Consider the following 57,671-nt stretch of genomic DNA (forward strand, 5'->3'; position numbering starts at 1 on the left):
TATCTTCATTATTTGCCCCCTGCCCCATTCTTGCTGCTTAATCCAGCAAAAGTTTTTGCGCCACCATTTGTCATCATCAAGTGTCAAGTATCAAGCAGCAAGTTAATTAGATGGTTTGCAAAACTGTGTTGTCTTTAGCCATGTTTGGGTTTAGCTTTTGGTTCATAGAGTTTTATATGAGGGGTGTTTATGGGGATTATCAAAAAATTATTAGCTTTGGTTAGTGTTGTGCTTATTGCCCTTTGCGCCCTCGCCGCTTTTGTACATTTTCATTATCCCGATAATCACCTGTTACGCCTTAAAGCCGATATGGGCGAAAAAGATACGCAATATCAATTGGCGAGAGCTTATGAATATGGTGATGGAATTACCCAAGATTATGTCTTAGCTGCCCATTGGTATGAATTGGCAAGCAACCATCATCACCGCGATGCGCCTTATCAATTAGCAATATTATATATGAATGGTGATGGGGTGCCGCAGAACTATTTAACTGCAAAAAACTGGCTTAAATTAGCAGCGGAAGAAGGCAATGGAGATGCGGCACTCAAGCTTGCCGATATGGTTTTTTATGGGGAACTTGTACCGCAAGATTTAAGAGAGGCGCGTATATGGTATCAACGTGCTGCCAACCAAGGCGCGCCAATGGCTCATTATAGCCTTGGTAATATCTATCGCTATGGAATTGGTACCAAAATCAATGATAAAGCCGCGTTTAAACATTATTCCTTTGCCGCAGATTTTGGAGTAGCTGAGGCGTTATTTAGTCTTGGCGTTATGGTTAGCAATGGTATTGCGGTTGATGTCAATTTTGATAGGGCTGAAAAATACTTTCTTCTAGCCGCTGAGCAGGGCTATCGCCAGGCGGAATATAATCTTGGTGTGTTTTATTATTCTGATATTTATGACAAGCACAATGATGAACAAGCCATTTTTTGGTTTAAACGCGCTTGCGAGCAGCAACACCCGCAGGCATGTTTTAATCTAGCCACCATCTATTCAACCGGAAAAATAACCAATAAAGATGACGCGCAAGCAGTAAAATGGCTTAAGCTTTCGGCTGATGCCTATGTACCGCAAATCTATATGCCGCAAGCAAGTTACAATCTTGGTATGCTTTATTATCATGGTGACAAGGTTAAGCAAGATTTTGTTGAAGCCGCAAAATGGTTTCGCCAAGCAGCAGATCGTGGTGATGATTTTGCAAAAATGCAATTGGCTCATATGTATTTAAACGGGCAGGGCGTTAGAAAAGACGCAGCTGAAGCGATCAACTTATTAAACCCGTTGGCGGAAGCGGGCGATGACGAAGCGCAATATCAATTGGGACTTATTTATTATAATGATGGCGCGCATCAAAATATTGATGCGGCGTTAAAGTGGCTGCAAAGTGCCACTGATGGCGGCAATAAACAAGCTGCTATAATGATAGAAAAAATAAAAGGTCAGCAGCTTAGCCGTTAAGCCTTATCGGGCTTAGGGGATAAAGCAAGATAATATTTTCAAAGCCTTTATAAAATGCGTTTTTAATCAATAGTGCATATGCAAAAAGCCTAAGAAAGAATGAACCTAATGGGAAAATATTTTACTGCATTTTTCACCCTAGTTTTAGCGGCTTTTGCTTCTATTGCTGGATTTGCTTATCTTTATTATCCCAATCAACCGTTTCTACGCCTTAAGGCTGATTTGGGTTTTGCAGATGCGCAAAATGAATTAGGTGAATTTTATTTTATTAAAAAAATAGCTGATGAGGATTTTGTTGAGGCAGCAAAATGGTTTGAGCGTAGTGCTAAAAACGGCAATAATACCGCCCGCAACAATCTTGGACTTTTATATTTAAATGGTCTTGGGGTAGAGCAAAATCCCAAGCAAACTTATGCTTTTATAAAGCAAGCTGCTGTTGACGGCGATCTTTCTGCACAAACATCGTTAGCTATGCTCTATTATAACGGTGTTGGTACTGGCAAAAATAAGACTGAAGCGCTCAAATGGTTGCACCGTGCTGCGCAGGAGGGCTATAGGGTGGCGCAAGGAAATTTAGGATTTCTTTATGAAACTGGCACTTTTGTAGAAAAGGATGTTCAACAAGCACTGCTGTGGCTTAATAAAGCTTCTGCACAACATGATCGCGTAGCAACGCGATATTTAGGTATGATGTATTCGCTCGGACAATCGGTTGATCAAGATAATGATAAAGCCTTTGCTTATATTACTAGCGCGGTCAAACAGGGGGATGTGTTTGCACAATATTTAATGTCTATTTTCTACGATTTTGGAATTGGAACAAAGAAAGACAAAAAACTAAACCAATATTGGGCAACATTGGCGGCAAGTAATGGTTATGTGTTGGCGCAATTCCGGCTCGGTAGCGAATATGCAGATCGACTTTATGTTGATGACCAACAACGCACTACAATTAAATGGCTCCGTTACGCTGCACAGCAAAATTTTACAAGCGCCCAATCCTTACTCGGCTATGTTTATCAATTTGGTGGTCTTGCGGAACCCGATGAAAAACAAGCGATAAAGTGGTATAGATTTGCAAGCCAACAAGGCGATGGCCCAAGTCAAAAAGCTTTAGCGGTGCAGTATTTAGTTGGTCTTAATGTTGAAAAAAATCCAAATGAATTTTTAAGACTTTCAACCCTTGCTGGCGAACAAGGAGATTTGCCTGCGCAATTACTACTTGGCTCTTATTATCTGCAAAGTGAAAGCTTAAATAAAGCGGAGGCCATCAAATGGTATCAGCGCGCGAGTGATGCTGGTAGTGAAAAAGCCAAAAGAAAGCTGCATGAGTTAGAGCGTTTTTAAAAAAAGTGTGAAGCGGTTTTCGGACAAAAAACGCAGGTAAACAATTGATTAGAGCGCCGATCTGACTGGATCAGATCGAAAAGCGCTCTAGAGCATGAAAATTAAACAAGGCATCATGTTTTGTCAGCCGTATAAATTGAGTAATTACTATTATAAAACAATTAGTTATAATTTTTGACTGGATTTTTTGCCGCCATTTCATTAGGGCAAAGTCGTGGTTTCACTCTGCTGCTTTATTGCTTTTAGCATTCTTTTTCTAATTAAGCCGCTTACAGGGCGGATAAGGTACCAATAGGGGGTAAAGCGTCTTTTGCTTTCCCCATCAAGGCAAAAAACACGTGTTTTTGTTTGTAATGTAAAACGGTTTTGACAGGACGGTTTCTTATCACCGTCAATAGCATCTATTTTAAACTGCATAGCCAGTTTTGCATTATTGGGCTTGTCAAACGCACAAAACGCTTCACCATCGGCAATCATTTCCAAGCCATAATTGGCTTTCCAAAACTTGCCCACCAAGCCAAAGGCAATTTGGTTATCTTCCAAGGTTTCAAGCAGGGTAAATTTATCAAGATTAAACGGAGTAGGGGCGACGTCTTTTAATAATTTACAAGCTTGCAAAAGCCGCAACGGAATTTCGCGTAAAGCAATAAAACTGGCAATGAGCCAATCCTTTTGCGCATCATAATGCTGGAGAGCGGAAAATATCTTTTGACGCGGTGCATGAATTTCAATTGCATGCACTTCTTCAAATTGGAAATTGGGTAGATATTTATCGATCAAGTCGCTCATACTATAGTATGATAGTGGTTTTTTAAAAAAGGCAAGTTCAAATTACCAATTATTTTAAAAACGAGCTATTTTATAAATTTGTCTGGCAATCATCTTTAATTACAACAGTGCCAAATTATTTTAAAAATTTTTAAATGTGTTGAATTGGATGATAAATTATTTAAAAATATCGTGGCAGTTGGTTTGGTTGACTTAACAGGCTTAAATTTTTGCAGTTAAACTTTAATGGGGTAAAATATGTTTAAATTTTTGCGAAAGAAATCAGGGCGCCTAACCTTTAAAATTATTTTGTCGGTTTTATTGGTTTTGGGAGGAGCAATGTCAGTATTGGCTCAACAACAAATCGTAACTAAAATACAAAATTATGAGTTTAAAGACAATAAATTCATCATACAAACAGATGATGGAGAATTTTACGCGACCTTATTTCAACTAGATGAAGACGGCATTACCCGATTTTTAATGCAACTCTCGTTGTTGAAAGAACACCATAAAAAAGTTTATATCGAGAAAGAGGATACAAAAATTTTAGCTATTCAGGGTTTGTCTTGTCAACCGCTAGAATTTTTAAAAGAAGATGATGACTTAATATATATGATTTACGGTATAGCGCCGGCTATTATGCGAATAAATAAGCACAATGATGTTTTATATAATAAATATTTGCAACATGCCGCAGTCATTAAAAGAAATTCGCATGATAAGAATAAGCAATTTGTGGAATATGCTTCGACGAATGAGGGCATTGTTGACTATATGGGTGGGCTTTGTCCAAGTTTAGATAACGAACAATAAATAGCGGGCAATAGATTGTCTAACGCTTATTGGCATTGCTAGGCCTTTTTCATTTTTCGCAAACCCATTGCTGTCATTTAGAAAACTTGCAATTTCAGTGCATTCGCAAAATATAGCAACTTCTTATGATGTTTTTATCAAAACAGCAAATAAGAGCAAATGTTAAAATCATTGGGGCTAAGCTTAAATAACTGAAATTACCTAAGGTAGCCCAATGATTTTTTACTTTTATAATATTGCCATTTATGCTCCGCGTTTAAACCTCGCAGGCTATCACATAGTCGGCGCCATAACGTAAGCCATTTTCTTCGCGGCAAAGAGCAAGGCCATCGCGACGCAAAGATTCAATGGTGGTCGCAAAAGATTTCGCAAGTGCTTTGTCTTTAAATAAGGGGAGGCGGCGCACGCACATATCTAATTGCGAATGAACCCATTTTTCACGGTAGCGGTTGGGAAAACGCCGCGCTTCGGTTATTTTAAAGCCAGCAGCATTTAAACTATTTAACGTCCATTCGGCTGGAAATTCGCGGTAAGGGCTTTGGTCGGCCAGCAAAAGGCAAACATCGCGCATACGGCCAATTTCACGCACCATGCGGCCAGCTTCAGTGGCGACAGGTGCATTAATATATGGATCTAAGCCAATGACATAAAGTGTTTTTTTGACATGGGGATAAAGGCGGGCAAATAATTTGCCTTGAAAATAAGGGGCAAAGCCTTCAATCGCACCCAAAAGATAATCGGCAAGCACGGTATCAAAGCTTTGGTTTTCTAAAAAAGTTTTGTCGCCCCAATTGCCAACCAAAATTTCATCCTGTGGCCGTAAGCGCTCACCAATACTTTGTTCAATTTGTTTAGCATAATCTTTTGCGCCTGTAACGCCGACCCATTTTGTTGTTGGCAAATTTGCACACCAGTGAGCAGAATTTATCCCGGTACCGGCATCCAAAAAGCTGCCCCATTCATTGGGAGCTTGGAGGCTTTCGATAAATTGGAACAAAGCTGAGGTGCTGGGTTTGCTACTGATGGTGGAGGTTGATGTATTTGTACTATCTAATAAATTATTTGGTTTTTCAATTTTTTTCAATGAAACAATCCAATCATCGGGTATAGAAGGTAAAAATTACTCATGATTAAAATGGCAATGTGAATAGTGATTTAACAATGGTCTTATAATGGTGTTGGCTCTTAAAACAAAGGCCTACTTAATTGACCATATGTTGAGTGTTAACAAGTTTTGTTCTGTTATAATATAACTATTTGTGCTGTCAATTGCTTTTCGCAGTCAATAATGACCCTAGTGCCGCGGTGGCACAATATGTTACACGTGAATCATCATTAACTTTTAAATGCTAATTTAATAAGCTTTCGCTGTATTAGCATAATAACATGTTGCTTTATCAATATTGCTAATTAAAAGGGCAGGGACGGTAATTATAAGTTGGAGTGCATCTTGATTTGGCTGGTTTCACCTATAAATAGCCTTTTATGAGATGTCTGATAGATTTGTTATTTACTCAATGATAAATCCAAGGAAAAAGAAAAAGATATGAGCAATCAGTTTGACAAGGCGATAAGTCTTGAAACCTATCTGAAAAACGGCGGTGTCCTTTCCAAGCCTAGCAATCTTCCTGCTCGCTATCGCGCTGATTTGGTGCGGCTAATGACTTCCTTTATTGATAGTGAGCTTGCTGCCTCTGCTGGCTATGCTTTGGTAATAAATAAAGCACCTGGCTTGGATCAACGCATTAATATGGCCCGTATTATTTTGGAAAAAGTAGAAAGCGGCGAGAGAGTTTTAAGTCTTTTGATGGACCTTGGTGTTGAAACCAATGCTTACAATAATAGCCAGCATTTAAATAATAATATAAACTGGTCTACGCGCTTGCCGCGCCACGGCGATATTAATGGACTTGTGGCAACCGACATGCGTGCGCCGATGTTTCATTACCCTTTTTCAAGCTGGAGCGACGCTGCTATGATGAGCGTTCTGATAGGTAAGGCAGGGCAAATTACCTTGCACGACCTATGTCAAGTATCCTATGCACCATTAGCGGAAGCTTTTAGTATTATTAAGTTAATTGAACAACGCCATACCAATATTTTCCGCGATGAATTATTGCGCCTTGCAAAAGGTGCTTATAAGAATGGCACGAGCCAAGGGCTTAAAACATCATTCTTTTATTGGTTGCCGAAGATACGTGCCATTTTTGGTTCCAGCAATTCAGATCGGTTTGAAAGGTTAAAGGCTTTTGGTTTGCGCCGTCGTAGCAATGGGGAAATGTTAGCAGAATTCAACTTACGCGCAGAAGAATTACGCCAATCTTTGAAGATTATAGCTAAGCTCTAGTTTAAAAATTCAAAACTAAAATCATAATCTATATTAGACAATACGCGAAGAATGCGCGTTTTACCTTGCTTCATATTTTATTTAATTAGTAGCACTATTTTGTAGTAGATAACTACCCGCAATAAAGCAATTGTGATAATATTGCCTAAATGCTATCCTTACCTTAATCAATATTTTGTATCTAATGATGGATAGATGGAAGGTAATATTCTATGACAATGAAATTATTATTTTCTTTTTTAATTGTTTTTTTTTCGTTTAATTTTGCAATTGCAGAAAATTCAACGAGTAAACCACTTATTGATAGTGAATCTGCTGGATATCAAGATATTATAACTGAAGCATATACGGAAATTCATGCCCTTAAAGACAAGCAAATCTTCATAAGAAAATTAGATAATGATAATTTCAAGGTAACATTATATAGTGAATATAATCCTTTATATAAAGATCATGGTTATTATCTTGATATGGACGTTGAATATAATAACCTTCATAAAAAACTAAAATATATATTAGATAAACGAGCCGTTCCTAGTGTTTCAATTGAGGATGTTCAAATAACAGATCTCTTTTGCAATAAAAAATATTTAGTTGTAACGGTGAGTGAATATAGTTTTGCTTACCAACCATCAGCAGAAAATAGTTATGTCGATATTTATATGGATTTAAATCCTGATAATAAGGAGTTTTCTTTATTTGATTATAATTTGTATGAATTTGATACGAAAGGGCCGATTGATCTGCAAATTATAGAACGCACTACCAAACAAAAATGCCATCAAAATAGCATTGAATTTGTCTATGACAATCAATAATTTAGCTGTATGTATTTTCTAATTGTTTAAAAATTATGCTTTAGAGCGCATTTCGATCTGATTGGATCAGATATGCGCTCTAATTCATTGTTTACACCGCGTTTTTTGCCCGAAAACCGCTTCACACTTTTCGGAAAACGCGTTAATATGCCAATTTTCAGCTTGTTTGCGCCTTTCCCAAAAAAATCGATATGCGCCGTCTTTCGCCAATAGACTTTGATGGCTACCTTGTTCAATAATTTTACCCTTATCAAGCACTAAAATTTCATCAGCCGATTGAATAGTCGATAATTTATGGGCAATAAGGATTAAGGTTTTGTTGGCTACTAAAAATGCCAATGCTTGTTGAATAGCGCGTTCATTACTGGCGTCAATTGCTGCTGTTGCTTCATCCAAAAGCACAATCGGCGCATCTTTTAAAATGGCGCGGGCAATTGAAATGCGTTGGCGCTCGCCTCCTGATAGGCTGTTGCCAGCTTCACTAATTAATGTTTGGTAGCCTTTGGGTAAAGCCATAATAAAATCATGGGCATTGGCAGCTTTGCTTGCTGCCTCAATTTCGGCTTTGCTTGCCGCTTCGCGGCCAAAAGCAATATTGTCATAGATAGTGCCGGCAAATAGATAAACATCTTGAAAAACAACGGTTATCATTTGATTTAGCGTTGCTTCATCCATGTCGCGCACATCAATGCCACCAATGGTCACGCTGCCTTGGTTAACGTCCCAAAAACGCGCAATAAGATTAAGGATTGTGCTTTTGCCAGAACCTGATGCGCCAATAATTGCCGTTGTGCTTGCAGCTTTTACCTTAAAGCTCACATCTTGCAAAACCTCATTTCCCGCAATGTAGCTAAAGCCGACATTTTGAAAGGCAACATCATAATCGGTTGGCACTTTGCTAGTGGTTGGTTCTAAAAGCGGTTTTGCGGCGGCAATGCGGTCAAGACGGATTAAGGCGGCATCAGCAATGCGCGTTTGTTCCATAACACTGATTAATGCTAGCAATGGCGCATAGGCGCTAAAAATTAAAATGAGAAAAGTCACCAAGCTTGCAAGGTCAATGGCGCCACTAAAAAAGCGCCAGCCAGCCATAAGCATAATAAGCGGTATGCCAAGACTAAGGACGCCAGCAAATAAGATAAGCGGTACAGTTAGTTGTAAAACCAGCTTTATCGATATATCACGAAAGGCTTTTAGAGCATTATAAAAGCGTTGTTGCCCCGTTTCCACCAGATTATAGGCCTTAATAACGCTAATTCCTTGCACATATTCAATCATATGGGCTGCTGCATCTGCTTGGCCATCTTGTCGCTTAATGCCAAGAGCGCTAAGCCGTTTATTTGACCATAAAAATATCGGCACTGATAATAAAATCGATATAAAGGCGGCAAGAGCCACAGCAAAATCACGCCAGGCTAAAAATGCCAACACCATCAGCGGAATACCAAAGGCTTGGGCAATGCGCGGCAAAGCATCGGATAAAAAGCCTTCAATGGCTTGCATATCACTGGTAAGCGCGCTTACCGTGTCGCCCTTATGGCGCGAGAGGTGAAAACCCATTGGCAATTTACGCAAATGATCAAGAAGGGTCATACGCAATTGGCTCGCTAATGCGTAACTGGCCGACCAACTATTGGCAGCGCTTAAATAGCCAAATAGCATTTGGCCGATAAGCGATACAATCATCAAAGCAATAATTTGCCCAATCCAAACGCCCGTTAAAGGACGGCCATCAATGAGGCTTGTTACCACCCAAATCATAACCCCAAAAGCAAATCCAAGCGCTAAGGATTGCGCAAAGCGGAAAAAAATACCCCTTAGCACCTTGCCTTTAAGCGGGCCTGCCAATTGCCAAAGTCTTTTTAGGCTCTGCAAGTCTGAGCGCGGTTGATTATTTGTGCTTTGATTAACCATTTTGCCCACCTTTTTCCTTTTGATCTTGGTTATAATTATAGTCTTGCCATAATTGTGCATAAATGCCGCCTTCATCAACAAGGCTTTGATGATTGCCTTTGGCGACAATTTGCCCGTGGTCAACAACCAATATTGTATCGGCAGCAATAATTGTGCTGAGGCGATGGGCGATCATAATAAGGGTGCGGTTGGCAATTAAAGCGCCAAGCGCTTGCTGTAAAGCGGCTTCATTATCTGGGTCGGCAAAAGCGGTTGCTTCATCAAGAATAATAATTGGGGCATTTTTTAAAATAGCGCGGGCAATGGCAATGCGTTGCCTTTCGCCGCCCGATAGACGCCGCCCCAATTGGCCTAAATGGGTATTATAGCCTTGTGGCAAGCCCAAAATAAATTCATGGGCTTGGGCGCTTTGAGCTGCGTTTTCAATATCGGCTTGGCTGGCAGTCTTATTGCCACAACGAATATTGGCTTCAATCGTATCAGAAAAAAGAAAACTATCTTGAAAGACAAAAGCGACATTATCCATTAATTGTTGCAAGCCAATATCACGCACATCAACTCCGGCAATGGTTATTTTGCCGCTATCAACGTCATAAAAGCGGGCAATAAGGCTTGCCATCGTGCTTTTACCTGAACCTGATGGGCCAACGAGCGCGGTAACACTGCCGGTTTTTGCTGTAAAATTTATATGATGTAAAACCTCACGACCTTGATAGCCAAAGCAAACATCATCAAAACATATATCGCTATTTTGTAAGTCAATAATTGCGCCGCTGTCCTTTTGCTCGGCTGTATTGAGCAAGTCGCCAATTAACATCGACCCCATGCTGATATGGGCAAGGGTGTGAAATTGGTTAAATAATTTAAGCAATGATTGGCCGTAATTACCGCCTAAAATTAAGAAAAACAGCAGTATTGGTAAATCAATAGTGTTATAATACAGCAAAATCACGCCGACGGGTAAAATAACCGTTATATTGGCAAGAACCAGCGAATAAAATGTGCTGCCAAGCGGCAAATATAACTTAGCCGAGGCAAGCTCAATATCGGTATAATCCTGCACTGCCTTTGCTGTTTGAGAAAAACTCTCGCCGCTGCGGTTGAAAATTTTAACCACCGGCATCGCGGCTAAATATTCAACCATTGACGCATTCATGCGAGCGCTTGCCGCTTGATAGGCACCAGCCAAGCGGCCGCCGCGCATCATCGCCATGGTAAGCAGCACAAAAGATAAAGGCGTGATGATAATAGTGGCAATCGCCATGCGCCAATCAACAATAAAAAGCCAAATGGAAACGGCAATGAAAGTTACCAAGGCGCTGATGCCTTCTGGCAAACCATGGGCGGCAATTTTTTCCAAAGTTTCAGGATCATCAATCATTATTTTTTTAGCGTCGCCACTGCGGTGATTAGCAAAAATGCCAAGTGGTACACGGGCAATATGGCGGGCAAGACTGCTTCGCAATTGGTAGATGATGTCATAAGCGGCAATATGGGAAAAACTAATCGATAAGCCAAGTGATAGAAAACTAATGATAACGCTGATAAGAGCAAAAAACGCATAAAGCACAAAACTGCTTAAGGAAGCAGTGCCATCAATTGCCGCGCTTACAAGTTGATAGACCAGCCAAACCGGCACTAATTCGCAGGCAACTGCTAAACACGCAAGCAGCACGGATAAAACTATCTTAATCCGTGAATTTTGGCTATAATGAATGATAAGTTTTAAACTTGCGAGATAATCTGGCTTTTTATCAATTGCTAGTTTTGATGCTGTTATCGCTTTTGCCATTTTAAATACACCTCCTCTTAAGAATTGTTGGTTTTTAAGGGTGCAAGGGCGGCTGGTGAAAGCCTTGCTTTAACCAAGCGTGCGGCAAGTAAAATAAATAAACACCCAGCTGCAACCAGCAGAAACATCATGCCATAGCCAAGCATGGCAGCAAGGCCGATAACCATGCCAGCTAACATCATTTCGCCAACGACATTGACACTTTGCAACAAGGTGACATCGGTACCAGCTTGTTTACCAGAGCCGCCAAAAGCCATGTTAAGAGTGGATGCACAAACGGCAATAATACCGCTGCCAATATTGAGTAATAAGGTTGCGCAAATAACACTTCCCCAATTAACGCTTACTGTGCCAAGTGCAAGTAAACCCCAAAAAGCTAGCCCCAGCATAACAACAAACACGCCGGTGCTAAGCCCAAACCATAAGCGATAGCTGGCAAGTTTACTGCCTATTGGGCTACCAATAAAAATGAGTATAAGCCCACCCAAGGTGGTAACAATTCCAGTGTCGCGGCTTGTCCAACCAAGATCAACAAGAAATAATTTGGTAACACTGACCCCGCCGGCATGAGCACCGCCATAAAGAAAGGCAAGCAACAATAAAGACCAGATGCCACGGCGGGCAAAGCAGTCTTTTAGGCGGGCTTTGTAAACCACATGATCTGCAGGCGATAAGAAAGGTTCTATAGGATATTCCTGCCAAATAAGCGCAAGGACAAAGGCAAACAATGGAAATAATGTTAATAAAAGCAATAGGGTTTGTTGGCCAAGGCTATCAATAAATAACAAAGTACCGCCGCTTCCAACCATGAAACCTGCCATCATGCCGCCAATTTGCAAAGCATTGGCACGGCTTAAGGCACCAGCACGAAGCCGCTCTGCTGCAAGCCCATCGGTGGCGGTATCTTGTGTTGCACTGGCAGTCATGCCAACCGCCATGAGTATCATCATCAAAATAGCATTATTACTTGTTGTTGGAATAAAGGCCAAGATGATCATCGATAGGATCAAAATTGCTTGCATAGCTAATAGCCAGCTACGCCGCCGTCCAAGCCGCGCACTCCAATGATTATCAACCAAAGGTGCCCAAAATATTTTTAACACCCAAGGTAATCCTGCCAAGGGAACAAAGGCTAATAATTCAAGCGAAACCCCATTTTGCCGCATGATGACCGGCAATGCTTCCATCGCTAAGCCCATTGGCAGGCCTTGCGAAAAATATAAAGCACCAATAAGCGTCATGAGCAAAAGGTTATTTTCCCCCGTTTTGCTCTTAGCTGATTTATCTTGGTTGATAGTATTATTTGCGCCTTGTTTCATCATATTATTTACCACTTAGCCGCTAAAGTGAAGCCAAAGCTACGCCCTAAAGCGGCAACCCCCATATCGGTGCCAGCATAGTTGAAATAGTTTTTAAGATAGGTTTCATCGCTTAGGTTTTTGCCCCAAAGGGTTGCACGCCACCAATCTTTTTCAATGCCAATATGGGCGTCAATAATATTGGTTGGCTTTTGCCTAAATTCATTATTGGCAGTAAAGGAATAGGAGCTGCGATAGCTATAATCGACCCCAGCGTTGACAAGCCAATTATTTTGCAATTCGTGCTGCCAATTTAAACTGGTGTTAAAACTGTGTTTGGGAGCAAAAGGCAAGGGATTGCCGCTATAGGTTTGCCTTAAAATTTCATCAATGAAATCATCATATTTTGCATCTGTATAACCATAACCGCCGCTCAGCGATATTTCTTCATTTATTGCAAATGTACCCTCTATTTCAAAGCCTTTCGAGGTTGCCGCGGCAGCATTGCGATAAACACGGGTAAATGGCGTTGTATAAATAACCGCTTGTTGGTTTTTCCAATCAATATAAAAGGTTGCGGCCGATAGGGTTAAACGTCCATCCAGCATGGTGGTTTTGGCACCAATTTCATAGCTCATTGTGGTTTCAGGATCATAACTATTAGCGCGACCATCGGCTTCAATATAGGGGCTGATGCCACCAGCTTTATAGCCACGGCTTATTTTTGCATAAGCAATATTGCCCGGTGAAAAATGCCAAGTCGCGCTTATCTCTGGTGAAAAATTGGTAAAGGAAACCTCGTCGGCGGCAAAACCTGGATTACCAAACATAAAAGTACCGCTTGGCGTTGAAATTTTAGATGTTGTATCTTTGCGGTCATAGGTTAAACGACCACCAGCTGATAATTCAAGCTTAGGCAAAATAAAATAGCCCACTTCACCAAAGGCCGAATAGGTATCATTTGTTTGTTCAAAAACATCGCGGCTTAACAGATTACGCGGTAAATAGGCAAAATCAAAAAACTGCGTGCCTTCAAATTTTTCATGCATATAAAATAAGCCACCCATCCAACGCAATCGCTCATTATCGTGTGACGTGAAACGGATTTCTTGGCTAAATTGGCGTTGCTTTTCCACCTGCGCTTGGATAATTGATGGCGATGGGGTAAAATCACCATCAAGATATTGCGAAAAATTATGACCGCGCATGGCGGTGATTGAAGTCAATTCAAAGGCATCAAAATCATGATCAATTCGGGCAGAAAATCCACCGGATTTAACATTATTTTCAGGGGTAAAATCATGGTCGGCTTTATGTCTGAACGCTAAGTCAAGCGGCGCATACCAAAGGCCACCATCACTTTTATCTTGCGAAAAATCACCAATAATTTTTATGCGTGTTGCATCGCTAATCTCTCCTGCAACCACAATGCGACCAGTAAAGTAATCCACATCACTAACATGGTGATGATTATAATTATTGACGATATAGCCATCATTTAAGCTCCATGAGGCATCAACCCGCATAGCAAGACCAGTGCCTTTTATCGGTGTTTCAAATGCGGTTCTAACGCGTTTTTCATGATTGCTGGCATAGGTTAAATCAAGTTCTGCGCCTGGCTTATCTCCCGGCAAACGGCTTAAAAGATTAACCGCGCCGCCAATAGTGTTTTTGCCATATAAAACCGATTGCGAGCCACGCACAATTTCCACCCGTTCCAAGCCATCTAACAAAGTGGGATAGCCTAAAGGGCGAGCGATAAAGACATCATCGATAAATAGGCCAATAGCGGGCGAGCGATCCACACCGCCTGATATGCCAAGAGAACCAACACCGCGTATGGTAAGTGGCCCACCTTGGCCGTTAAAATTGACATTTGGTGCATGGAATGCTGCATCTTCAAGATTGGAGACACGGCCCGTCACCAATTGATCTTGCTGTATAACGCTTACCGACACTGGACTATCTTGAATTTTTTCTTCGCGTCGTCTTGCGGTAATAATAATTGGGTCTAAGACCGTATTATTATTATCTTCTGCAATGGGCGTATCGGTTATTGGTTGCGCCGCCACGCTATCTATCAATAAAACGGCAGAAAGCGCTGCAATTAAACTATTTGACCATAAAAATCTAAACCGGCTCTTAATCATGATAAAACCCCTCAAGTTTAATATTTTTTAAAATAGTTTATTTTTGATAACAAGCAGGTGGACTTTCGGGATCGCGTCAAAGATTTTAGGGATCGCGTTAAATTGAGCCAAATTGCACTTTGGCCCAATTTTTTTTAAGATAGCTTCAACAATTTAAAACCGCACTGCAATGCCGGCGCCATAGGTTGCGCCACGGGCATAAGAAACACCAAAGATAGATTGACCATCGGCATTGGTGCCAAAATATTCTTTGATATTTAAATATTGCTTATTTAAAAGATTATCACCAAAGACATAAAATTCGCCTGATCCCCAATCTAAACCAAAGCGGGCAGACACGATATGGGCTGGATTAAGTTTGCCGGTATTTGTCGCATTGGTATAGCGAGTGCCTAAATAATTATAGCCAAGGCGCGCATTAAATTCCTTATTGGCAAAAAAGCCGTTTAGCCCAAGATCTTCGCCAAAAGCATGATATTCAATAGCGGCTTTCCCCGACCATAATGGCACACTTGGCAACTTATTACCGCTGCGTATTCCTTCTTGTAAATCAGAAATTTGTTGAGAAACATTGCGCAATTTACTGGTTGTGTAAGCAACACCGCCGCTTAAAATAAAATATTTGCCAAGTAAATATTTACCATCAAGCTCAAAGCCCGCACTTTGCGCGTCAATATTGACATTGTAGCCGCTTACATTTTGATAATCCCATACCATTATTTGTTCGTCATGCATATCGTTAAAAAATGCAGCTGCGGTTAATTCAAGGCGATTTTCTAACAAAGCGGCGCGGCTACCTAGCTCATAAGTTATAATGTTAGATGAGCCATAGGGCTTACGAGCAACGCCTTGCCAATTTAACGCATTTTCTTGGCCAAAGCCGCCGCTTTTATAGCCGCGTGAAATGCTGGCATAGCTCATTATATCCTTTGTCCAATTATAGGATAAGGCAGCACGTCCAGTTAAAAACTTATAATCTTCCTTGCCATGCTCTTCAAAATAGGGAATGGCACCATTTAAGCCATCACTAAAGAATTGACTATCGAATTTTTTGCTTTCATGGGTCGCGCGTCCACCAACCGATAATTTTAGTTTTTCAGCTATTGGATAGGTCATTTCACCGAAAATGGCTTGGCCAGTTGTGGTTGTATTATAAATACTCGTACCAGTGGCGCTTGGGCCATAATACCAATTTTCTTTGCTATTATCGCGCATTGCTTTATCTTGATAAAATACAAAACCCGTAAGCCAGCTTATATTTGCTTGCGGCATGGAGCTTAAGCGAAATTCTTGAGAAAAGCGTGTGTCACGCTTATCATAGCTACTAAAATTGGTCTTGGGATCAAGAAAATCTTGTGGTGATAAACCGCTAATATCGGCAGCAAGCAAAGCATCGGGATAGTTATAAATATTGTAATTATTGACTTTTGAATAGCTGGTTTGTGCAGTAAAAGTTACCGTTTCAAAATCATGCTCAAACCGTGAATTTATTAAATAAATTTTGCTGTCATCCTTACCAAGATTTTGTGCGCCAAGTTTATGTGCAAAAGGATGATAGGCAATATAAGTGATGGGGGTAACTTTGCTATTTTCACCTTGAATACTAATTAACCAGCGGTTTTCCGCATTGGGGGTGAAAAGCAGCGAGCCGCGGCCAACAAAACTACTATCCTTGCCAAGTTTGTCGCCAACAAGATTATCAATAAAGCCATTTTCTCCATTTCGACGAATTGCGATGCGACCGGCTAAAATATCAGGAATAATCGTGCCATTCACCATGGTTTCAGCGCGATAAATGCCATCGCTACCAAATTCACCGCGAATAGTCGCGGCAAATTCGTGGCTTGGTTCTGCTGGAATTAAATTAATGGCACCGCCGGAGGTGTTACGGCCAAATAGGGTGTTTTGCGGTCCTTTCATAACCTCAACCCGTGCTAAATCAAGATAGGAAGAAAAAGATGCGCCAATTGGTAGCGGTGCGCCGTCAACAAAGGTTAACACCGAGCTGTCATCGGGACTAAGCGGAGTTAAGATTGGGCCAACGCCGCGCATCACCACAAATGAATTAGACCGATCGCCAAAAATACCAGCACTTGCTCCTGCAACATCACGCAATGCCGATGCGCCATCAATAATACGTTTTTCCTCTAAACTTTCGGCTGTTTCAACATGGACTGATGCTGGTACGTCTTTTATATTTTCTTCACGCTTACGGGCGGTAATAATAATTGGTTCAAGGGTGGTACTTGCTTCATCTTGTCGTTGATTTTGGCTTTGCGCCCCATCTTGAATTTGTCCCCCATCTTGAGCTTTCGCCGATATAAGTGGCAGGGCAGGGGACACCAAACAACTTGCTAATAATAATCGTCCAGCCATTTTATAGGTTATAAGATTTTTCAAGGATAAAGACATCGTTAAAGACTTCGTTAAAGACATGGAAAACCTTTCATGACTAAAGGGAACGGGTTAAACAAGAATAGAGGGCTGCGAGATTTTTGGCCGGATTAAGAAAAACCAGCACCATGGCAAAAAGGCTTAATAAAAAAGCCAACCCAAAAAATGCCGATAGGCCGATAAAGGTAACAATGCTACCAGCCATTGATGCGGTTAATAGCGAAAGAGTAAGATCAATTGAAGCAAGCATAGACACACGGCTAGCGGCGGTATGGCTATCGCCAATTTGCTGGCTTAACCACAGTGATAGCGCCTTTAAAGGGGCTATAAAGGCATAGCCAAGTGCCATATAAATAAGAGATATAAAAATAGCAAAAGGCGCATTTTGCCATTGATTGACACAGATTGCTGTTCCTAAAAATATGATTGCGGTGGCAAGGCTCATCCAACCGATAAGCTTTAAGCCATTATAGCGCAATAAGATATGGCCGCTGATAAGGGCAGCACCAAGCCCCAAAGCATTGCTGCCAAATGCGCCAAAAAATCCAGCAAGGCCAGCAGAAACGCCAAAATCTACTTGCATAATTGGAAGATAGGCTGTGACTAAGCCTAAGCCCATTTTAGCAAAAAGCGCAATGAGGATAAAATGCCAAATGGCTTTATGGCGCAAAAAGGCTAAAAATGCCAAAAAAGACCGGGTTTCTCCGTGGCTTTTTGCGTCTTTAGGGTTATTCAGCTCTATTGTTAGAGCGCTTTTCGATCTGATTGGATCAGATCGGCGCTCTAAACCTTTGTTTACACCGCGTTTTTTGTCCGAAAACCGCTTCACACTTTTCGGAAAACGCTCTAATGCCGGCCTTGCTGGGATTACTAAAAATAAAAAGCCGGTTGCAAGCGCCGTGCAGATAATAATTGCGCTAAGAATGATAAACCAGCTTTGACCATTGGCGAAAAAGGCAATCAACCCTAAAATAATACCACCAATGGTAAAGCCGATCACTTGCCAAATACTGGCATAGCGATAGCCTTGTTCATCTTCAGTAATGACTGCAAAGCCATCAAGTGCAATGGTGCCTGTGGCCAAAATGATAAAAAGCAAACTTGAAAGCACCATTAACAGCGCAAAATTAGCACTCGGATCAACCCATAAAAATGCCAATAAAGTAAATGTTGCAATGAGCGCAGTTAGCAAAATAATATGGCGATAAGCATTAGGTGCGCCTTTTGCATATCTATCAATAAGGGGTGCCCAAAAAACGCGCAAAGCATAGGGTAAATAAACCAGTGAAAGCAGACTTATAGATGCGGCAGAATATCCAGCTTCGCGCAGTAATGCTGGCAAAAGATAAAATATATAAGACATGGGAATGGCAGTAACAATATAAAATGCGCCATAGCATAAATAGCGCAAACGTCGTTGCCCATAAGGCGCATTTGTAGGCGCATCTGTGGGCGCAATTGATTTTGCAATTGATTGAAACACGATAATCCCCGTCCTCCAAAGGATGAAACCGCTTGCGATTTTTTAATATCTTTGTTGAGTAACATCTTTACTTCAATGGATATAGAAAGTCGGCTTGTGGATTTCGGGATAATTCTTGTGTTATTCGATCAACCTTATATTTAGGCAGTCTCATGCTTATGGATTTTTAAGATGATAGCTCTATTTAAATCGATCAACTGTTGGTGCATGGCCAAAATGATTGCGATAGGCATTGGTAAAATTTGCTGGATCAGAAAAGCCACATTGATAGGCAATTTCTGCAATATGCAATTGGTTTAAACGCACTTGCATACGGGCCATTTCCAATAATTTGCCGCGCAAATAAGTGGTAATAGATACACCAAAGGTTGATTTAAAAGCCCGCCTTAATGTGCTTTCATTGGTGGCAAATCGGCTCGCAATATCGCCAATTAAGTGCCGTTGATTAAGATGCTCATCAAGATAGGATTTAACCTCATAAGCAAGTTCATGATGGCGGCGGTTAAAATTGCTTTTTATTGGCTGGGCACTTAGAGCTGTAATACATTCTGCAATGAGGGCAAGTGCAAGTCCTGTGACCTCTATTTGCGTAACATAGCCATTTAAAGGTGAGGCATAAATTTGCTCAAGAATTGTTTGCATGGTTTTGGTTAGCGGCAAATTGCTCAAGCATGGCGCATTGCCAGCAATGAGTTTAAGCAATTCATCGGGTATAGGTTCATCCTTGGCTATTTGCTCAAAGAAATCCGCATTAATATAAAATGAAGTCATTTTAACATGCTGACCAATTTCCTGTCTTTCATGATGCTGACATATTTTACCGCAACCACATAGGGTAAGCTCATTGGTATTGTCCATGATTATCGGCTGGTCTTCGGCATAGCTGACCCAATTGCCCTTAATGGTTTGGCCGATAAATAAACCTGGCTTAAGATCCATTGCTGCTTGGAAAGGTTTTGTTGTGGTAAGGTCGCAATCAAAATATTGGATATTAGGAGTTAGTAACTTGCCGCGATAACGTCCCTCAAAATCACCACTATTTGAAAAATCAACTGATGGATCGCAGTTTTCGTGGCGAGCGACAATGTCATCCACCATTATAATACTATCGCAATTTGGTAGATCAATATCTTTGTATGGGGTGTCCATTTTTCTTTGTCTTTCTATCAAAGATATTTTTAGTCAAATTTGAAACCACGTCCTGACTCTAGATTAACGCGGTTATCTCAGCCATCAAGACCGATTAATTTGCGATGGTGAAAAGCCAAATTTTTTGCGAAATTCGGTGGTAAAATGGGCAGGATTATATCCCATATCATGGGCAACGCGTGAAATAGAGGTTTCGCCTGCCTCTAAAAGTTGACGCGCTTCTTCTAAACGGCGCGCTTTAACATAGCTATAAACTGGCATGCCAAAAATATCATTAAATCCCGCACCAAGTTTGCGGGTATTGGTGCCAACCATACGCGCTAACTCCATAACCGTTGGTGGATTGGCAAGATCTGCCAATAAAATTGCTTTGGCAGCATGAAAACATTCAATATCGCGCAACGACCATTTGGTTTGCTTATCCATATTATCACCAGCTTCAGGTAATAAATAAGCCATTAATTCAAGCGCCTTGCCTGTCATATAAAGCTGGCGCGATTGCCCTTTAAGGGGGCAAAGCAATATTTGGCTCGAAATTGTATTGACTATATGGGAAGCAGTATGTTGCATTTTGCCAACCGCATTCATTATACTGGAAACGGTTTTTTCACCAAATTGTACTTGTGCTTTTAAAGGGTCAAGGTGCAAAAATACCGCACTTAAAGCACCATCAGCTAGCGAGCGATGACAACTTTCTGAAGGTTCTTCGCTTTTAAATATGGTCATTTGGCCTTTTTGCCAAATATGATTGCCAAATTCAGTGTGGTCAACTTCAACCAATCCTTCAACCACGACCCCCAGCCAAATACCTTCATCCATAAGCGAGCGCCATTTATAGTCGCGCTTGACATTCATTGTGTCAAACATGATCGTTAATCCGGCAGTTTCGATAATTTCCATGCCGCTACCCATTGATGATTTTAATAATATACCTGATTATTTTTTTCAAGTTTTATACTCAATCATTGATAAAATCAACCGCGCGACAAAATTCAGTCAAAGCAACATTAAAATCATAGCTAAAACTATTAGAATAGTTCAAGGCTGGATTTATTCTTTTTAATAATATTAAGGTTTTCACTTATTGGTATAATTCAGACTTTACCTGATTGGGTAAGTTTATTAAATTTAAATATTAGCAGTTAATTGAATATATATTTACACCAATGGTCACTTATAGCCTATTTGTTAAAAAGATATTTGTAGGCTTTGTAGTATTTTAAAATTTTATTTTAATATACCATTTAAATTTGGGTAAATTTTCTTCGTTATTCCTGTTAGGCTCAATTAAATTGTCTGCTAATTATAGTCTATATTGCTAAAACTAGATAATATTTATGGCAATGCTTCATGGGGAGGTTGAAATGTCAGCAAAGAAAGATAAGATTACAGGGTCATTTGTTGCGCTTGTTACACCATTTGACGCTGATGGCGAGGTGGATTTCGGCGCATTTCGTGATTTGTTGGAATTTCAACGTAGCAATGGCACCAAGGCTATCTTGGTTATGGGATCAACCGGTGAAGTTTCAATGCTTTCACCAGCAGAACGTAAACGCATTATTGTTGAAGTTGCTAAAATGAAAACGGCAGATATGCCAATTTTCTTTGGCTGTACTGGCAATAACACCGCAACAACTATTGAATATGTTCAATATGCCCGTGACAATGGTGCTGATGGTGCAATTATCGCAGCGCCAGCCTATATTTGTGCGTCAGAAGCCGATATTGAACGCTATTTTTTAGAAGTGGCTGATGCAAGCGACTTACCATTAGGTATTTATAATAATCCGCCGCGGGTAAAAAGTGACTTGCATTGGGATAGTCTGTTGCGATTGTTTAAGCATCCAAATTACGTAATTCATAAGGAATCCACTGGACGTGTTGGGCAGGTGGCGCAAATCCTTGCTGCCAATCCCGATGTCTCGGTCATGTGTTGTGATAGCCCTAACCTTGGGCTTGTGGTTCCAACTATGAGCCTTGGCGGTCATGGTACTGCTAATATGGGTGGTAATATTGCGCCAGCTGAAGTAGCAGCCATGTCTAAGCCTTGGCAAGATGGGCAAGATGCTAAAAACTTTAAAGATGTCTATCTTCGTCTTTTGCCGATATTGCATTATAATTATTCAGCTATCAATCCAGTTGCGGTTAAATCCTTGATGAAAATTGTTGGTTTGCCCGTTGGTGAATTACGCCGACCATTGACAGGTCTTGAAGGGGAAGCGCTGATGCGTGGTATTCGTGCGGTGCAGGAACTTGAATTGGATAAGCGTTATGGTTGGAAAATCGATAGTTCTGCTATCGCCGGCCTTGCTGGATAAGTTTACCGCCATTTTTACAGCAACATATTCTTACCCGCAGGCTTGTTAAAATTATAAGCGAGCTTTGTTGCAAGAGATCCTTACTTTAGAGGTAGCCTTCCTTATAGGCTCCCTCACTTATCCAGCTTGCCACATTCACACTCCGTTCGGTGATTTTGCTCGCTTTATAACGGGTGACGCACAAGAAATGTGGCGAGTTTGAATGCGACAATAAGCCAAAAAATTACCTAAGAATAATCACGCAAAAAATTGAACACTAGGATGAGTTGATCATGACATTTTTTAAGAAATTGTTCTTCATAATGGTCATTGCGCTTTTTGCCTCACCAGCTTTGGCACAATTTCCGCAAAAGCCAATTACCATTATTGTACCATTTCCTCCCGGTGGTTCGGTTGACGGGGTGGCGCGTGTTTTGGCGGCTGAATTATCGCGGGTCACAGGCAAAACTTTTATTGTCGATAATCGTGGTGGTGGTTCAGGCGGTGTTATTGGTACATCGGAAGTTGTGCGTTCATCGGCTGATGGTTATACGCTATTATTGGATGGTAGCATCCATGTCGTGCAACCGTTGATTAATAAAAATGTCCCCTATAATGTATTGACCGATTTTAGCAATATTGGTCTTGTTGCAGAGGGCGCTTTGGTCATTTCCACCAATCCAAGCGATAAGGCGAATAATCTTGGTGAATTTTTCGCCGAAGTAAAGCAAGAGCCAGACAATTATAATTTTGCAACCAGTGGTTATGGTTCAGCCGGACATCTTGCCGTGGAAGCGTTAAAGAGTGAAGCTGGCGTGGATAATGAAATCATTGCCTATCGCGGCGGCGGCCCTGCACTTAATGATATGATTGGTGGACAGGTGCAATTAATTGCTGATCCGATGATGTCGTCATTGCCCCATGTTAAATCTGGTCGTTTAAAGGCCTTGGCCGTAACCAGTCGCGAGCGTTCGCCTTTTGCGCCGCAAATTCCAACCGTTGCAGAAAGTGGTATGCCAGCAATGGAAATGCTTGCTTGGTATGGTCTTTGGGGGCCTAAAGATATGGATCCAGAAGCCATGGCATTTTTGGAAAAAGCGCTTAGTGATACGGTTAAAAGCGAGGAATTTAAGACAAAATTGGAAGTATTTGGTTTTGAACCTGCTAAAAATACCGGCTCAAAAGCCCTTGCCGATTATTCTATCTCAGAAATGAACCGCTATAAGGCTATTATTGAAGCGGCGCATATTAGCATTGAATAGGGCTCACATAAGGTGACAAGCAAAGATAGCTTCATTGCGACCCATTGGGGTGTCTATCAATATAAAGAGGGTGAAAAGATTTTGTCACCCTTTAAAGGTGATAGCTTCCCCGCACAGTTTGGCCAAGATTATCCGCAAGATAATTTTGCTCCAACTCGCATTTTAAAACCTGCTATTCGCAAATCCTATCTTGACTATGGGCCGCAGGATAAAAAAGGCCGACGTGGCAATGATGAATTTGTTGAAGTGGATATGGATAAGGCACTTGATCTTGTTAGCGATGAAATAAAGCGGATAAAACAGCGCTATGGTAATGGGGCAATTTATTCAGGCTCTTATGGCTGGTCAAGTGCAGGGCGGTTTCACCATGCCCAAAGCCAATTAAAGCGGTTTTTTAATTGTATTGGTGGCTCGGTGCGCTCTCATCAAACCTATAGTTATGCCGCAGCAGAAACCCTTTTACCCCATATTATCGGCGGACTTAATGGCCTTGTCACCAATCATACTCTTTATGACGATATTGCCAGCCAAAGCGAACTTATTTTGATGTTTGGCGGTACACCCATTCGCAATGCTCAGGTCAATTCTGGTGGTATTGCGCGCCATGATACATTGGCACAATTACAAAAATGCGTTGAAAACGGCATTGAGATTATATCCATTTCGCCGCTTAAAAGCGATGTGGATGTCAAAGCAAGCTGGCTGGCGCTCCGCCCTAATAGTGACACTGCATTATTGCTGTCTATTTGCCATTATCTCTTGGTGAGAAAACATGTCGATTATAGCTTTTTGAACACATATACCACCGGCTTTGCAGCATTTGCAGATTATCTGTTAGGAAAAAGTGACGGCATTGTAAAAAATATTGATTGGGCTGCCAATATTACCGATATAGAAGCCGCCACAATCAAATCCCTATGTGAGAAGGTGGCGGCAAAAAAGACATTTATCATGGTAGCTTGGGCTTTACAGCGTGCCGATCATGGCGAATATGTCTATTGGGCGGCGATTGCTTTAGCCGCAATGCTTGGCACAATTGGCACCAAAGGCTTAGGCTTTGGGTTTGGTTATGCGTCAGCTGGCAATATTGGCATGAAGGGGCCATTGGTTAGCTTGCCGTCTTTTCCCCAAGGCGATAACCCGATCAAAGATGCAATACCAGTTGCTCGCATTGCCGATATGTTGCTAAACCCATGCAAAACCTACCATTTTAACGGTCAAACCAAAATATATCCCGATATTAAGCTGGTTTATTGGGCTGGGGGCAACCCTTTTCATCACCACCAAGATTTAAACAGGCTGCGTGATGCTTGGCAAAAGCCTGATACCATCATCGCCCATGAGCATTGGTGGAATGCCCATGCCCGCCATGCAGATATTGTATTTCCTGCGGTAACTTTTTTAGAGCGTAATGATATTGCCGCCTCTGGCCGCGATAGTTTTTTAACCTATTCAAAAGCGCAATTTGAAGCGCCGTCAGGCATTACAACCGATCATGAGATTTTACGACAATTATCACAAAGATTGGGAGCAGAACAAGAATTTACACAAGGGCGAAGTGAGGAGCAATGGCTAGAATGGCTTTATGATGAAACGCGCATTGCTTTTAAAGCACAAAATGTCGAGCTACCCGATTATGAAAATTTTAAAAATATCGGTTATCTTGATTTACCACAAAAAAATCAGCCAACGCTATTGAGTGAATTTCGCAGCAATCCGCAAGATCATCCTTTGCGTACGCCATCGGGGGTGATTGAACTTTTTTCAAATAAAATTGCAAGTTTTAATTACGCGGATTCACCGCCGCATCCAGCATGGTTGGAGCCTCAAGAATGGCTGGGTGCTAAAATGGCAGTGCGGTTTCCCTTACATTTATTAAGTTGCCAGCCCCATGATAAATTGCACAGCCAATGGGATCATGCAAAAATATGCCGCGATACCAAAAAACATGGTCGCCAACCCATCGTGCTGAATATTGATGATGCCAAAAGCCGTCATATTAGTCAAAATGATATTGTCAAAGTTTTTAACGAGCGTGGCGCCTGTCTTGCGAGTGCAGTGTTAAGCGAAAATATAAAGCAAGGTGTTGTGCAATTGCCAACGGGTGCATGGTTTGACCCATGGCAAGATGAACAGGGTAACTGGATTGAACTCAATGGTAATCCAAATGTGCTGACCGCCGATCATGGCACTTCAACATTAACCCAAGCACCAAGTGCTAATTCATGCTTGGTGGAGATTGAAAAATTCCACGGTTTTGCACCTAAACCATCTATTTATCAACCACCGATTTTTTCAAAATCAAATGCGAGCTGGAAGGATAATGACAATGCCGATAAGGTTTAATACAGATGTTGCTGCGGGTATGCTTTTTATTCTTATTGGCTCTATAGCTTTATATGCAACGGGAAGTTTACCCTTTGGTACGTTGCGGCGTATTGGCCCTGGTGGTTTTCCGGCGATTATATCGACATTGCTGATTTTATTTGGGCTCATTACCACTATTCACGGTTTTTTAAAAATCCATGAATTAGCGATACCAAAATTTCATCCCAAAAATGTCATCATTATTTGTCTTGCTCTGGTGCTTTTTGGACTAAGTTTGCGCGGCGGTGGATTATTTCTTGCCGTCTTTTTATGCATCACCGTTTCATCCTTAGCGGTTAAGCCGTTTCGGCCAATATTTACAATTATTTATGGTTTATTGGCAGCTTTGTTCTGCTGTGTTGCTTTTATTACATTGTTGGGCATGCAAGCGCCGTATTTCGGGCCGTGGTTCGGTTTTTAAGTGTTTGGAGGGTTAAGAGGGCATCATGGATACATTAAACGCATTATATTTTGGCTTTCATCAGGCTTTGCAAATTCATAATTTATTATGGTGCTTTGTTGGGGCATTATTGGGAACATTGGTTGGCATTTTGCCGGGCTTGGGGCCAGCTGCAACGGTTGCAATTTTATTACCCTTTACCGCAGGTCTTGAACCGGTAACGGCACTTATTATGCTGGCTGGTATTTATTATGGCGCGCAATATGGTGGTTCAACCACGGCAATTTTGATTAACCTACCCGGTGAAGCCTCATCTGTGGTAACTGCAATTGACGGTTATAAAATGGCGCGTCTTGGCCGTGCTGGTGTTGCCCTTACAACCGCCGCGCTTGGATCATTCTTTGCCGGTACGGTTGCAACATTTCTCTTAGCTTTTACCGCGCCAATCCTTGCCGAATTAGGGTTATTATTTGGCCCAACCGAATATTTTTCTTTAATGGTACTTGGCCTATTGGCTTCAATTATTTTGGCCCGTGGCTCGGTGCCCAAAGCCATTTCCATGGTATTGCTTGGCGTTTTAATTGGCTGTGTCGGTCAAGATGTACAAACCGCTATGCCGCGCTTTATGTTTGGCTTTGAAGATTTAGGCGGTGGCATTGATTTTGTTGTGGTGGCAATGGGGCTTTTTGGTATTGGTGAGATTATCAAAGATCTTGACCATCTTGAGCATCGCACAGCGATTAAGACAAGTTTTGCTTCCCTTATTCCAAGTAGGCAAGATTTTAAACGCATGCAAATGCCGGTGTTACGCGGAACATTTATTGGTTCGCTTTTGGGCTTGTTGCCGGGTTCTGGCGCATTGCTGTCAGGTTTTGCGGCCTATGCTGCAGAAAAGCGAATTTCCAATCCACCTGAAGGTTTTGGGAATGGCGCTATTGAAGGGGTTGCCGCACCTGAAAGTGCTAATAATGCGGCTGCTCAAACATCATTTGTACCACTTTTAACCCTTGGCTTGCCAACATCCGCAGTTATGGCCTTAATGGTTGGCGCGCTTGTCATGCATGGTATTGCACCAGGGCCCACCCTTATTTCTGATCATCCGCAAATATTTTGGGGCGTTATTGCTTCAATGTGGGTGGGAAACCTCATTCTTCTTATTTTGAATTTGCCGTTGATTGGTATTTGGACCAAATTGCTTAGCATACCATTTCAATATTTATTTCCTGCCATTTTGGTGTTTTGTGCCATTGGTGCAGTTTCTTTGAGCAATTCAACATTTGATATTTGGCTATTGGCATTTTTCTCGATTGCAGGCTATATTTTTGTTAAACTTGATTGCGAGGTCGCCCCGCTTATTTTAGGGCTTGTACTTGGGCCGATGCTTGAAGAAAACTTCCGCCGTGCCATGTCTATTGGTCGTGGCAATGCAATGATTTTTGTCGAGCGTCCTTTATCGGCGGCTTTATTAATTATCGCCGTCCTTGCTTTAATTTCCATGCTTATACCAAAATGGCGCAAAGTCCGTGAAGAAGCCTTTGTTGAACAAGAATAGGAAGGTTTAAAGTAAAGAGCAGCTTTAGAGCCTGACGCCTTTTTATTGGTGCGGGCGCTAAAAAGTTATTTTTGGGCAAAGGCCGCTACCCCTTGGTATTTAAAACAAGATTAAAATGATTACATATGAATAAAGCTATTGTGGGCAACTTATGACAAGAAGCGCTTCTACAATGTAGAGTTGTTTATCTACTGATCAGATATGTCAGTTTGGGTTAATTATGGACTTTTTTAAGACCAAATCTGTCCTAATAAGTAATAGAAATAAGATGTAACAATTTTTACATATATTCATTTCCACCACGACTTGAATTATCTCAAAAGATTCTTGTATAAGTAAAATATAAAATATGAATATACAAATGAGGGAGAGGGATGATGAAACAAGATTGGAGTGGAAAAGGCGGCCTTAAAGATTACCTTAAAAATGGTGGTCGGTTGTTATCGATTGAAGAAGTCATCGATCCTTATCGGGAAGAATTATTGCAAACCCTTGCCGCTTTTTTTGATAGCGAACTTGCAGTATCGGCAGGCTTTACGTGTCTACTTGATATGGTGCCTAATATACAAATGCGGGTGAATGTTGCCCGTTTGATTGCTGAAAAAGCAGAACATGCCAAGGCCTTACTTGATATGATGGGTGAATTTGGCGAGAAAAGGCCGGAATATCTCAATCGCTTATATGGCGCCGAAGGTTTTGATTGGGCTGCCCGTCTTAAGCGCGATAGTGATCTTTCATTGGGGGCTAGCATCAGTTTAGATAAGCGAGTGCCAGTGCTTTATTATCCAATTGAAAACTGGCTGGATGCGGTCATAATGTATGTGCTTATGGAAAAGGCCGCCTATATTTTAATTGGTGAATTGGGACAAATATTTTATAAGCCATTGGCAATGGCTTGCCAACTTGTCATGACTTCAGAGCGCCAACATGCCAATCTTAGCCGCGAAGAATTATTGCGCCTTGCCAAAGGTGCCTATAAAAATGGAACTCTTGAAAAAATAGAAGCTTCTTTTAACTATTGGTTACAACGAACTAGGGCAAATTTTGATCCTGATAATTTACCCTATTTTGAGCGATTGCGGGCTTTGGGGCTTCCACATCGGTCAAACCAAGAAATGCTGAATCTGTTTAATCTAAGGGTTGATGACCTACGCCTTTCTTTAAATCTTGTGATGCGTCTTTAAAGACGGGGGTTTATTGCTCTAAAACTTTTAACGCTTCTATCGCTGCAGGAAGGCCTAGTCGTGCAGCTTGTTTTATTAATTTTATGCCCATTTCCTTTTCTTGTGCTTTATCTTGAGTTTCATCCTGTGTGTCGTCTTTTCCGTTATAGTGAAAAACGTCAAGGTTGTTTGTACAGTAACGTGTCCTTGATTGTTGACTTTTCAAAAAAATCGATGGCTTTTGCGAAGTCTTGTTCCACGCTTTAGCCGTTATTATAAAGCAAGCCTAAATTATTTTGCGCGTTCATATCCCCTTGTTCTGCCGCGCGTGAAAACCATTTAAACGCTTCGCTAAAATTCCTTTTTAAGCCGTTTCTTTTATAATATAGTATCCCAAGATGATTTAGTGCGCTACCAAGCTTTTTAGCGCTTTGATTAAGAGCGTAGCTTAAGGCAATAGTTAAAAATCCAGCTCTTTTAACAATGCTGGCCAATTTTGTTTACCGCCTAAAATACGAATAATGATAACATCATCGCCGCATTGGTTATAAATAATCACGTGCTGCTGGTGGACATGCATATGGACGGGTGGTTCAAAAATAGCGCGTAAAGGAGCAAAATTCGGCCATCTGGCAATAAGCTCGAAAACAGAAAGCAATTCATCAAGATATTTATCGGCTTGATTTTCTGACCATGTGCTTGCACCAAAGCGCCATATGTCTTCCAAATCACGCTCAGCAAGGGGCGTTAGTTGATAGGCCATCGATTTTAAGATTTTTGCCGCATGCGTGCTTTAAATTCTTCCCTATCAAAAGCCCTAGGCATACCGCTTTGTAAACCTTCATCAATAGCATTTTGGAAAGCTGTCATTGCCGCATGATTTTGCTGATCCTTGCGGATTAAATCACGGATATAATCGCTGACATTTTGATAGCGACCATTATCTGACTGCTTTTCCGCCCAGCTTTTCATCTGATCGGGGAGGGATACATTCATGGTTGCCATGATAAATCCTTTCAACGGTTAACATTTTTCGATTATATGGCAAACTTTGCCAATATGCAATCTGTTAACCTGTCACTATGGAAAAAACATATACCTAACGAATACCAGCTTAGGTGGCTTATTTTAAAGTATGTATCTAGTTTTTATTATATTTAACCGATTGTAGGACGTAATAAATCAATTAAATATTTGGTTCACAAAGATAGGATCAATAATTAAAATATTGCTATAATCCTTTTTATTCATTGTTTATAGCTAATATTTTATCCTCTGATTGCCAATTTTTAAAGCTTATAAATTATCACGATAGATTCATAACTGTTAAAGTTTAAATAGCCAATTTATACATTTCTTATTGCTAAATTTTTTAATTTTATTATCGTCCGTGCTCCGCCTTCAAGTCTATTTTCAAATATTGGTGTCACATCAAACTGGCCGCAAAGCTTTGAAATAATAAGCACTCCAAGCCCATTAGGCTTATGTAAAATTTCTGGGAAGCCTCGACCGTCATCCTCGATAATGAGGTTTAAATCGCCATTTTCTTCTTCATGTAAAATAACTTCAATTGTACCCTTTACATTGGGTGAAAACGCATGCTTAACCGAATTGGTGATAAGCTCGCCAATAATGATAGCCAAAGTTGTTGCATCACGAGCACTTATTTTGAAGCTTTCAATGTGGGTTTTGATTGTTATACTTGTGTGCCTTTGTTGTGGTAAAGATAAAACAATATCTTTAATAACCGTTTCAAAAAAGTCTTTTGTGTCGGCAGTATCCATATCTTCAGAAAGGCGCAAACGGCGGTGCGCTGTTGCTAGGGTTTGGATATGATCGCGCGCAACTGATAAAGCTGTTTTAATTTCATCACTTTTCGATTGATTTATTTGAATGGATAATAAAGAAGAAGCTGTAGCCAATGAGTTGCCAATACGATGACTTGCATCTTGCAACAAAAATTCAACACGTTGTCGTTCTTTTTGCGCATGTTGTGTCGCTTTTTCAAGCTCAGTCGTGCGCTCTTGCACATGGATTTCCAGTAGCTGATTTTCTTCTACTAATTGATCATGATAAGCTTTCAACTGACGAATATTGCGGCGAAATTTATTATTAACGAAGTAAGTAAGAAATAAAGACAATATAATAGCTAAAACTGCTGTATAATTAAGAACAGTGCGTAGCACATTAAGCCGTTGATAATTCGAGCGTAAAAGCCGCTCCTCATTCTCAATAAATGATAACATGAGTTTAATCACATTTCCCGTACGAATATTATCTTCGATTGTGGGATCAAGTGAAGGAGTTGAATCTTTTGGCAATGTCCGCGCAATTGCCATTAAGTTTTTTAAAAATTCATCGCGTTCAAGAATTGCAAGATTAACCTGCTTATACCAGTCTGACCACCTTTGATTGTTTGCAGTATTTTTTTCCAAAGCTTCTAAAATGTGAATAAGGTTAGTGCTCAGGGCTGTAAATTGTTGTTCACTTGCTTGGCTGCGCGTTAAAAAAAAAGTCCTTTCAACCTCGGTTTGTTCGACTATGGTTAAAACCAGCCTATCGGTTAAATGTTTAAGCTCGGTTGTAGCTGAAATAGTATCTACTTGGTAATCAATTGCTCGCGATAGAGGAAATACGCTAATTAAAATAACAACAATTAATGAAAGCAACATGCCAATTATTTTATATCTTATTGACCTGCTTTTGAGCGGCTCCACAATATGAGTATCAGCCGTGCCTTTTAAATTTGCAATATATACAAATTTGTTTACCATTATGTAGCCCTAATATTTTTTAGTAAATTATTATATAACAATATAGTATTGTAAGTAATGTCGATACCTACATATGGCGCAAAACCTATAATAAAAGGGCATTATGCAAATAATTTTTGATAAAATAATATTATATATTTTATTTTTATTATATTTTTAAAATTTGATTGGAGTTAGACTTCAAAGTTAAGGCCTTTTCAAGCTCTTGTATAATTATGTTGAAGCTTTCATCATCAAGCCAGAGGCAATTTGTAATCGTTATCATTCGCTGGGCAAAGTCAACGGCGTTGGCTGATTTATGAGTGCGATTATCATCACTTAATACTGGTTGTAAATAGTTATAATCGGGCAGGGAGGAGACAAAAAGCCGCGTTACGCCTAAATTTGACGGCCAAAGCCGCTCCATAGCCCTTTGGCAGCTATCAACATTTGGCATTAACAGCATGATAAATGGCCATGTGCCTTTTGTAGCACTTTCACCTTTAACAATGCTTAACCCAGATTGTTGTAAAATGGGGTTATTTTCCAAAATCTCGATGCGTTTTACGGCTTGCATCTTGGTTTTTTGTAAAAAATCCGGCAATCTTAATGCAGCATTTGCGCCAATCTGTCGGCGCTTTTTGCCAACGTCAAAAATTGGTATTTCTTGATCAAAATAATCGCCAACCGCGTTAATGTAATCGTGTTTTTTTAACGCCTTGCGCCGGCTGTGCCCATAAAAAAATTCTAACAAAAGTGGATTATAGCAGCAATAATAGCCCATTAATTGCGCAAGCTTTATTTTGTCAGCGAAAAAATTTGGCTTTACAAGGTTTTTATGGGTTAGTTGTAGTTGGTGGAATAAATTGGGGTCTTTTGCTGTTAGTAAACCACCTTCAAAAAGTGTTAAGCCTTTACCAACCGCAAGGCTAAAAAATGCTACATCGCCGCTTTGCCCAATTTCTGCGCCAAGGGCCTGCGCGCCATCTTCAATAATATAAGCACCGATGTTACGCGCGATAGCTAGGCTTGCTTCTACATTAGCAAGGCGGCCGCCAATATGGGTGGGAATAATGGCAAGGGTTTTGTGATGCGCTAATTGTTGCAATTGTTCAAAACAAAAATCGAAGCTATTTTGCGCGGTATCGCAAATAATTGGCTTTAAGCCGCAATGATGAATGGCAAGCACCACTAAAGGGCAGTTAAACGCGGGAATAATCACTTCATTGCGGGTGCTAGCAAGATCGTCCTTGCTGTTTAAGCGCTTTAAAGTTTCAAGCGCAACAATTAAAGATGCCGTACCAGAGCATTCCAGCAGCAAGGGCGGTAAATGAAAGTGCTTTGCAATAATTTCAGCAATATCGCCGCTTTTACCGAAAAAATCCGTTAACCGCAAAGGCAAGCCTGCTGTTGGCGGCAACTCGCCATGCATTTTTTTCGAGGTAAAAACTCGCGGCAAGATCATGCTCCTCGATTAACTCTGCTTCAAATGCAATTTTTTAATTATGTTTTTTTGACTATGTTTTTCAACTATGCTTGCGAGGTTTTTTGCTTTTCTAATTCATCGCGTTCAGCAAAGGCAAGGCAGATAATACCACCAACGATTAATATTGCACCGATAATATGGCTAAGGGGTACATTTTCACCAAAAATAATGACGGAAGCAATCATCACCGTTACCACTTCTAAATGGCTGGCAGCAAAAGCGGGCCCAACGGGTGCGCGCCGCAGCAAGGTCATCCAAGTGAAAAACGCACCAATATAGCCCGATATGGCTAAATAGACCCAAGGATGGGAAATAATCCGCCAAAACCAGTCAAGGCTTAACTCCAACGGCTCAGCAATCATTGCAGTTTGCTTAAAGCTAATTTGCCCGACGGTATCGAACATCATCAAAAAGAAAAACCCTAAAATATAAAAACGCCGCATTTAAAATGCTCCCACAACTGCAACACCAAGTGCAACCAAACTAATGCCGATTATCCGCATGGGGGTGAGTTTTTCATGAAAGAAGATACGGCCCAAGACCATGATAACAATAATATTAACCGAGCCGAGCAATATGCCTTCTGATAGCGGCACAAGGGTTAAAAACGCCAGCCACAAGAAAAATTCGCCGACATAGGCAAAAATACCAACCCATAAAATTGGTTTGCGCACCAAGGCATGCCAATAGGCTTTTAAGCCAGGTTCCTCTTTTTCATCATCAGGGATTGTTGCAGCAGCTTTAAATGCTAGTTGGCCAACAGTGTCAAAAATGACATTAGCAAGCCATAGGGTTAAAACGAGCCAATTCATATGTTCTTGCCCTGAATTACTGTCGGTTGATTTGCTGTTAATTGGTTTGCAGCTTGTAAGTTGATGTTTTCAAAAACAGGCGAAAAAGGCGCAGGAATTATTTCAGGCAAATCATTTATGTCCAATTGGGTATCGCCGCATAGCTTTGAAAAAAACTCGACGCTTTTATTAATCACATTTTTTCGGTCGCGATCAATAGTGATAAGATGGTAACTATTTTCAAGCGGAATAAATTCAACCGGTCCAGCCACGTGCTCGGCAATATAGCCACCATTGGTTTTAATATTGGCAATGTCATCATTGGCTGAATGCATAACAAGGCAAGGTGCGCGAACGTCATCTATTTGCGGGCGCATATTTTTGACCAGCATCATCATTTCTGCCAAAGATGGAAATGGATTACCTGCAAGACCGCCCTTGGTGCTATCACCAGAAAACATGCTGTCGGCTACGGTTTTGCGAATACGCTCATCTTTAAGGCCATAAGGGGGGCGCTCAATAAAAACGCGGTTATGAAATAACCCCATTTTATAAAGCCAAAGAATAAGAAATTGTGTACGACGTATGAGATAGGGAATACTCCAACCATCATAAATAAGCGTTGCGCCATAAACTCCAACACCAGCAATATCCTTGGGCCGTTCTGCTGCAAGTTTAAGTGCCAGTAATGCGCCCATCGAAAGACCGCCAACAAATAATGTGTCAACATGCTTCAAAAATGCATCTGCCGCATCGTTAACGCTTTGGTACCAGTCTTGCCAATTGGTTTTGACAATATCCGCCTCATCACCACAATGGCCGGCAAGTTGCATGCCAAAAACGCTAAAGCCAGCCTTATTCAAGCCCTTGGCAAGAATATGCATCTCGGTAGGGGTGCCGGTTAAGCCATGGATAAGCATAACACCGGCGCGCCCACCCGGCATATAAAAACTAACATCGCTAATCATGATGCTATCCGCGCTGCCCTTTGTTCGGTAAAGCTATGAGCGCCAACATCATTGGAATGCGTGTTGGACATTTCCATCATCAAATCTGGCCAAAGTGCCATAATCTGTGCAAAATCTTTCACTCGCATATGGGCAATGGCGTGTTTTTCGCAATAATCGGCAAGTTTACCCTTGGCAAGTACAAAATCAGCCTTTTGCGATGGGCAAAAATCTGATGTGCCATCACCAATATAAATAGTTTTACCAAAAGGGCTAAGTGGCAATTGGTCATAACGGCGACATTTGCAATGGCCTGATGGACAATTATTGGCCTTAAATGGAAATTCCAATTTCCATTTTTCACCACCCAAATGCACAAGATGATTGGAATAGACTGGCAAATCTTTAATGCCACTATGCGCTAAAATATGGTTGATGCTGTAATCAAGCCCATCGCTAACGATTTGAGCTGTTGCACCTTGTCGCTTAATCATGTCGAGAAATGGTTTAAAAGCCATATCAATTTGCGCTTCATTGAGCGCGCCATCAAGCTGTTGTGGCGTGGCGCGGATAAGCGCAACTTGCTTTTCCATACATTCTCGAGCGCCAATCGCGCCAGAAAGCCACAAATTTTCTAATTCTTCAAAACCAGGCAAAGCAAATTTATTCAACAATAAATCGGTGACATCTTGGTAACAAATTGTACCGTCAAAATCGATTAATACGGTTGTACGACCATTTAGCTTTATAGTGTCGATATTGGTCATCGAAAAGCTATTGACAGCTAAGGGGGAAAAATTTCTATTTTGCTTATACATTTGTTATGGTTTTTCCTGCGGCTTAAAAAAGTCAAAGTTTTAAACTTAAACACTTGCCATAACTTATGCTATCTACATATAAACTGATATAAGATCTTTGTAGCTTTTATGTAACCAAACTATGTAACCAAATATGGCAAGATGAATAAAAACATTTTAATAATTGAAGACGATGAACGCCTTGCTGACCTTGTGATGGCGTATTTAAGCAAACAAGGCTATATTGTCACCATTCATTCCCGTGGTGACACGGCGGAAAATGCTATAGCAACTCATAAGCCTGATCTTGTTATATTAGATGTGATGTTGCCAGGTAAATCGGGTCTTGATATTTGCCGCGATGCGCGCAGCTTTTACGATGGGCTTATTCTCATCATGACCGCCAGTGAAGACGATATTGATGAAATTGTCGGGCTGGAACTTGGCGCTGATGATTATTTGTCAAAACCAGTGGAACCACGCCGCTTGCTTGCCCATATAAGGGCGCTTTTACGCCGCAAGGAAGGCGAACCGCAACGGGTTGAACAAGCCAGTGGCTTTGTTAAAGATGTGCCAAAAATGAGTGTGTTACATTTTGGCCAATTAGCCATTGATGATGAAAACCGCCTTGTCACTCTTGGTGATGAAAAACTCGAATTTACCACGGCAGAATTTGATCTTTTATGGTTGCTTGCCAGCCAAGCAGGACAAATCCTATCACGCGATGATATTTTAAATGCTTTGCGCGGGATTGAATTTGACGGGCTTGATCGCTCCATTGATGCAAGGGTATCGCGCTTACGCAAACGCCTTAAAGATGATCCTGATGATCCGCAATTTATCAAAACTGTGCGTGCAAAAGGTTATTTATTTTTGCAGGCGCAAGAAAGATGAAAACGCGGGCGAGCGAAAAGGTCGAGCGGGAAAAATTCCGCCATAGATTTTATAATTTATTGCGTGCTATTGCCGTTTTATTATGCCTTTTGCTAGCGCAAAGTGCTATTGCCTATTTGACACTGCAATTATTTGACGCCTTGCCCTCATCAATTACCGGTATTCTTGAAGATGAATATGTCGAGCGCAGCACGCATCAAGGCACGATTTTTCTCATTAAAGAAGAAATTAATGAACAAAAAAATGTGTCTCCTGCAGTCGTTTTAAATGAATTACAGCCGCAATTTGCTTTCCGTCTTGCCTATTCACCGCCCGGCACCGTTTATTCTGAAGATGTGCGTGAGCAGCTTAAAACGGGGGGAAGCGCTTTTGAGGATGGCTATCTTTATGCCAGCCTTGATAATGGCGGTTACTTGGAAATGGGGCCGCTCATTGTTTCAGATGTTTTGGAAGCCAATGCCAGTGCATTTTTAACCTTGCTTGGTCTTTGGGCTATGGTAAGTTCGTTAATTACCTTTGCTATTCTTTATATTGCTTATGCTCGTACATGGCGTGAAGCAATGATGATTAGACGCACGGCTTTTGACCTTGGCAAGGGTGAGCTTTCTGCAAGAGTGCCGCGCATTCATACTGAACCACTTAAAATGATTGGCCATGTGATTAATGATATGGCGACCCGCATTGAATTACTGGTCAACCATAGTGATGTGATGCGCCACACAATGGCCCATGAGTTTAGAACACCGCTTGCTCGTTTGCGTTTTGCCCTTTCCATGATTGACGATGCCGAAGACGATGAAAAGGAAAAGCTTTACGAAGGTATCGAGCATGATATTAGCGAGCTTGAAGGGCTAATTAAAGTATCGCTTGATTATTTCCGCCTTAATAATAAATCAGCACCCACCCATCCCGTTCCCGTCATGGTTAAGGATTGGGTCGAAGAATTGGTGGCAAAACTTAAGCCGTTAAAGCCAGAAAATTTTGAACTGGTTTTAAACGTGCCCGATATTGTTGGCGAGTTTGATTTAGAACTTGGCACTATTGCGCTGCGCAATATTATTTTAAACTGTTTTAAATATGCCAAATCCAAAGCCGTTTTACACGTCATCAAAGATGGTGACGCGGTAATTTTTGAGCTTGATGATGATGGAAAAGGCGTGCCCGATGCTTTTCGTGAGGAGGTATTTTCACCCTTTTATCGCATGGATGTGCATAAGGCCGACATTAAAAACGGCTATGGCGTGGGACTTTCCTTTGTGCGTGTCATTGCTGAACTTCATCATGGTTCTGCTTTTGTGGTTACCAGCCCTCTTGGCGGCGCACGTTTTGTTTTACGTCTTGGCAATTAGTCGTTAAGATAAATTGGCAAATATTTAAAAATTATAAGGTAAGAGGGGATAGATTATCGCAAAAATTCCCTCTTACCATTTCGTTCAAATTAATGGGTTCTGACCCCAACGCCAAAATATTTTAAGGCAAGACGCGCCAAGCTATCAAGACTATAGCCAATAATACCGATGAGCAGGATTATTGCCATTAATTCAGGGTAATCCAAGCGATCACGCGCATCAAGAATGAAATAACCAAGCCCTGCATTAACGCCCAGCATTTCTGCCGGCACAATAACAATCCAAGCAATACCAATAGCAAGGCGAAGACCAACAAAAATTTGTCCAACAATACCGGGAAGAATGACAAAAAATAAGGTTTCAGCCTTGGTTGCGGCTAGGCTTTTGGCAAGTTGCAGCCAATGGCGGTCAAGTTGGTTTACCCCTGCTGCAGTGTTTAACAAGATCGGCCAAATGGCAGCAAAAGCAATTAAAAAATAAATCGGCTTATCACCAACGCCAAACACCATGACCGCTATCGGCATCCAAGAAAGGGGTGAAATCATACGCAAGAATTGAAATGCTGGCGATGTTGTTTTAGCAGCAATTGTTGAACAGCCAACCATAAGCCCTAAAGGGATACCAAGGATAAGTGCAAAAAACAGCCCAACCAATATGCGCTTTAAACTTGCACCAACATGCAAGATAAGATCTGGGCTTTGTAACAAATGCAAAAAGGCAGGAAAAGCAAGACTTGGCGAAAAACGCGCGGCAAAGCCATTGCCCTTTGCCCAAATATCAATGGCAAACCACCATAGAAAAACAAGGATAGCCAGCCCTAAAATGCCAAGACAAAAGGCTTTTAATTTAGCAGTGGAGGCTTTCGACGGTAATTTTGTTTGGGTTAAATGCACGCTCATTTATGCTTCAATCACCTCAACGCGTTCAAAATTTTGTTCAAGCCCAAAGGCCGGCAATCCGCCAAATTGGAGAAGTGCGGCTTTGATAAAGCGATCATCAACAAGGTCTTTCGCGGCAAATTCTGGGTCTAAATTGGCAAGAAAAGCATTATCGCCGTGCATTAATGTGGTTTTTAAATGCTCGATCAATGATACCGTATAAGACGGGAAGGGGTAGGGCTGGAAGCCGATGCGCTTTTCGCGCCATTCTGGGTGTTTAATCGCACCGCTTTTAAGATAGGCGCTATCATCACTGGCATTTTCTACCAGCACTTTTGTGAGTGCAGCAACCGAATGGGGAGTATAGCGGTTGGCATTATCCTTAGATAAAAGTTCTGCAGTTTTTTGGCGGTTGGCAATTGTCCATAATTGAGCGTCAACAAGTGCATTGACGACATTTTGCGACCATTGTGGGCGCTCAATCAAATCGCTTTCATTCATTAAAACAACGCAGCAGGCATGGTCTTTCCAGACATCGCCAGTAAAACGTAATATTTTACCAATGCCAGCAAGTTCACCAAGGGCGTTAAATGGTTCGGCAACGATGTAGCCAGCAATTTCGCCATTGGCAAGGGCCGGCACCATGTCAGATGGCGCAAGAATGACAAGATTAACCTCGCGCTCGCCAATGGTACCGCTTTTCTTTGAAACAGGGGTAAGTCCTGATTTTTTGAGCAAAATTTGTAAAACAACATTATGAATTGAATACCAAAAGGGAATGGCAACGGTTTTGCCGGCAAGATCATCAATCGAATTGATATTTTCAGCAACCGATAGTGCCGAGCCTGACATATGGTTCCAAGCGACTACTTTTACCGAGGCTTTGCTATTATATCGCGCCCAAACGGCAATTGGTGACAAAACATGCACAGCATTGACTTGTCCTGCAAAAAACGCTTCAACCAATTGCGCCCAAGACCGAAACATCACAGGCTTTTCGGCCTTAACGCCATGTTTCTCAAAAAAACCTTGGCCATGGGCAACCAGCAAAGGGGTGGCATCAGTAATCGGCAAATAGCCAATTTTTAATGGTTCATCTTGTTTTGCGTCGCTTTGGGCACTAGCAATACGCGTGTTTAATATGGAAGCCGCCCCTCCTGCGGTTAAAAGCGCAGCAAGGCGCATAATATCGCGGCGTGAAAAAAACTCGTCATTCATAATATGTCCTCGCGCTTTGGGTATAAATTAAAATTTGCCCTTCAATTCAATGGGCTAGTTTTTGCATGATCTCGTTCTGGATGGTTAACGCCATTAGACTATCATTACCGCTTTGGCGTAAGGCTGAAAGATCCCATTTGCCAAGCAAATGACCCGGAGTACCGCCAATCAGCAACACCCTATCGCTCACTTTTAAAGCTTCTTCAATATCATGGGTAATAAGCAAAGCAGCACTTTGATAATCGCTAATAATTTTAATCAAAAGCTGTTGCATTTGCCCTCTGGTAATTGCATCAAGTGCGCCAAACGGCTCATCAAGCAATAAAACATCAGGCTGGCGGGCAAGACAGCGGGCTAGGGCAACGCGGCTTGCCATGCCGCCAGATAATTGCGCCGGCATTAATGCACCTGCATCTTCAAGATTAACTTCGCGCAGGGCGCGTTCTATCCGTTGATTGCGCACTTGGCTCTTTAATTTGGGCTGATGTTTAAAGTTAAGGCCAAAGGCAACATTTTTATAGACATTGAGCCAAGGTAACAAGCACGGGTTTTGAAAAGCCATACTAAGGCGTGGATGAACTTTGGATATTTCTTCACCATGAATTTTGACCACACCACTTTGTGCGCGTTCAAGGCCACCTAAAATCCGCAATAGGCTGGATTTGCCAACGCCGCTTGGCCCTAAAATGGAAACAATCTCACCTTGTCGCAGCGTTAAGTTAAAATCTGTTAAAATGGTGGTTTTACCATCATGGCTGATTGTTATATTTTCCCCAGCAAGCACAATATCGCCTTTTGGTGCAGCTTCCCTTGCAACAAGCATATTATTCACGGGCATAGCTGCGAGAGGCACTTCATTTTGAAATGCGGATTGAGTAAAGGATCGACCGACCACATTATTTCCATTCATATAATTAAGTTATCTTATTGGTTTTGCGCTTGTAACACTGCCTTTAATTGTGTGATGCTTGGTGTGATAATAGGGATAAAAGCTGCTTCACGCAAGCGGCGTGCAAAATCGCTACCAGTTTTTTGCAAATAGGCTTTACCCCCTAAGCTTTGCAATTCAAGCCAAATGGCTTTAGCAACCAAATCGGCAAGACGAATGCGAATGCGAAATAATGCCGCTATATTGCTGACGAATTGCTGTTCGATCAGCCCTTGCTGTAATTCATTGGTAAGGTTTGCAAGTTCACTTGTTAGTGCGTCAATTTCTGCGTTCAAAACATTGCGGCCGGCGCCCTTATTGTGCCGCGCCTCATCCAGAATGCGCCGTGCAAGCCCCAAGGACATAGCGCATTGCATACCAATAAAGCCCGGCCGAATTGGTGCTATTGATGCGGCTAGATTGTTGAATATAATATGCTTTTGATCAATTTGCACATTTTTAAGCGAAATGGATGCGGTATGACTTGCGCGAAGGGCAGTTAAATCCAGCTCATCAGAGCGGGTAAGGCCAAGATCATTAGCGGCAAAGCTCGCAACAAAGGCGGTTTTGTCAGCGCGCTCAATCGCAGCGGCGACAACAAAATTGCCTAGCCGCAAATTTGTAACCCAAGGCATGATACCATCAACAATTGTTTTACCATTTGTTTCAGAACTTACTTTAATTTGCAATGCTTCCAAACCGGCCATAAATTTCATGGCATTGGAAAGCGCTGATGCACCGGCTATACTGCCCTTGATAATTTGCGGCAGTTGCTCTGTGCGCAGCTGTTCATTGTCACTTTCCAATAAAAAATGGGCATAGGTTTTTTGCCCCCAAAGCACAAAGGCCGCAGTTAAAGAATGATAAGAAAGGGCGGCAATAGCCTCAACACTATCGCAAATTGTGCCGCCGCTGCCGCCAAAATCCTTAGCAACGCCAATGCCAATTGCACCGGTTTTAACCAATTGCGGTAAAATTTCATCGGCCTTATCGCTACGTTCATCAAGATTAATGGCATTTTGGCTAAAATAATCAAGGCCAGTTAACCCATCGCGAATTTCATTAGATTGAAAAGACAAAGCCTCGCCCTCATTTTGCTGTTGTTGCGCTTCTATCATTTGCAAATTTGCCTTTTCTTTTATTAGTGATTTATTGCTTTTTCCACTCATAAGGCAATAATTGCTCATTAATTGGCGGTTGGCCAAGATTATTAGCAAAATTACAAAGGGTTGCAAGGCTAACACCAAGCACCACTTCTAGTGCGGCTTGATCATTATAGCCTACAGCCTTAAAACTTGCGAGATCTTCATCTTTAACATTGCCTCGTGTCGCAATGACATTTTGGGTAAAGCGAGCAACGGCATTAAGCTTGGGGTCGTCTAAATCATGGATATTGCGCAAGGCTTCCACCACTTCTTTTGGCAATTGCGCTTTTTTTAACGCAATCGCTGTATGACCTGCAACACAAAAGCCACAGCCATGCAGCGCAGCTGCGGTAATTTGCACTACCTCACGCTCATTTAATGAAAACGAAGCTTTGGCATTTATGCCAGATACCGTCACATAGGTTTCTAAAGCGGCTGGCGCATTTGCAAGCACCCGCAAAAGGTTTGGCAAAAATCCGTTATTCTTTTGCGCGTTTTCCAATATAGGCCGCACCTCTTGTGGTGCTTCGCTAATGTCTAACAATTTAATCCGTGTCATTATTTTACCCTTAGCTGTTTATAGCTATAATTTATCAGGTAAATTTTATAAAATCTTGGTATGATTTACCAAATATTTAAAATATTAGGGATCAATATTTTAAACTTTCATAATCATAAAAATATATCGGTCAAACTCAGAATTAAAATGAGTTTTATGCTCACTTAATCTTTAAGTTAGATTGCGTTTTTACTAATTTTAGTTATGTTGTGATCCCATGGATTCAACACTATTAATGTGTATCAAAATGCATTGCTTAAAAGGTAGGACTATGAATAAAGAACCGCAATTATATGGGCAATATGTGCAGCTTGAAAATCAGCGTTATGATATACAATGCATTGCAGTTTTTCTTGGCATTATTGCGCTTTATTGTGCTTCCTTTATCCAAATACCTATTGGCCCAGTACCAATTACCTTGCAAACCTTTATTGTGACCTTTATTGGCGCATTTTTTGGCCCGCGTCTTGGCGCTTTGACTGTTGTCCTATGGCTTTTATGTGCAGCATTGGGGCTGCCCCTTCTTGCCGATGGTAAGCACGGCCTTGCACCTTTTTATGGGGTAACAGCTGGTTATCTTTATGCTTTTCCTTTGGCTGCATTTTTAACGGGTCAGCTTGCTAGACAAGGTTGGAATGGCGATAATTTCAAACTTTGTACTATTAACATGGTGCTTGGCAATTTATTGTGCTTATCGCTTGGTGCTTTGTGGCTTGCAAGCCAAAAAGGCGGTAATATTGCCTTTTTCAAAGGTTTTATGCCGTTTTTGCTTGGTGCTTTGGTTAAATCCTTTGCGGCGGCTTTTTGTCTCAAAATAATTAGCCATTTGCGCGTAAAACGGGCAGGATTTTAATTGATCAATAAAACAGCTTTAAATTTCATCATAAAATTCTAATGCCGCCAATCGCCCATCATAAATCTTAATTGCGCAAAGGCTCATTTAAATTTAATTGTCTTCCACTGATAGCCCCGTGTAAGCACCAACCAAAGCGGATAGAGGTAGCGTTTTTTAAATCGAGAAAACTCTCGCGCCATTTTTTGCGGGAAGCTGCGTTTTTTGGCTTTTCTAACAACATCCTGATTGGCTTCCTCTGAAGCAATATTTCGGATGGTGCTAACCAAACCAGCTTGTATGACAATAGCAGGGTCAAATTGTTCTATGTTAAACATTGCCATTACACCACATTCAGGATTGAAATATATTTCGTCAATCGGGGCAAAGGCAAACTCAGTTAATGCATAGAGTTTTTTTGCACAGTCGCGACTAACAATATAGCCACCGGCACAATAATGCTTGGTAACCAATGGGGCGAGGATATAGTCTTTTGATATTTTTTTGGTTGTTCTACCGATAACACAGGGTGTTTCGGCGGTATCGAGTTTGACAATATCGGTGTTAGATGGGATCCAGTCCCAGTTTTCAAGAAATGCAGCAGAGTTTTTAGATAAAATTACGTCATCTTCGAAAATTGCTCCAAAAGCATCTTTACCTTCAGCAATGAGTTTTAAACAATTTCTGTGTGACAAAAAACAGCCAACTTCACGTTTGGTGAGCTCTAAGGGCCAATGGCGGACGGATGTTATGTGTTGATAGTCCTCATCGCTTAATTGGGTGCCATCGACACCAGCAATACGGGTCAATGTTAATCCAAGGTCAGAAAATTGTTGATTAACATGATTTAAGCGATCTAATGAACGGTCAAGGTTAATAACAAAAAGTTTCAAAAATTTGATCCCCAAATGATACAGATCGATGACACGATTAGTAATTGTCGATATTTAGTAAGTACTTGCTGGATAATAGCCGTATTAAAACATCAGCAGATATAACAAGTGTTAAAATAGCCTACATATTCCAACTTTAAAAATTTAAAGCAATTCAAACAAAAGATGATCCAATTTTTGCTTGTTGACAGAGCACAAAACATTGCACATATAGCGCGCCCCTTATTTAACAAAAATTGGAATTTTTAGAGCAAAAAAATCGGTTTATAAATAATCTTGCCAATTTTTAATTTCAAGATTAAACACCGATTTTATCTTGCTATTATCAAGCTTTGAAAAATTTGGGCGTTTTGCAGGTGTCTTATATTCACGAGCTGGAATGGATGTAATGGCTGGGATCTTGCCGGTTTGATTATGTTTTGAAGCAAAAATAGCCGCGGCAAATTCTGCCCAATTGGTATAGCCATCGGCAACAAGATTAAAAATACCACGCCAATCAGCCGTGCAATCGCCAGTAGCAATTTTTTGAGCAATGGCAATTGTAGCAGCAGCAATGAAATCAGCACTGGTCGGTGTGCCCCATTGATCGCCCACAATTCTTAATTGATCATGGCTTTGGGCAAGGCGCAACATAGTGTTTAAAAAATTGTTGCCATAGGTGCTATAAACCCAAGCGGTACGCAAAATAACGTGATTTTTATTTGCTTCACTAACCGCCCATTCGCCTTGCAATTTTGATAGTCCATAAACATTAACAGTGCCGACGGTATCACTTTCTTTATAGGGAGTTTCGCTCGCACCATTAAAGACGTAATCGGTTGAAATGTGAAGAAGGGGCAAGTCTAAATCTGCCGTTACTTCTGCCACATTGCGTGCGCCGTCACGATTAATCAAAAAGGCTTGTGCAACTTCGCTTTCAGCCTTATCAACTGCAGTATAGGCAGCCGGATTAATAATAAAATCCGGCTTGTGTTCCTTAATAGCTTTTTCGATTGATGCCTTATCGCTAATGTCCAATTCTGGTCGTCCAAGTGCAATAATGGACACCGCTGTTGAATTTTGCGACAATAAGGCTTGAGCCACTTGGCCATTTTTGCCGGTAACCAGAATTTTCATTTTTATCCCTTTTTAGCGAGCTTGGCGCGTTCTTGTAGTGGCTCCCACCACCATTGATTTTGCAAAAACCAAGCAACCGTTTTTTCTAGCCCAGTTTCGAAAGTTTCCTGTGCATGCCAATTAAGTTCATTTTCGATTTTTGTCGGATCGATAGCATAACGACGGTCATGGCCAGCACGATCGGTCACAAAGCTAATTAATTGATGATAAGATTGGCCATTGCTGCGTGGCTTTTGTTTATCTAAAATATCACAAATAGATTTGACGACTTGCAAGTTGGTGCGTTCATTTTTGCCTCCAACATTATAGCTTTCGCCAATTTTACCCTTTAAAACAATAGTTTCAAGCGCGCGCGCATGGTCTTCCACATAAAGCCAATCACGGATGTTTTCGCCTTTGCCATAAATTGGCAAAGGTTTTTCCGCAAGAGCTGACAAAATAACCAAAGGAATAAGCTTTTCAGGAAAATGAAAAGGACCATAATTATTGGAACAATTAGAAAGAACTACCGGCAATCCATAAGTATGATGCCAAGCCCGAACCAAATGATCTGACGCAGCTTTGGAAGCCGAGTAAGGCGATGAAGGATGATAAGGCGTTTCTTCCGTGAAAATTCCCTCATCAAATGGTAAATCGCCAAAAACTTCATCGGTTGAGATATGGTGAAAACGAAATGCTTGCTTTTTTTCATCATCAAGATTTTGCCAATAGCCGCGCACCGCTTCTAATAAATGAAATGTGCCTACAATATTGGTATCAATAAAAGCATCAGGCCCAGAAATTGAACGGTCAACATGGCTCTCTGCTGCAAGATGCATGACGGCATCAATTGACTCGGAGACTAAAATAGTGCCAATCGCCTCTCGATCAGCAATATCCAATTGATGGAATTGATAGTTTTCTGAATTCTCGATGGATTTTAACGATTGCAAATTACCCGCATAGGTTAATTTATCAATATTAAAAACTTTATGTCCTTGCGCAATTAAATGCCGGCAAAGGGCAGAGCCAATGAAGCCTGCACCGCCTGTAACCAAAATTTTCAAAATTTTATTCCTCTTAGTCAAAGACATTAAATAATTAGGGATATTACTTAGTCAAAAATATCAGCGTCTTTTAAAAACGGCGCATTTAAATCCTTGTCGGATAAAACAAGATTGCTGGTATCTATCGGCCAGTTAATTGCAATATCTGGGTCATCAAAACGGATTGAACGATCGCAGCTAGGTGCATAAAAATCGGTCACCTTATATAAAAATTCACAATCATCCTCAAGCGTTAAAAAACCATGGGCAAAACCCGGTGGAATATAAAATTGTGTCCAATTTTCCGCTGATAATTCAACTCCAGTCCATTGCATAAAGGTAGGGGAACTTTTGCGAATGTCAACCGCCACATCAAATACGCGGCCGCGTGTTACTCGCACCAATTTACCTTGGGCATGGGGTTGTAATTGATAATGCAATCCCCGTAAAACGCCTTTTTGCTTAGAAAAAGAGTGATTATCTTGAACAAATTCGGCTTCAACACCAGCTTCAGTAAATAATTGACGATTATAGGTTTCAGAGAAAAAACCGCGATGATCACCAAATTTCTTTGGCTTAATAATAAGCACGCCATCAAGAGGTGTTTTTTCAACATTAAGCATTTTTTAACTCATTCATTCGGCGTTTTAAATAGGTTGCATAATCGGTTTTGCCAAGTTTATTGGCGCGCTCGATTACTTGTTCCGCACTAATATAACCTGCTTCGAATGCGATTTCTTCTGGGCACATAACTTTAATGCCTTGGCGCTTTTCTATCGCTCGGACATAGGAGGACGCATCATGCAAGCTATCATGAGTTCCCGTATCAAGCCAAGCATAGCCACGACCTAATTGCACAACTCGCAAAGCGTTATTTTTAAGGTATATTTCATTAATATCCGTAATTTCCAACTCACCACGCGGTGAGGGTTTTAGATTTTTGGCCATATTGACCACGCTATTATCATAAAAATAAAGCCCAGTTACCGCCCAGTTAGATTTTGGCTCACTTGGTTTTTCGACAATTGATGTGGCAATGCCGGTTACGGGATCAAAACTGACAACGCCATAACGCTCTGGATCCTCAACATGATAGGCAAAAACTGTTGCGCCGTTTTTTTGGCTCCGTGCGTTATTAAGATGAGATACCAAATCGTGACCAAAAAAGATATTGTCACCAAGAATCAAGGCAACATCATCATCACCGATAAAATCATCACCGATAATAAAAGCTTCGGCTAGACCATTGGGATTAGCTTGCTCAGCATAGGAAAGTGTTATACCATATGTACTACCATCGCCTAAAAGACGCTTGAATAAAGGTAAGTCATGCGGTGTTGAGATAATTAATATTTCTTTGATACCCGCCAACATTAATACACCAAGTGGATAATATATCATTGGTTTATCATAAATTGGCATAAGCTGTTTAGACACACCAATAGTTGCTGGATATAGCCTTGTGCCACTACCGCCTGCGAGAATAATTCCTTTCACTTAGCCCATCCTTTTATTGCTAAAATCTAACTGTTATACATAGCAGATTAAAATTATTTGTCATTAGCCGAATTAACCTAGTCAAAACGGATTTATTGTAAACTCATATGTTACGTAACAATAAGTAATTGCTAACGCTTTATATCTCCAAACATTGTGCAAACTAATTTTTTAGATATTTTTTGGTTCATTACGCCAAAAAGGCGTTCAACTGCGTGTAAATTTGTGCCATCCAATGGCAGCGGTTCACTTAAATAATCATTCCATTCAAGTTCAAGATCAAAGAATGGTTTCATTAAGTCACTTGTTGCCCAAAACATTGTACCAACCGGAAAATTAATATAATTGGGCAATTTATCAATACCAAGACGCGGTGCTAATTTTTGCGCCGCAGGGCGATTTTTAGCCCAGCTAATGCCATTTCGATCATCGGGAAAAACCAAATTAATATTTTTGTCATTATACATTGTTTGAATTATTGTATCAGCTGCCTTGATTGTTGCTCCATCACCTAAAAGATTCATGGTTAGATATTGTCCCCAAATTTCGGCATATGAGCGATCTTTAATGTGCACACTTGTTTTACTGTGCATGTGGCCAATAATATCATAGCCATTGCGCAATTGCTGGCGAAACAGGGTCAAGAGTGGGCCAATATCACGACCGCGATTTTCAGTTACCAAAACTTCAACTTTAGCGGGATAATTTTTCAGCAAATATTCAGCTATTTGTTTATCAGCTTCATTTTTGACGCTGATAAATAAATCTGGCCGCACTTCATTCGCCAATAACGCATTCAGCATCACTTCAAGTTTTTCTATATAATAGGCATGAATTTGCAAGGCAATTTTTTGCGTGAGTGCAGTAGGTTCAATTTTAATTGGTTTGGTTAAAATATCCCATTGCCATGGGCCATCTGGCTGTCCAGCATTAAGATAATGTAAAAAAGCATCTTTACGTTCTAAGCCAAGATCGTGATATTCGGCATAAATGCCAGGTTGAAAACCAGCACAAGGGCGGCGCGGATAAACACCACTTTTCCAACCGCGAATATATTGGCGGGCGCGTTTCACCGAAAAGGGTTTTAAACTATTAGCCGTCCAAAAACTGTTGTCAAACTCTTTTTTGCCAAAGAGTTCAATAGCGTCAATTGCCTCTTGCTTTATTTGCCGAGCCGCTTTGCCACCAATATCTAATAATTCATCAACAAATTGATCAACACTACCCAACTTTGTACTTATGGCATCAAGTTGATCTTTATTGGTTTTATCTGCTGCTATTAAATGCTCATGCAACTTTGAAATAAATTCTTGATCATTTGTTTGTGAAAGCAGGTATTGCTCGTCAATATTTTCTTCTTGATAACGAGCAGATAGGGGCATTACTCCATCAAGTGCAAAAACTGGTTTACCAGCTTGCAAAGCCGATTTTGCATGGCAAATTTTATTTACAAGTCTTGACGTATCAAAAAATACCGCTGACTTTTGATAATAGTTATCGTTAAAAGATTTTGTCGATAAAATCCGGTAAGATTGATCGGCTTTACTTATTTGCGACCAAGTTTGAGTTTGTTCAAAACGGCTGGAATTGCTCCCGTTATTCAATGCACGCAACCAAATAAATTCCGTCTTATCATGAGGATATTGTAACTTATAAAGACTAGAAATTTTTGTAAAGACATCAAAACCATCTGTAAATGAGACATCGCCATAACCAATAACAATTTTTGTATTGATTTTTTCTGCAGCAAATCCCACATGATGTGCTGGCGCTGATAATATAGTTAACTGATCAGGAAAACCGTACATATAGTCATAAAGCACTTTTTCGGCATAGGTTTTATCAGTATATATTACTCGGGTTGCAGTACACAACCCTCGAGATAAATTGCTCTTACCAAAGGCAAGAGTATTTCCAATAATTAAAACACTAGCAATTTTCGCCTTTTCAAGACGTTGGTAAAAAATGCCGCCTTCATAGATGTTAGACACAATAAATTTTAAATTTGGCGCTGTAGCGAATTCTTTAATTAGCTCGGACGCATATTTTTTCTTGCGATCGAAAATTTTATTAACGATTAACCAATTGCAATAGGGTAGATAGATGTCGTTTAAATGATAGGAGTTTGCAACTAAGATAATATTGAATGTCTTTGACAGTTTTTTTACCGCGTCAATGAAAAAAAGACTTTCATTTTCATCATCGCAGCAAACAACAATGGTTTCAAGGTTTGGATTTAAAGACGTCTTTTTTACAAAAGCAGATTTTTTATAAAGCCGCCCTTCCTTCATACCAATATTACGATAATGTTGACGAGGTTTTTTGCCGTAATTATCAATATCATTATATAAATATCTATAAATTTTCGAGTTAAAACCCCACGGCAAGCGCCGCTTTTTAGGGGAAAGCAGATTTATAATTACGTCTTTAATCGAGAAAAACATTATTGAGCGGCACTTAAAATTGGTTAAATATTTTAAAATAAATAGATAAATATAACGAGATCCAGCATGTTATACAGGGTGATTGAATATTAGATCAGACTTTAAAATTTGTCAATGGAGCACAACTTCAAGTCTTTAGAATAGGTTAAATTTAATAATATAAAGTTCAATAACTTAGTTGCCATCCAATGTATAGGCTCGAACTATTATAAGTTGATATAACGCGATAAGTTGTAAAATATATCAGAAAAAAATCAAGGTTTTTTGGGAACTAATTATGGCTGATAATATTCCATATGTTGAAAAAATGATTGAAGTTGGTGACCTTGAAATTGGTATTAGGGCCGAGCCCTTTAGGTTTTTGCAAGGAGGTCTCTCTGAAAATGGCGAAAAAAAAATGGTATCGCGGATGATTGTGTCGTTAAAAGCAAACCAAAAGCAAGTTGTAGCTAAATTTTTAGAAATTTTTTATAGAATAAATGTAAAAATTTATGATAAAAATGGAAATGAAATATCGGATATGCCAAAGCGCAGTTATTTTCCTCCCGACCATTTTAAAGAGGAAATTTTACCACCAAATAAAATGAGAAGGCTTGCTCTTCTGGCTTATGCCAAGGGGAATACCAATAATTTTGATTTTCTTAATGTCGAAGTGAGCTTCACTAACAATTTTAATAGTTGGACACATCCGTTTAGTTTAAGAGTTAGTGTGCCAGTAAATCATTAATTTAAGTGCAGCGCATGGAAAATAGTTGAAGTTGGTGTTATTTAATCCATGCCCGCAGCTATGACCATGTTACCGTATAATTTAGCTATAATAGCGCCATTGCTTGGTCAATTAGGTAATAATTGTAAAACACCGGCTTTAACTTTAGCAAGTAAAGAGGATTGTTCTTTTTGGTGATTTGGTTGAGCTTTCAGCGGAAAAGTAAATTTTGCAAGGTTTAGAGTGAACTAATCGAAAAATTGTATTGCAATAAAAAAGGGCGCGAAAAGCGCCCTCTCGTTTAAAAAAACGGTGTTTAAAAAGCTTAGGGTTTAATCTTTCTTTTTAAGCACAAAACGGCCTTCCTTGTCCAAATGCTTAATCGCATAATAGCAAACGACAAGCCAAGCTAACCACGCTAAACCAACATAAATGATAAAGCGTGTATCTTCAAAATAGGCAATAAGCCCGAATATAAAAAACATGAATAGAATTGCCAAAAATGGACCGACTGGCCAAAATGGCACTGGAAATTTTAATGCTTTGATTTCTTCCTTGGTTGATTTAAACCGCATCATCACTTGTGAAAGTAAAATCATCAGCCAAACCAAAACAGTGGCAAAAGCACCCATAGCTAAGAATATGAAGAAAATATCATCTGGGAAAAAATAATTTAATATAACCCCGATGATAAGCACGCCAAGCATTAGTAAAATAGTGATCGTTGGCACGCCACTTGGCGAGGTATAGCGAAGATGTTTCAAAGCTTGCCCATCTTCAGCCAAGCCATGCATCATACGGCCTGCGCCATATAAGTCACTATTAATTGCAGAAACTACAGCGGTGATAATAACAATATTAATAATATCAGCAACATAGGGAAAGCCAAGGCCTGTGAAAATAGCTGTAAAAGGACTTTGTCCTTCTGGAATTGCATTCCAAGGATAAATTGACATCAATACTGCAAGCGATAAAACGTAAAAAATAACGATGCGGATTGGAATAGCATTAATGGCTTTTGGCAAATTTTTATCAGCATCTTGAGCTTCTGCTGCGGTAAGGCCGATAATTTCAATGCCACCAAAAGCAAAAAGCACAACTGTAAAAGATGCAATCAACCCAAACCAACCATGAGGCAGCCAACCGTCATTTGTCCATAAATTGCTAATGCCCGTTGCTTGTCCATCATGTGTCCAAAAACCGAAAAAGATGATACCCGCCCCAAGAATAATAATAATAATAATTGCAGAGACTTTGATAATTGAAAGCCAGAATTCTAACTCCCCAAAAACTTTGACATGTAAAAAATTAATGCCACAAATAATAAGGGTAATTCCAAGTGTCCATATCCAAGGCGAAACACCTGGATACCAAACTCCCATATAGGCTGCAAAGGCAGTAATATCGACAAGGCAAACAAGTGCCATTTCAAAAACATAGGTCCAGCCGGTAATAAAGCCGGCAAGGGGGGAAATAAAACTAGCCGCATATCGCCCAAATGAACCAGATATCGGATATTGCAAAGCCATTTCACCAAGAGAGCGCATCACCAAAAAGGCAACCGCGCCAGCAATACAATAAGCAAGTAAAACACCCGGCCCAGCAAGATTAATTGCATCACCCGAACCTTTAAATAGCCCCGCACCAATTGCAGAACCAAGAGCAATAAAAAGTATATGGCGCCGTGATAGGCCTTTTTTTAAGTTATTTGCGCTCATCTAGTCCTCCTCCGTGATAAATATTAAACATCAATGGGAAATTGAGCCATACGACTCAAGACTTCCTCATATCTTGCCGCCTTTATGCATAGCCTTTTAATCAAATTTGTTTAAAACGCCAGTGCGCTTGAATCTTTATCCATTGACGGTTTGACGCATTTTACAAACTAAAGTTAATATTGAAACTTTATCAGCTTAAAAATGAAACTAAGTCTATCAATATTATTACAATGATTACAGTTTGTTACGCACTATCAAGATATATATTTAGCCTCCCTAGATTTTAATGTATATACATATTTAAAGAGGCGCAAGTATTTTACGGTTTAGCTTTAAAATAAATTTAAAAAAAACTATGATGGTATAAGTAAATGCGTCAAAAATGAGAATTGACTTTAAAATCAATGATTAACCGCCATTTCACTAATGTGGAAAACAAATCAAGGCTGATAACGTCAAGCTATCGGCCTTTTAAAATCTTGCAAAAGCAAGGGTTCGTTTAAATATTTTGGCGAATTTGGCGGCGCACTTCATTGGCTAAGGGATGTAAAATTTGTGGGTTTAATTCACTCACCACACTATAGCCAAGTCCAGCATCTGCCCACATATACCCATGAATATTATCCATGCTGACCGCTTCCATATTGCTAACTTTTTCGCGCGGCATAGGCCGCGTTAAAATGGCCAGCCGATTGCCATTTTCATTGCTATACATAAATAAAACGGCAGCACCTTGCACCGTTGGCACCATTTGCCCACCGGTAAAATAATAACCCGTATCACTTAAATCTGGAATATTAAAGGGATGGCCAGTTGTATTGCTAACAAGGCTGGCAAGTTCTTGCTTTTGGGCTGCATTTATAGTGCCAAGCGTGGTTTTTCCTGGTGCAAAAATATTATAGCTCACCGCTGCCATGCGGCTTAAGTTTGGCAGATCACTTTTATCGGCCATTTGCATGCCACGCATGGTCCAGCCTGAAAAAGTGCCAATGGCAATAAAAAATATAGCTGCAGCAATTTTAGACCAATGGCCGCCCCAATGGCCGCCCCAATGGGCTAAATGCCAGCCAGTCACCCTTAGTCTTTTATTATCATTATGGCTTGCGCGTTCTTTAATAATTGATCGCAAATTAAGCGCACTTGGTATTGGCTCTTCAATAATCGGCGCAAGGGCTTGGCGCAGCGCCGCTGTTTCTTGACGGTAATTGGCTATAGTTTCGGCCATGTCGTTATGTTTGGCCAAATAATCAGTAACTTCAGCTTGGCGCGCGCCATCAAGACGGTTATCAATAAAGGCTTGCAGATCATCTTCGGTGATGGGGGGCATGGGGCGATCTGTCATTTTATTCTCCGCAAATGGCTGTGCGTATCGTCTTTTAAGGGCATTTTGGGTCGGTTTTCCAATTGGCTTTCTGGCGCAGATAAGATTTTATGCAATTGCGCTCGTGCGCGCGACAGGCGCGACATGACTGTACCAAGCGGTATTTGCTGCATTTGCGCTACTTCACTATAGGAAAAGCCTTCAACCGCTACCAACAATAAAAGCGTTTTATGTTCATCGGTTAATTGGTCTATCGCCGCCATTACATCCTTATAAAACAGATTGTTTTCTTGGGCGGCTGCATAGCTTGAGCTAATTGCCTCATCTAATTCGAGCAATGGAGGTTGGCCTTGCACACGTTGCAACCGCGTTATCGCCAAATTATGCAAAATGGTAAAGAGCCAAGCGCGCGCACTTTTATCACTTTGGCGTTGATGCCAACGGTCGATTGCTCGTTCTAGACAATCTTGCACGAGATCATCGGCACTTTCCTTATTGCGCATTAATGCGCGGGCATAGCGGCGCATGGCAGGAATAAGCGGCTCGATTATGCCGATCATGTCATCATTCATAGTATGCGCCTTGCCCTAAATGCATTATTTTTGAAACTTAAATTGCTGTGTTAGATGGTAAGACAGTTTTTAAGCGCTTTTATTCCATTGAACGCCATCTTATTCACATTATTCTTTAAAACGCTTTAAAATATTTTGAAATGCATGGGTTTGAGATTTAAATTTGGTTAAGCGCCACAAAATGGAAAGTCTATCGATATATCAACAATATTATTTTTTTGCATATTTGCTTGTTTCATAAGGTTCAAATTTAAAAGCAAATTCCTTGCTGGCAAAGTAAAGTTCGCCTCATTTAAATAATTCGGCGCTGTTGAGTTCCTCGCCATCTTCGCAAATATCAAATGATACAAAATGCAACCCGTCAAATTGTTTATATTTAATTCCAGAGGACATTAATGCAAATAGACTATTATAATGATTGAAGAACTTACCTTCTTGTATTGCAGTTAATTTCATTGTTAAAATTAACCCTTCACCATTTTCACCATATATAGAGGTGATAAGCTCTACATCATTTAAATAATGAGAAAAATGAACTTCATGCAAATAACCATCATAGCCATAATTGATCTTATCTAAATATTTATCCAATTCTAGCTTAGTATTCATGTATTTATCCATTAAATAGTAATTTTTGGTAACAAACTATTTTTTTACGGGCTTTAAAAACTGGGCCCAAACAATTGTGTAATCTTTGTATTTTTTAAATTGGCAGCTTGTAAAAACATTATCAACAGGAAGCCAATAATATGAATTCTTTAATTGATTAACAACGGTTAAACCTATGGAACAATTGCTATCAACTAAGTCTTCTTTATAGGAAAAGTCCTCTGACTTTAGTACAAAACAATCATAGTTACATAACATTAAATTATATTTGTTTTTTTCCTTAGATGGCACAAGTGCTTCTATGGCATCTTCATATGAAAGATCATCTTCAATATAACCATCAATATGATCAGAGGCGAATATAGAATTATTTTTAATGCAGCTAAAGCGGCGAATACGTATCCAATCCCCATAACCATCGCTGTCTGACGGCTCGTAATAATCAACTACGCAGGCGATAGGTAGTACTTCAATTTTATTGCATTTTTTGGAAGGGCAATCATAAACAACCATTTGTTTTGTGGTATAGCCAGTACCATCAAGATAAGAAAATGGCGGCCCAACACGCTCCTCTGCCTTTAAAGCGGCAGTTGATAGTAAGGTTATTATACCAAAAATAAGTATTAAAATCATTCTTAGCATTATCCCACCCCTTATAATGTGTAATGAATAAATTTATAAAAATAAAATTATGAAGTTTTTTGTATTTTAAACTAATACATCAAAACTCTATAATTATATATTTCATAATTCATATAGATTTTTGCCTTAAGGACTTTGGGTTTTAAAGGGAAAGCGAAAATGAAAAAGGGCATTATCAGTAAGTTATGATCTATTTTGTTAAAAACCCAAAAGACCATATTGGCTTATTACTGATAATACCCGTTTAACTGTTAAGGTAAATTTCTAATAACTTACACTTAATACTTACTCACCTTTGCGTTCACGGCCAATGGCATCGGCTGCACGCAATGCATTGAACACCATTTGCGCGGTAATTGTGCCAAGTTCATTGTGAATGGTTTCACCTGTCACCGTTGCAGCTTCCGCCGCTTTCATCAAATCTGCGTCGCTCACCTCCCCAAGACCGATATCGGCAAGGGTGGTTGGCAAATTGACCAATTCACAAAAATCAAAGATAAGATCAATCATTTCTGCATCTTTATCGGTGAGGATAAGGGATGCTAAAACGCCAATGGTGACTTTTTCACCATGCCAATAATGATGGGTTTGTGGCAATATAGTCAAACCATTATGGATGGCATGGCAGGCGGCCAAACCGCCACTTTCAAAACCAAGGCCGGAAAGCAAAGTATTGGCTTCAATGATTTTTTCAAGTGCCGGGGTTGGCACACCAGCTTCGCATGATTGATATGCAAGGGAGCCATATTCAAGCAAAGTATCAAAGCAAAGACGTGCTAAACCATAAGCGGTGTTAGAGCCAGGGCGACCTGTCATATTATTTGCTTTTGATAGGCGGCAGGATTCTGCTTCAAACCAAGTGGCAAGGGCATCACCAATTCCGGCAGCCAAAAAGCGGACGGGGGCTTTGGCAATAATAGCACTATCGACCAAAACAAGATCAGGGTTTTTTGGCAAAAATAAATAGCGGGAAAACTCGCCTTTTGGCGTATAGATAACCGATAGGGCGCTGCATGGTGCATCAGTAGACGCAAGGGTTGGCACAATAACCACTGGTACTTTTAAAGTATGGGCGACGGCTTTTGCGGTATCAAGGGTCTTTCCGCCGCCAATACCTGCAACAACATCAATACCAGCAGTTTTTGCAAGACGATCAATTTCTTCGTCACAGCATTCACCGGTAAAAACTTCAATGACTGATTGAATTTTATCACCTAGTCCTTGATTGATCGCATCATTATAATCTTTGGCAACAAAAGGATCTTCAAGCAGAAGAACTTTTTTTCCCAAACGCGCCAATTCTTCGCCCAGCAATGATAAAGCATTCGGGCCTTGAATATAACGTGATGGAAAAATTGTGGTGGTAATCATTTTATGTCCTTTCGTTTCGACTATAAAAACAGCACGCCAAGCTTTATTGAGGCAAATGCCGCAATAACAAGCTTAACAAGGCAATATTGCACCACTATGATGGTGTTTAACATCTTGATCACCATCATATTATTTGTGATCTTTGGTTTAAATTATGGTGTTATCATTCAATGTAAAAGCCGCTTCTTTGTCGCAGGTACAGAAAAATTATATTTGCGACCAAACTAGCCTATATTTTTAAATATTGCCCTTAGCCTTCCTTGGCTTTTTCATCTTCATCATCTTCAAAAATGGTAAAAAGTTTCAAGCCGATCATTGTCACCGATAAATTGGCATATTCGGTATTATCCCCCATGTCTTCATCACACCATGCATTAGTAACAATGGTGGTTAGACGAT

Annotated in this window: 52 protein-coding genes (1 of these 52 running past the window's edge); 15 read left to right on the plus strand and 37 right to left on the minus strand. The window is 40.6% G+C overall.

Features of this window, described 5'->3' with window-relative positions; genetic code table 11:
• Positions 1-189: 189 nt before the first annotated feature.
• Entirely contained in the window at positions 190-1,464 is a 1,275-nt protein-coding gene (locus N5852_RS14210) for a tetratricopeptide repeat protein (protein WP_262099820.1), read from the plus strand.
• A gap of 108 nt (positions 1,465-1,572) precedes the next feature.
• Positions 1,573-2,811 (plus strand): tetratricopeptide repeat protein, encoded by a 1,239-nt coding sequence (locus N5852_RS14215; RefSeq protein ID WP_262099821.1) that lies wholly within the window; start codon positions 1,573-1,575, stop codon positions 2,809-2,811.
• Positions 2,812-3,012: 201 nt separating this feature from the next.
• On the opposite strand, the gene N5852_RS14220 is transcribed toward N5852_RS14215, so the two are convergent.
• The gene (locus N5852_RS14220) at positions 3,013-3,600 is read right to left on the minus strand and encodes a hypothetical protein (RefSeq protein ID WP_262099823.1); all 588 of its coding nucleotides are present in this window, start codon (positions 3,598-3,600) and stop codon (positions 3,013-3,015) included.
• A 237-nt stretch (positions 3,601-3,837) separates the two neighbouring features.
• Between N5852_RS14220 and N5852_RS14225 the strand changes: the two genes are divergently transcribed.
• Positions 3,838-4,395: a hypothetical protein gene (locus tag N5852_RS14225; protein WP_262099824.1), complete on the plus strand. Its 558-nt coding sequence runs from the start codon at positions 3,838-3,840 to the stop codon at positions 4,393-4,395.
• 256 nt (positions 4,396-4,651) lie between these two features.
• On the opposite strand, the gene N5852_RS14230 is transcribed toward N5852_RS14225, so the two are convergent.
• A complete protein-coding gene (locus N5852_RS14230) occupies positions 4,652-5,479 on the minus strand; it encodes a class I SAM-dependent methyltransferase (RefSeq protein WP_262099825.1) in 828 nt (275 codons plus the stop codon).
• A gap of 462 nt (positions 5,480-5,941) precedes the next feature.
• On the opposite strand from N5852_RS14230, the gene N5852_RS14235 reads away from it, so the two are divergent.
• Both N5852_RS14235 and N5852_RS14240 read left to right on the plus strand, forming a co-directional pair.
• Positions 5,942-6,742 carry a Phenylacetic acid catabolic protein gene (locus tag N5852_RS14235; protein ID WP_262099826.1) on the plus strand — a complete coding sequence of 267 codons (801 nt, stop codon included), beginning with the start codon at positions 5,942-5,944 and terminating at the stop codon, positions 6,740-6,742.
• A 212-nt stretch (positions 6,743-6,954) separates the two neighbouring features.
• Positions 6,955-7,560, plus strand: a complete 606-nt coding sequence (locus tag N5852_RS14240) for a hypothetical protein (RefSeq protein WP_262099827.1) — start codon at positions 6,955-6,957, stop codon at positions 7,558-7,560.
• Positions 7,561-7,644: 84 nt separating this feature from the next.
• On the opposite strand, the gene N5852_RS14245 is transcribed toward N5852_RS14240, so the two are convergent.
• The 8 genes from N5852_RS14245 to N5852_RS14280 form a co-directional block, all read right to left on the minus strand.
• Entirely contained in the window at positions 7,645-9,474 is a 1,830-nt protein-coding gene (locus N5852_RS14245; RefSeq protein ID WP_262099828.1) for an ABC transporter ATP-binding protein, read from the minus strand.
• Positions 9,467-11,266 carry an ABC transporter ATP-binding protein gene (locus N5852_RS14250; RefSeq protein ID WP_262099829.1) on the minus strand — a complete coding sequence of 600 codons (1,800 nt, stop codon included), beginning with the start codon at positions 11,264-11,266 and terminating at the stop codon, positions 9,467-9,469. The genes N5852_RS14245 and N5852_RS14250 overlap by 8 nt, the downstream gene beginning before the upstream one ends.
• 17 nt (positions 11,267-11,283) lie before the next feature.
• A complete protein-coding gene (locus N5852_RS14255) occupies positions 11,284-12,588 on the minus strand; it encodes an MFS transporter (RefSeq protein ID WP_262099830.1) in 1,305 nt (434 codons plus the stop codon).
• 5 nt (positions 12,589-12,593) lie between these two features.
• Positions 12,594-14,714 carry a TonB-dependent receptor gene (locus N5852_RS14260; protein ID WP_262099831.1) on the minus strand — a complete coding sequence of 707 codons (2,121 nt, stop codon included), beginning with the start codon at positions 14,712-14,714 and terminating at the stop codon, positions 12,594-12,596.
• Positions 14,715-14,867: 153 nt separating this feature from the next.
• Entirely contained in the window at positions 14,868-17,150 is a 2,283-nt protein-coding gene (locus tag N5852_RS14265) for a TonB-dependent receptor (RefSeq protein WP_262099832.1), read from the minus strand.
• A gap of 16 nt (positions 17,151-17,166) precedes the next feature.
• Positions 17,167-18,591, minus strand: a complete 1,425-nt coding sequence (locus N5852_RS14270; protein WP_262099833.1) for an MFS transporter — start codon at positions 18,589-18,591, stop codon at positions 17,167-17,169.
• Positions 18,592-18,771: 180 nt separating this feature from the next.
• On the minus strand, positions 18,772-19,740 hold the full coding sequence (locus tag N5852_RS14275) for an AraC family transcriptional regulator (protein WP_262099834.1): 969 nt from the start codon (positions 19,738-19,740) through the stop codon (positions 18,772-18,774).
• A gap of 84 nt (positions 19,741-19,824) precedes the next feature.
• The gene (locus N5852_RS14280) at positions 19,825-20,640 is read right to left on the minus strand and encodes a helix-turn-helix domain-containing protein (RefSeq protein WP_262099835.1); all 816 of its coding nucleotides are present in this window, start codon (positions 20,638-20,640) and stop codon (positions 19,825-19,827) included.
• 464 nt (positions 20,641-21,104) lie between these two features.
• On the opposite strand from N5852_RS14280, the gene N5852_RS14285 reads away from it, so the two are divergent.
• The 6 genes from N5852_RS14285 to N5852_RS14310 all read left to right on the plus strand — a co-directional run bounded on the left by N5852_RS14285 (position 21,105) and on the right by N5852_RS14310 (position 28,802).
• Positions 21,105-22,058 carry a 4-hydroxy-tetrahydrodipicolinate synthase family protein gene (locus N5852_RS14285; protein ID WP_262099836.1) on the plus strand — a complete coding sequence of 318 codons (954 nt, stop codon included), beginning with the start codon at positions 21,105-21,107 and terminating at the stop codon, positions 22,056-22,058.
• Between the two features lie 272 nt (positions 22,059-22,330).
• Positions 22,331-23,299 carry a Bug family tripartite tricarboxylate transporter substrate binding protein gene (locus N5852_RS14290; protein ID WP_262099837.1) on the plus strand — a complete coding sequence of 323 codons (969 nt, stop codon included), beginning with the start codon at positions 22,331-22,333 and terminating at the stop codon, positions 23,297-23,299.
• A 12-nt stretch (positions 23,300-23,311) separates the two neighbouring features.
• Positions 23,312-25,645, plus strand: coding sequence for a molybdopterin-dependent oxidoreductase (locus N5852_RS14295; RefSeq protein ID WP_262099838.1), 2,334 nt, complete (start codon positions 23,312-23,314; stop codon positions 25,643-25,645).
• On the plus strand, positions 25,623-26,087 hold the full coding sequence (locus N5852_RS14300; protein ID WP_262099839.1) for a tripartite tricarboxylate transporter TctB family protein: 465 nt from the start codon (positions 25,623-25,625) through the stop codon (positions 26,085-26,087). Before N5852_RS14295 ends, N5852_RS14300 begins: the two co-directional genes overlap by 23 nt.
• Positions 26,088-26,112: 25 nt before the next feature.
• Positions 26,113-27,618: a tripartite tricarboxylate transporter permease gene (locus N5852_RS14305; protein ID WP_262099840.1), complete on the plus strand. Its 1,506-nt coding sequence runs from the start codon at positions 26,113-26,115 to the stop codon at positions 27,616-27,618.
• Positions 27,619-27,992: 374 nt separating this feature from the next.
• Entirely contained in the window at positions 27,993-28,802 is an 810-nt protein-coding gene (locus N5852_RS14310; RefSeq protein ID WP_262099841.1) for a Phenylacetic acid catabolic protein, read from the plus strand.
• Positions 28,803-29,044: 242 nt separating this feature from the next.
• Here N5852_RS14310 and N5852_RS14315 read toward each other — a convergent pair whose 3' ends face one another.
• From N5852_RS14315 to N5852_RS14355, 9 genes are all read right to left on the minus strand, one after another.
• Positions 29,045-29,275, minus strand: a complete 231-nt coding sequence (locus tag N5852_RS14315) for a tetratricopeptide repeat protein (RefSeq protein ID WP_262099842.1) — start codon at positions 29,273-29,275, stop codon at positions 29,045-29,047.
• Positions 29,242-29,544: a type II toxin-antitoxin system RelE/ParE family toxin gene (locus N5852_RS14320; RefSeq protein WP_262099843.1), complete on the minus strand. Its 303-nt coding sequence runs from the start codon at positions 29,542-29,544 to the stop codon at positions 29,242-29,244. Before N5852_RS14320 ends, N5852_RS14315 begins: the two co-directional genes overlap by 34 nt.
• Before the next feature lie 5 nt (positions 29,545-29,549).
• Positions 29,550-29,786 carry a type II toxin-antitoxin system ParD family antitoxin gene (locus N5852_RS14325; RefSeq protein ID WP_262099844.1) on the minus strand — a complete coding sequence of 79 codons (237 nt, stop codon included), beginning with the start codon at positions 29,784-29,786 and terminating at the stop codon, positions 29,550-29,552.
• Positions 29,787-30,127: 341 nt separating this feature from the next.
• Entirely contained in the window at positions 30,128-31,555 is a 1,428-nt protein-coding gene (locus N5852_RS14330; protein ID WP_262099845.1) for a sensor histidine kinase, read from the minus strand.
• Between the two features lie 148 nt (positions 31,556-31,703).
• Positions 31,704-32,993 carry a DegT/DnrJ/EryC1/StrS family aminotransferase gene (locus tag N5852_RS14335; protein WP_262099846.1) on the minus strand — a complete coding sequence of 430 codons (1,290 nt, stop codon included), beginning with the start codon at positions 32,991-32,993 and terminating at the stop codon, positions 31,704-31,706.
• A gap of 71 nt (positions 32,994-33,064) precedes the next feature.
• Positions 33,065-33,463 carry a DMT family transporter gene (locus N5852_RS14340; protein WP_262099847.1) on the minus strand — a complete coding sequence of 133 codons (399 nt, stop codon included), beginning with the start codon at positions 33,461-33,463 and terminating at the stop codon, positions 33,065-33,067.
• Positions 33,464-33,832, minus strand: a complete 369-nt coding sequence (locus N5852_RS14345) for an EamA family transporter (RefSeq protein ID WP_262099848.1) — start codon at positions 33,830-33,832, stop codon at positions 33,464-33,466.
• Positions 33,829-34,779, minus strand: coding sequence for an alpha/beta hydrolase (locus N5852_RS14350; protein ID WP_262099849.1), 951 nt, complete (start codon positions 34,777-34,779; stop codon positions 33,829-33,831). The genes N5852_RS14345 and N5852_RS14350 overlap by 4 nt, the downstream gene beginning before the upstream one ends.
• Entirely contained in the window at positions 34,776-35,576 is an 801-nt protein-coding gene (locus N5852_RS14355; protein WP_262099850.1) for an MtnX-like HAD-IB family phosphatase, read from the minus strand. The genes N5852_RS14350 and N5852_RS14355 overlap by 4 nt, the downstream gene beginning before the upstream one ends.
• Before the next feature lie 141 nt (positions 35,577-35,717).
• Between N5852_RS14355 and N5852_RS14360 the strand changes: the two genes are divergently transcribed.
• Positions 35,718-36,449, plus strand: a complete 732-nt coding sequence (locus N5852_RS14360; RefSeq protein ID WP_262099851.1) for a response regulator — start codon at positions 35,718-35,720, stop codon at positions 36,447-36,449.
• Positions 36,446-37,798: an ATP-binding protein gene (locus N5852_RS14365; protein ID WP_262099852.1), complete on the plus strand. Its 1,353-nt coding sequence runs from the start codon at positions 36,446-36,448 to the stop codon at positions 37,796-37,798. The genes N5852_RS14360 and N5852_RS14365 overlap by 4 nt, the downstream gene beginning before the upstream one ends.
• Before the next feature lie 89 nt (positions 37,799-37,887).
• Here N5852_RS14365 and N5852_RS14370 read toward each other — a convergent pair whose 3' ends face one another.
• Genes N5852_RS14370 through N5852_RS14390 form a run of 5 tightly spaced genes read right to left on the minus strand, consistent with a single transcriptional unit; the run spans position 37,888 to position 42,526 of the window.
• Positions 37,888-38,697, minus strand: a complete 810-nt coding sequence (locus N5852_RS14370; protein WP_262099853.1) for an ABC transporter permease — start codon at positions 38,695-38,697, stop codon at positions 37,888-37,890.
• The gene (locus tag N5852_RS14375) at positions 38,698-39,894 is read right to left on the minus strand and encodes an ABC transporter substrate-binding protein (RefSeq protein WP_262099854.1); all 1,197 of its coding nucleotides are present in this window, start codon (positions 39,892-39,894) and stop codon (positions 38,698-38,700) included.
• A 46-nt stretch (positions 39,895-39,940) separates the two neighbouring features.
• Positions 39,941-40,804: an ABC transporter ATP-binding protein gene (locus N5852_RS14380; RefSeq protein WP_262099855.1), complete on the minus strand. Its 864-nt coding sequence runs from the start codon at positions 40,802-40,804 to the stop codon at positions 39,941-39,943.
• Between the two features lie 14 nt (positions 40,805-40,818).
• Positions 40,819-41,940 (minus strand): acyl-CoA dehydrogenase family protein, encoded by a 1,122-nt coding sequence (locus N5852_RS14385; RefSeq protein WP_262099856.1) that lies wholly within the window; start codon positions 41,938-41,940, stop codon positions 40,819-40,821.
• 31 nt (positions 41,941-41,971) lie between these two features.
• A complete protein-coding gene (locus tag N5852_RS14390; protein ID WP_262099857.1) occupies positions 41,972-42,526 on the minus strand; it encodes a carboxymuconolactone decarboxylase family protein in 555 nt (184 codons plus the stop codon).
• Between the two features lie 271 nt (positions 42,527-42,797).
• Between N5852_RS14390 and N5852_RS14395 the strand changes: the two genes are divergently transcribed.
• Positions 42,798-43,379 (plus strand): biotin transporter BioY, encoded by a 582-nt coding sequence (locus N5852_RS14395; RefSeq protein WP_262099858.1) that lies wholly within the window; start codon positions 42,798-42,800, stop codon positions 43,377-43,379.
• Between the two features lie 83 nt (positions 43,380-43,462).
• Here the strand turns inward: N5852_RS14395 and N5852_RS14400 are convergent, their stop codons facing one another.
• The 6 genes from N5852_RS14400 to N5852_RS14425 all read right to left on the minus strand — a co-directional run bounded on the left by N5852_RS14400 (position 43,463) and on the right by N5852_RS14425 (position 50,333).
• A complete protein-coding gene (locus N5852_RS14400; RefSeq protein WP_262099859.1) occupies positions 43,463-44,251 on the minus strand; it encodes a glycosyltransferase family 25 protein in 789 nt (262 codons plus the stop codon).
• A 264-nt stretch (positions 44,252-44,515) separates the two neighbouring features.
• Entirely contained in the window at positions 44,516-45,367 is an 852-nt protein-coding gene (gene rfbD, locus N5852_RS14405; RefSeq protein WP_262099860.1) for a dTDP-4-dehydrorhamnose reductase, read from the minus strand.
• Positions 45,368-45,369: 2 nt separating this feature from the next.
• Positions 45,370-46,413, minus strand: a complete 1,044-nt coding sequence (rfbB, locus tag N5852_RS14410) for a dTDP-glucose 4,6-dehydratase (RefSeq protein ID WP_262099861.1) — start codon at positions 46,411-46,413, stop codon at positions 45,370-45,372.
• A 47-nt stretch (positions 46,414-46,460) separates the two neighbouring features.
• Positions 46,461-47,015, minus strand: a complete 555-nt coding sequence (gene rfbC / locus N5852_RS14415) for a dTDP-4-dehydrorhamnose 3,5-epimerase (RefSeq protein ID WP_262099862.1) — start codon at positions 47,013-47,015, stop codon at positions 46,461-46,463.
• Entirely contained in the window at positions 47,008-47,889 is an 882-nt protein-coding gene (gene rfbA / locus N5852_RS14420; RefSeq protein ID WP_262099863.1) for a glucose-1-phosphate thymidylyltransferase RfbA, read from the minus strand. Before rfbA ends, rfbC begins: the two co-directional genes overlap by 8 nt.
• A 131-nt stretch (positions 47,890-48,020) precedes the next feature.
• Positions 48,021-50,333: a rhamnan synthesis F family protein gene (locus tag N5852_RS14425; RefSeq protein WP_262099864.1), complete on the minus strand. Its 2,313-nt coding sequence runs from the start codon at positions 50,331-50,333 to the stop codon at positions 48,021-48,023.
• Between the two features lie 277 nt (positions 50,334-50,610).
• Here N5852_RS14425 and N5852_RS14430 point away from each other — a divergent pair, with 277 nt between their 5' ends.
• Entirely contained in the window at positions 50,611-51,060 is a 450-nt protein-coding gene (locus N5852_RS14430; protein ID WP_262099865.1) for a hypothetical protein, read from the plus strand.
• 311 nt (positions 51,061-51,371) lie between these two features.
• Here the strand turns inward: N5852_RS14430 and N5852_RS14435 are convergent, their stop codons facing one another.
• The 7 genes from N5852_RS14435 to N5852_RS14465 all read right to left on the minus strand — a co-directional run.
• Entirely contained in the window at positions 51,372-52,757 is a 1,386-nt protein-coding gene (locus N5852_RS14435) for an amino acid permease (RefSeq protein ID WP_262099866.1), read from the minus strand.
• A gap of 499 nt (positions 52,758-53,256) precedes the next feature.
• On the minus strand, positions 53,257-54,099 hold the full coding sequence (locus N5852_RS14440; RefSeq protein WP_262099867.1) for an anti-sigma factor family protein: 843 nt from the start codon (positions 54,097-54,099) through the stop codon (positions 53,257-53,259).
• A complete protein-coding gene (locus tag N5852_RS14445; protein WP_262099868.1) occupies positions 54,096-54,650 on the minus strand; it encodes an RNA polymerase sigma factor in 555 nt (184 codons plus the stop codon). The genes N5852_RS14440 and N5852_RS14445 overlap by 4 nt, the downstream gene beginning before the upstream one ends.
• Positions 54,651-54,938: 288 nt before the next feature.
• Positions 54,939-55,259 (minus strand): hypothetical protein, encoded by a 321-nt coding sequence (locus tag N5852_RS14450; RefSeq protein ID WP_262099869.1) that lies wholly within the window; start codon positions 55,257-55,259, stop codon positions 54,939-54,941.
• A gap of 36 nt (positions 55,260-55,295) precedes the next feature.
• Positions 55,296-55,901 (minus strand): hypothetical protein, encoded by a 606-nt coding sequence (locus tag N5852_RS14455; RefSeq protein WP_262099871.1) that lies wholly within the window; start codon positions 55,899-55,901, stop codon positions 55,296-55,298.
• 285 nt (positions 55,902-56,186) lie between these two features.
• Positions 56,187-57,272 (minus strand): glycerol dehydrogenase, encoded by a 1,086-nt coding sequence (locus N5852_RS14460; protein ID WP_262099872.1) that lies wholly within the window; start codon positions 57,270-57,272, stop codon positions 56,187-56,189.
• A 250-nt stretch (positions 57,273-57,522) separates the two neighbouring features.
• Positions 57,523-57,671, minus strand: the 3' end of a protein-coding gene (locus N5852_RS14465; RefSeq protein WP_262099873.1) for a hypothetical protein. 937 nt of this gene lie beyond the right edge of the window; 149 of the gene's 1,086 nt are visible here — the last part of the coding sequence; the start codon falls outside the window, past its right edge — the gene reads right to left on this strand; its stop codon occupies positions 57,523-57,525.

The organism is Bartonella sp. HY328, from assembly GCF_025449335.1.
In the GTDB taxonomy this organism is placed as follows: Bacteria; Pseudomonadota; Alphaproteobacteria; order Rhizobiales; family Rhizobiaceae; genus HY038.

What these genes read in the sequence shown, in the direction of transcription:
- N5852_RS14210 (WP_262099820.1), top strand. Translation starts at nt 190, where the DNA reads ATGGGGATTATCAAAAAATTATTAGCTTTGGTTAGTGTTGTGCTTATT.
- N5852_RS14215 (WP_262099821.1), top strand. Translation starts at nt 1,573, where the DNA reads ATGGGAAAATATTTTACTGCATTTTTCACCCTAGTTTTAGCGGCTTTT.
- N5852_RS14220 (WP_262099823.1), bottom strand. Translation starts at nt 3,600, where the DNA reads ATGAGCGACTTGATCGATAAATATCTACCCAATTTCCAATTTGAAGAA.
- N5852_RS14225 (WP_262099824.1), top strand. Translation starts at nt 3,838, where the DNA reads ATGTTTAAATTTTTGCGAAAGAAATCAGGGCGCCTAACCTTTAAAATT.
- N5852_RS14235 (WP_262099826.1), top strand. Translation starts at nt 5,942, where the DNA reads ATGAGCAATCAGTTTGACAAGGCGATAAGTCTTGAAACCTATCTGAAA.
- N5852_RS14240 (WP_262099827.1), top strand. Translation starts at nt 6,955, where the DNA reads ATGACAATGAAATTATTATTTTCTTTTTTAATTGTTTTTTTTTCGTTT.
- N5852_RS14245 (WP_262099828.1), bottom strand. Translation starts at nt 9,474, where the DNA reads ATGGTTAATCAAAGCACAAATAATCAACCGCGCTCAGACTTGCAGAGC.
- N5852_RS14250 (WP_262099829.1), bottom strand. Translation starts at nt 11,266, where the DNA reads ATGGCAAAAGCGATAACAGCATCAAAACTAGCAATTGATAAAAAGCCA.
- N5852_RS14255 (WP_262099830.1), bottom strand. Translation starts at nt 12,588, where the DNA reads ATGATGAAACAAGGCGCAAATAATACTATCAACCAAGATAAATCAGCT.
- N5852_RS14260 (WP_262099831.1), bottom strand. Translation starts at nt 14,714, where the DNA reads ATGATTAAGAGCCGGTTTAGATTTTTATGGTCAAATAGTTTAATTGCA.
- N5852_RS14265 (WP_262099832.1), bottom strand. Translation starts at nt 17,150, where the DNA reads ATGTCTTTAACGAAGTCTTTAACGATGTCTTTATCCTTGAAAAATCTT.
- N5852_RS14275 (WP_262099834.1), bottom strand. Translation starts at nt 19,740, where the DNA reads ATGGACACCCCATACAAAGATATTGATCTACCAAATTGCGATAGTATT.
- N5852_RS14280 (WP_262099835.1), bottom strand. Translation starts at nt 20,640, where the DNA reads ATGGAAATTATCGAAACTGCCGGATTAACGATCATGTTTGACACAATG.
- N5852_RS14285 (WP_262099836.1), top strand. Translation starts at nt 21,105, where the DNA reads ATGTCAGCAAAGAAAGATAAGATTACAGGGTCATTTGTTGCGCTTGTT.
- N5852_RS14290 (WP_262099837.1), top strand. Translation starts at nt 22,331, where the DNA reads ATGACATTTTTTAAGAAATTGTTCTTCATAATGGTCATTGCGCTTTTT.
- N5852_RS14300 (WP_262099839.1), top strand. Translation starts at nt 25,623, where the DNA reads ATGACAATGCCGATAAGGTTTAATACAGATGTTGCTGCGGGTATGCTT.
- N5852_RS14305 (WP_262099840.1), top strand. Translation starts at nt 26,113, where the DNA reads ATGGATACATTAAACGCATTATATTTTGGCTTTCATCAGGCTTTGCAA.
- N5852_RS14310 (WP_262099841.1), top strand. Translation starts at nt 27,993, where the DNA reads ATGATGAAACAAGATTGGAGTGGAAAAGGCGGCCTTAAAGATTACCTT.
- N5852_RS14320 (WP_262099843.1), bottom strand. Translation starts at nt 29,544, where the DNA reads ATGGCCTATCAACTAACGCCCCTTGCTGAGCGTGATTTGGAAGACATA.
- N5852_RS14325 (WP_262099844.1), bottom strand. Translation starts at nt 29,786, where the DNA reads ATGGCAACCATGAATGTATCCCTCCCCGATCAGATGAAAAGCTGGGCG.
- N5852_RS14330 (WP_262099845.1), bottom strand. Translation starts at nt 31,555, where the DNA reads ATGGTAAACAAATTTGTATATATTGCAAATTTAAAAGGCACGGCTGAT.
- N5852_RS14340 (WP_262099847.1), bottom strand. Translation starts at nt 33,463, where the DNA reads ATGCGGCGTTTTTATATTTTAGGGTTTTTCTTTTTGATGATGTTCGAT.
- N5852_RS14345 (WP_262099848.1), bottom strand. Translation starts at nt 33,832, where the DNA reads ATGAATTGGCTCGTTTTAACCCTATGGCTTGCTAATGTCATTTTTGAC.
- N5852_RS14350 (WP_262099849.1), bottom strand. Translation starts at nt 34,779, where the DNA reads ATGATTAGCGATGTTAGTTTTTATATGCCGGGTGGGCGCGCCGGTGTT.
- N5852_RS14355 (WP_262099850.1), bottom strand. Translation starts at nt 35,576, where the DNA reads ATGTATAAGCAAAATAGAAATTTTTCCCCCTTAGCTGTCAATAGCTTT.
- N5852_RS14360 (WP_262099851.1), top strand. Translation starts at nt 35,718, where the DNA reads ATGAATAAAAACATTTTAATAATTGAAGACGATGAACGCCTTGCTGAC.
- N5852_RS14365 (WP_262099852.1), top strand. Translation starts at nt 36,446, where the DNA reads ATGAAAACGCGGGCGAGCGAAAAGGTCGAGCGGGAAAAATTCCGCCAT.
- N5852_RS14370 (WP_262099853.1), bottom strand. Translation starts at nt 38,697, where the DNA reads ATGAGCGTGCATTTAACCCAAACAAAATTACCGTCGAAAGCCTCCACT.
- N5852_RS14375 (WP_262099854.1), bottom strand. Translation starts at nt 39,894, where the DNA reads ATGAATGACGAGTTTTTTTCACGCCGCGATATTATGCGCCTTGCTGCG.
- N5852_RS14380 (WP_262099855.1), bottom strand. Translation starts at nt 40,804, where the DNA reads ATGAATGGAAATAATGTGGTCGGTCGATCCTTTACTCAATCCGCATTT.
- N5852_RS14385 (WP_262099856.1), bottom strand. Translation starts at nt 41,940, where the DNA reads ATGATAGAAGCGCAACAACAGCAAAATGAGGGCGAGGCTTTGTCTTTT.
- N5852_RS14390 (WP_262099857.1), bottom strand. Translation starts at nt 42,526, where the DNA reads ATGACACGGATTAAATTGTTAGACATTAGCGAAGCACCACAAGAGGTG.
- N5852_RS14395 (WP_262099858.1), top strand. Translation starts at nt 42,798, where the DNA reads ATGAATAAAGAACCGCAATTATATGGGCAATATGTGCAGCTTGAAAAT.
- rfbD (WP_262099860.1), bottom strand. Translation starts at nt 45,367, where the DNA reads ATGAAAATTCTGGTTACCGGCAAAAATGGCCAAGTGGCTCAAGCCTTA.
- rfbC (WP_262099862.1), bottom strand. Translation starts at nt 47,015, where the DNA reads ATGCTTAATGTTGAAAAAACACCTCTTGATGGCGTGCTTATTATTAAG.
- N5852_RS14425 (WP_262099864.1), bottom strand. Translation starts at nt 50,333, where the DNA reads ATGTTTTTCTCGATTAAAGACGTAATTATAAATCTGCTTTCCCCTAAA.
- N5852_RS14430 (WP_262099865.1), top strand. Translation starts at nt 50,611, where the DNA reads ATGGCTGATAATATTCCATATGTTGAAAAAATGATTGAAGTTGGTGAC.
- N5852_RS14435 (WP_262099866.1), bottom strand. Translation starts at nt 52,757, where the DNA reads ATGAGCGCAAATAACTTAAAAAAAGGCCTATCACGGCGCCATATACTT.
- N5852_RS14440 (WP_262099867.1), bottom strand. Translation starts at nt 54,099, where the DNA reads ATGACAGATCGCCCCATGCCCCCCATCACCGAAGATGATCTGCAAGCC.
- N5852_RS14445 (WP_262099868.1), bottom strand. Translation starts at nt 54,650, where the DNA reads ATGAATGATGACATGATCGGCATAATCGAGCCGCTTATTCCTGCCATG.
- N5852_RS14450 (WP_262099869.1), bottom strand. Translation starts at nt 55,259, where the DNA reads ATGAATACTAAGCTAGAATTGGATAAATATTTAGATAAGATCAATTAT.
- N5852_RS14455 (WP_262099871.1), bottom strand. Translation starts at nt 55,901, where the DNA reads ATGCTAAGAATGATTTTAATACTTATTTTTGGTATAATAACCTTACTA.
- N5852_RS14460 (WP_262099872.1), bottom strand. Translation starts at nt 57,272, where the DNA reads ATGATTACCACCACAATTTTTCCATCACGTTATATTCAAGGCCCGAAT.